Raw genomic sequence first — 56869 nt, 5'->3', positions numbered from 1 at the left:
GCCTGCTGACCCCCGGCGCCGACCTCGGCCCGGGGTCCCCCGCCGCGGTCACCGACGACGTGGCGGTGCTGCGGGCGATGCTCCGCGTCGAGGCGGCCTGGGTCCGGGTCGTCCTCGGGGGTCGGGCGACGGAGGGCGACATCGACGGCGTCGTCGAACGCCTCGCCGGGGCGGACGACGACGCGCTGGCCCTCGCCACGCGGCTGGCCCGCGCCGGGGTAGCCGGAGGAAACCCGGTGATCCCGCTGGTCGCCACGTTGCGGGAGGCGGCGGGGCCACGGCTGGCGCCCGCGGTCCACGCGGGCCTCACGTCGCAGGACGTGCTCGACACGGCGCTGCTCCTCGTGCTGCGCGACGCCGCGCGTGCTGCCGTGGCCGACCTCGACCGAGCGGCCGCGGCGGCTGCCCGCCTCGCGGCCGAGCACCGCGCGCGGCCCGCCCTCGCGCGCACCCTCGCCCAGGCGGCGGTGCCGACCACGCTCGGAGCGCGGTTCGCCGGGTGGTTGCAGGGCGTCCTCGCCGCGCGGGCTTTCCTGGCCGCCGTGTCCGACGCGCTGCCGCTGGCCTACGGTGGCGCGGCGGGCGAGCTGTCCGGGCTGACCGAGCTGGTGGGACCGTCCGGGGCTACCGGGACTGGGCGGTCGGGGGTGACTGCGCCGACGCCGGCCGGCGGCGTTGGGGCCGCGCGTCCCGAGTTCGACCTCGTCGAGGCCTGGGGCGCGGAGCTCGGCCTACCGGTCGGTCCGGCGCCGTGGCACGCCACGCGCACGCCGGTCGTCCGGATCGCCTCGGCGCTCGCCGAGACCTGCACGGCGCTCGGCAAGGTCGCGAACGACGTGCTGCAGGCGGTCCGGCCCGGTGTGGGTGAGCTGCGTGAGCCGGCTGCGCCGGGACGCGGGACGTCGTCCGCCATGGCGCACAAGCGCAACCCCGTGCTGTCGGTGCTCGTGCGTCGCTCGGCGATCTCCGCGCCGCACCTGGCCGCGCAGGTGCTCGGGGCCGCGGGGCTCGCCGTGGACGAGCGGTCCGACGGCGCCTGGCACGCCGAGTGGCCCGCCCTGCAGCTGCTCGCCCGCCACGCGATCGCGTCGGCGCACGCGGCGGCGGAACTGCTGGAGGGGCTGGAGGTCGACATCGACGCCGTGGCCCGCAACCTGCGCGACGGCCTGCCCGACGTCGGACCGGCGCCGGACGTCGAGGCGGCGGCCGCCGTCGTCGGCCGGGTGCTGGACCAGTACGCCGAACAGGTGGGGCAGGACGCATGACCGCGCGACCCAGGCTGGGTGCCGTCGAGTTCCTGGTGCGCGACGCCGCACGCCCGCTGCTGGTGCTGGGGCCCTCGCTGGGCACATCGGTGTCGGCGCTGTGGGGCGACGCCGTCGGGCTGTTGACGGGCGCCGGCAGCGCCGCGGCGGGCGTCACGACTGGCGAGCTCGACGTGATCGGCTGGGACCTGCCGGGGCACGGTGTCGCGCCGACGCCGTCCGCGGACGAGCTCGAAGGACTGAGCATCGCTGATCTTGCGGACGCCGTCCTGGGCGTCGTCGAGCGTGCGCAGGCCCGGCGCGGGGATGTCGGGGCGCCCTTCTGGTACGCCGGTGTCTCGGTGGGCGGGGCGGTCGGCCAGCGGTTGCTGCTGGACGCACCCGACCGGGTGCTCGGCGCGGCCCTGATCTGCACGGCGACCTGCTTCGGCGAGCCGTCGGGCTGGGCCGAGCGGGCCGAGCTGGTGCGGCGGGCGGGCACGCCCACCCAGGTGGAGGCCGCGGTACGGCGGTGGTTCGGACCCGGATTCCTCGACCGTGAACCGCAGGTGGCCCTCCGCCTGCTCGCCGGTCTGCAGACCGCCGACCGGTTCGGCTACGCCGCGGTGTGCGAGGCCGTGGGCGCCCACGACCTGCGAGGGCGGCTCGGCGTGGTCGGCGTCCCCGTCGTCGCGATCGCGGGCAGCGCGGATCCGGCGACGCCGCCCGCGAAGCTCGAGGAGATCGCCGACGCCGTCCCCGGCGCGCGACTCCAGGTGCTGGACGGAGCAGCACACCTCGCGCCGGCGGAGCGGCCGCAGGCCGTGGCCGACCTGGTGCGCGAACTCGTCCGGGGAAGGGTGGCAGCGTGACCGACAGCAGCGACGTGCCGAAGAAGAGCGAGCGGCCGAAGAAGAGCGAGCGGCCGAAGAAGAGCGAGCGGCCGAAGAAGAGCGGGCAGCCGGACACGAGCGGGCAGCCGGGCAAGAGCGAGCAGCCGGGCAAGAGCGAGCAGCCGGGCAAGAGCGAGCAGCCGAACGGTGGCGAGGCGCGGAACGGTGGCGATGTGGCGGACGGCGGTGCGGTGCCGAAAAGTGGCGAGGTCGCGGACAGCGGCGTTTCGTCGGACACGGCTGAGGTGTCGAACGGAAGCGACGTGCCGAACACCGGCGAAGAAGCGCCCGGTGGCAGCGCGTCCGGCAGCAGTGTTCCCCAGGCCAATGTTCCCGCGAGCAGCTTTCCCGCGAGCGGTGTTCCCTCGAGCAGTGTTCCCGTGAGCAGAGTTCCCCTGAGTCGGCGGCCCGAGCGCGGGGACGACGTGCGGCGTCACGACGGCGCCGCCGTCCGGCGGCAGGTTCTCGGCGACGAGCACGTGGACAGCGCGATCGTGGGCACGACGGCATTCACCGCCGACTTTCAGGACCTCGTCACGCGATACGCGTGGGGCGAGATCTGGAACCGTCCGGGCCTGGACCGGCGCAGCCGCTCGATGATCACGCTGACCGCGCTTGTTGCCGGCAGTCACTGGGACGAGCTGGCGATGCACGTGCGGGCCGCCGTCCGCAACGGGCTGAGCGTCGACGAGATCAAGGAGGTGCTCCTGCAGACGGCGATCTACTGCTCCGTGCCGAGCGCGAACCGCGCGTTCAAGGTTGCCCAGCAGGCACTGGCCGACGAGGGTCTCGTCTGAGACCCGCACCATCCGCACCGCACCATCCGCATCGCATATCCGTTCAGCACCACCAGTCCCGCACTATCTTTGGGGCATGACCAGCGCGACGCCGCCCGTACCGGGTGGCCCAGACTCCGCAGCCCCGGATCCCGTCAGTTCTCCCGCCGACCCCGGCGTCGGCGCCACGCTCACCCCGGGGTTCCGCGGACGTCCGCGGCCCGCGGGTGTGACGCTTCCTCCCGGGCAGTACAAGGAGGAGGGCTTCCCGGTGCTGTCCGCCGGGCCGACGCCCAACGTCGACAGCCGGACCTGGAGCTTCACCGTCACCGACGAGTCCGGCGCCGCGAAGACCTGGACGTGGGCGCAGCTGATGGCGCTGCCCCAGGAGACGCCGACGGTCGACATCCACTGCGTCACACGCTGGTCCAAGTTCGGTACCCGCTGGCGGGGTGTGTCCCTGGACGTGCTCCTGGCAGACGTCGAGTCCACCGCCGATTTCGCGATGGTGGGCTCCTACGGCGGCTACACGACCAACCTTCCGGTCGCCGACCTGCTGGGCGGCAAGGCGTGGATCGCGCACACCTACGACGGCGCGCCGCTGCACCCCGAGCACGGCGGCCCCGCGCGGCTGCTCGTGCCGCACCTGTACTTCTGGAAGTCGGCGAAGTGGGTGCGCTCGCTCACGCTCATGCCGACGGACCGGCCCGGCTTCTGGGAGAAGCTCGGCTACCACGACCTCGGCGACCCGTGGCGTGAGCAGAGGTACCAGGGTGACTGAGGCAGCGGGTGCGCGGCTCGGCCGGCGCTACGCGGTCCCGTCCGGCTGGCAGGTCGCGACCCTGCTGGAACGACGGGCCGAGAGCGCCTCCGCGGAGACCCTCGTGCTCGACGTCCCGCGATGGCCCGGTCACCAGGCCGGACAGCACCTCGACCTGCGCCTCACCGCGCCCGACGGCTACACCGCCGAGCGGTCCTACTCGCTGGCGAGCGGCCCCACGCCGTCCGGCAGCGGGGGTGTGGAGGTCACCGTCCAGCGCGTCCGGGACGGCGAGGTGTCGCCCTACCTGGTCGACGACTTCCCGCCCGGGGCCGCCATCGAGGTGCGCGGGCCCATCGGCGGATGGTTCGTCTGGGATCCGGCGCGGGACGCGGGCACACCGGTCCTGCTCCTGGCAGGCGGCTCGGGCCTGGTCCCCGTGATGTCGATGGCCCGCGCCCGCCGGCAGGCCGGCGACCGGACACCGTTCCGCCTGATCTACTCGGTGCGTACGCCGGAGGACCGGCTGTACACCGACGAGCTCGACGGGCTCGTGGCCCGCGGCGACGGGTTCGAGGCGAGCACGATCTTCACCCGGGCGGTCTCGCTGACGGCGCTGCGCGGCCCGCGCCGGCTCACCTCCTCCGAGCTGGCCTCGTGGGGCTGGCCGCCCGAGCTGGAGCCCCGGGTGTACGTGTGCGGTCCGACGGGGTTCGTCGAGGCGGTCGCCCGCATGCTCGTGGCCCAGGGACACGATCCGGCCCGGATCCGGACCGAACGGTTCGGGCCTGCGGGCAACTGATCGGCTTCTGCGCTGGTGCACGGTCGAAGTGCGTGGTGAACGGTGCCCTGGTGGCTGCCTGGTCATGTGAGGTGCGTGCGGGTGGGGTGTGTGACGTGCCCGTTCGGGTGCGTGAAGTGCCAGCCCTCGTCGTAGTGCATGGCGATGTTCTGCGTGTCGACGAGGTCGTGGTGGTGGTAGCAGAGCAGGGCGGCGTTGGTGGTGGAGGTCTCGCCGCCGTGCGCCCAGTGGCGCAGGGCGTGGTGGACCTCGCAGCGCGTGGGCGGTTGGTCGCACTGGCCGTAGACGCAGTGCTGGTCGCGGGCGATGACCGCCCGGCGCAGCTGCCCGGTGACCGTCCGTCTGCTCCGGCCGACATCGAGGATCTGCGAGTCGGCTCCGAACACGATGCGGGTGACCTCGCTGTCGCAGGTGATGCGGCGCAGGAGCGAGGCCGGCACCGGAGCGCTCGTCTCGGTGAAGACCGCCGGGCGCTTGATGCGGGGGACGCCGCTCGGGGTGATCGGTCCGACCGGCACGGTCGGGACTGGCGCGTTCGGAGCTGCGGTGCTCGGGACTCCCGCCCCCGGACGTGTGGAGGCATCCCGGGCTGCGCTCCTGGCCGCGAGGGCCTGGAGCTCGGTCCAGGACACGGTCACGCTCAGGTGCGGGCGGACGGAGGCGCCGGTGCCGGTGCGGCCGTCGTCGAGCACGATGCGGCTCAGGTCGGCGAGGGCCTGGGCGCGGCGCTGACCGGGCGTGCGGTCGTCGTCCGCGGCCGGAGCGCCCATGACCGAGCCGATCGCCGTGGTCAGCGTCTGGCCGTGCTCCTCGGTGAGGAACCCGCTCAGGTGGTAGCCGCCCAGCGTGGGTGCGACGTCGAGGTACTCACGCTGCCTGGCCTTCGTGTAGCCGCGCTCGTCGGCGTCGGGGTCAGCGTGGCGGGCGAAGTAGCGCACCAGGCCGCGGAACCGGTCAGGCCCGTTCCGGGTCGACCAGTCCAGGAGCTGCTCCTCCCACGTCGGCGAACCTGGAGTCGTCGGTACCCCGGAAACGGGGTCTTCGGTCGTGTCGGCAGGCGCGGGCGCATCTGGATCGCAGGCCGGATCGGCAACGGGCTCGACAGTCCCCACTTCGACCGTGGCCACGTGGACGATGGGCACGTCGACCGTAGCGACGTCGACTGCCGGTGCGGCCAGGGCGTCGGTTCGGTTCGTGCTGGTGGTGGCGACGTCAACCAGGGCGCGGATCTTGTCGACACCGACCCGGCCCGTCAGGGCCGACAACAGCGTGGCGGGCAGGTGGTCGCGCAGCGCCCTGGCCGTGCGGACGTCACGTCGGGCGGTCGCCGTCCGGACGTCCTCGGTGCGGGCCAGCCAGACGGCGAAGGTGCGTGCGCCCGTCTGGGCCCACAGCCCGGCGGTCTCGATCCGGGGCAGGATCGACCAGCGCACGGCATCCATCCGTGCGCCGGCCACGCGGAGGCGGGCGGACGCCGACACCAGGCTCGGTGTCGTCATGGACTCGCGGACGGTCGGGCGGTCGCCGCGGGTGTCCGGAGCCAGCCTCCCGGTCAGCTCGTCCAGGAGCTCGTCGAGGTCGGTCAGGACGTCCCCCAGGGCACGCGAGGTGCTCCCGCGTTGCTCTCTTGCCATGGTTCACACCACCCTCGTGCGCGATCTCGAACACCAGGACCGGACCGGTCCGGTCCGCGGCGGTGCTTCGTCCTATCGAACGCTCGTGCGCATCGTTCGATCAGAAAAATATCTGTGGATAACTCTTCGTTCCCGCCATGAGTCCGCCTCACGGCGCCGTCCTCCCGTTCGGGTGCCACATCGGCTGAAGGGTCGGCCCTGCTTCGGGCAGTCGGATGGGCGCGCCGTGCTCCTGGAATCCATGGCGGGAGTAGAGCCGCTGGTTCTGCGGCGTCGACGCCTCCAGGTACACCGGGAGCCCCAGCTCCCGGGCCTGGTCGAGGCCGTGACGCAGCATCGCAGACCCCGCCCCCAGTCCTCGGCGTAGGGGGAGCGCGGCCATGGCCGACAGGTAGACGTGCGGTGCCCCGGGATGTCGCGCGGTGGTGGCTGCCACGACAGCCGCCAGGCGCCGCGAGACCGAGTGGTCGTCGCTGGGTCCGGTGGGACCGGCCAGGTCCGCGGGGCCGGCGGGGTCAGTGGGATCAGCGGGGCCAGTGGGGTCAGCGTGATCCTCCGGCCCGACGACCGGCCTCGCGTCGTCGAGCGTGATCCACATCGACGCGGCGACCGGCTCTCCGCCGGGCGTGCAAGCCACGAGGAGCTGACCGGCGTCGACGGCGGCTCGGAGCGACGTCGTGAAGAGCTCCCGGGTGCGGTCCAGACGTCGCTCGGCGACCGGTTCGACCCACGCCGACACCGCCTCGTCGGCGAAAGCCTCGACGCAGACCGCGAGCACGACGTCGAACTCCGCGGGTACGGCGGGCCGGACGGTCATACGGGGCTTCGGCGTCCCAGGCTTCGACACTCCCGGCTTCGACATTTCAGGCTTCGACATTCCCCGCTTCGACATGGCTCCAGGCTCGTGCACCTCCGGCGGCGAGGCGCAGTAGTTTCGACTCACCGGCATGTGCGACGAAAGGAGCCCGGGGTGGCGTGTGCGGAGTGCGGTCGTGACCTCGGCCCGGCAGCGGGCACCGGACGGCCGCGCAGGTACTGCTCGCGGTCCTGCCAGTCGCGCGCCTACCGGCGTCGTCGGGACGAGGGGCGCCTTCCATCCGGCGTGCCCGCCGCCCGTCTCGCAGCAGGCACCCCCGGGGACGCCGACCTGGTGTCGGTCGGCATCGCGCTGGCGGACGTCGCCGGGATCGCCGCCCTCACGCTCCGCACCGTCGCGCACCGCGCGGGGGTGCCGCTCGCCCAGGCACGGCGGGCGTACGGGAGCCGGGACCGGCTGGTCGCGGCGCTGGTCCAACGGGCCCTCGCGCCGCGACGCGCCGTGGCGCCACGAGAGCACGCCGAGGCACACGTGGAGGCGCACACACAGGCCCGTCCGGAGGCGCATCCGCAGGCAACCCCGGACGCGGAGACCCCGGCAGACGTCCTCGTCCGGCTCGCCGAGCAGGAGTGGGTGGCGTACCGGGAGCCCCCCTGGCTGGTCACCGTCCTCGCGAGCAGCCGTCCACCCCTCGTGCCCGCGGTGCTGGACGCGGCCCGGGCCGGCACCGAGGCGTTCGAGAGGCTCGGCGCCGACCCGCCGTCGGCCCTGGGGAGGTACCTTGCGCTCAGCGGGTACGTCCAGGGCATGGCCCTCCTGCTTCTCGCCGAGCACGACGAGTCGTCGCGTTCCGGGACGGACTACCGGGCCTGGTGGGCGGCGGAGGCCCGGCGTCTCGAGCGCACCGGGGCACGACGCCGCCATCCGTGGCTCGACGTCGTGAGCGAGGGCCGGGTGCCCGAGTCGTTCGACGCCGACGCCGAGGCGTGGTTCCGCGCCGGCCTGACGCGGGTCCTCGCGGGGCTCATCGCGACCTGACCTCGCCTACTCCCCACCCCGCGCCAGCCGCGACGGCCACCAGACCTTCCGGCCGATGTCGTACGCGAGGGCCGGGACCAGCAGCGAGCGGACGAGGAACGTGTCGAGCAGCACGCCGAACGCCACGATGAAGGCGAGCTGGACCAGGAACAGCACCGGGATCACCGCGAGCGCCGTGAAGGTCGCCGCGAGAACCAGGCCCGCCGACGTGATGATGCCGCCCGTCAGCCGCAGCCCGCGCAGCACGCCCTCCCGGGTGCCGTGCACGAGCGACTCCTCGCGCACGCGGGTCATCAGGAAGATGTTGTAGTCGATCCCGAGCGCCACCAGGAACACGAACCCGAACAGCGGGACCGCAGGGTCGGCACCCGGGAAGCCCAGCACGTCGTCGAACACCAGCGCGGAGACGCCCATGGCGGTCCCGAAGGACAGCACGGTGGTCAGGACGAGCAGCACGGGTGCGAGCACCGCGCGCAGCAGCAGCATGAGGATGACCAGGATCACCACGAGCACGATCGGCACGATCACCGTGCGGTCGCGGATCGACGCCTCGTTCGTGTCCAGGTCGGTCGCGGACTCGCCGCCGACCAGGGCAGCGGGCAGCTCGTCGGCGTAGGCGGCGCGCAGGTCGCGGACGGTCTGCTCGGCGGCGAGCGAGTCCGCGGCGTCGCCGAGCGTGCCCTGGAGCAGCACCGCGCCGTCGGACACCACGGGTTCCGGAGCGGGCGAGCCGGGCGGTCCGAAGGGCTGGACGCCGTCCTCGGTCACCGGCGCGGTCGAGCTCGCGGTGTCGGCCGTGACCGCGACGTCCTCGATGCCGTCGTCCGCGAGCAGGACGTCGGCCGCGCGCTGCAGGTCCTCCTGCGGCGCGACGACGTAGACCGGGCTGCCCGAACCGGCCGGGAAGTGCTCGGCGAGCCGCTCCTGGCCGTCGCGGGCCTCGGACGACCCGAGGACCAGCTCCGACTGCGGCACGCCCGAGGCCTGGAGCTGGGTGACGCCCACGCAGCCGAGGGCGAGCATGGCCGCCGTCGTGATCCAGATGGTGCGCGGCCTGGCGCGGATGGCGCGCGAGACCCGTCCCCACAGCCCGACCTCCTCGGCGCCGGACTCCGCCGCGGCGGCGTCGTAGACGGGGCGCCGCGGCCAGAACGCGGCCCGGCCGAACGCGAGCAGCAGAGCCGGGAGCAGCGTGAGCGCGGCGAGCATCGAGAACGCGATGCCGACGGCGGCGACCGGTCCCAGCGTGCTGTTGGACCGCAGCTCGCTGAACAGCAGGCAAAGCAGGCCGGCGATGACGGTGCCTCCCGACGCCAGGATCGGCTCGAACGAGCCGCGCAGCGCGCGCAGCGTCGCCGTCCACTTGTCCGGGGTGTGCAGCAGCTCCTCGCGGAAGCGCGCCACGTACAGCAGGGCGTAGTCCGTCGCGGCGCCGATCACGAGGATGAAGAGGACGCCCTGGGTCTGCCCGCTCAGCAGCAGCACCCCCGAGCTCGCCAGGTGCCAGACCGTGAGCAGCGCGATGCACAGCGCGAACATGCTGGTGGCGAGCACGGCCAGGGGAAGCAGCAGCGACCGGTAGACGATGATCAGGATGACCAGCACCGCGGCCAGCGCCACGCCCAGCAGCAGGCCGTCGATCCCGGCGAACGCCGAGACCAGGTCGCTGGAGAAGCCCGCCGGGCCCGTGACGTACAGGTCCACGCCGCCGGGCAGGTCCTCGGCGAGGGTCTCGCGCAGCTCGGCGGTCGCCTCGCCCACGTCCGCGTCGCCGGACAGCGGCACGAAGGCCTGGGCGGCGACGCCGTCGTCCGAGGGGATGGCGGGGGAGACGTCGCCGTCCACCACGTCCAGGTCGCCGACGGCGGTCAGGCGGTCGCCGATGGTGGCGAGCTGGTCGTCGGTGAGCTCGTCCGGCGCGACGAAGACGACCAGCGCCGGGATCGCGTCGCCCTCGGTGAAGCCCGAGAGCCGCTCCTGCACCTCGGTCGCCTCGGCGGTCTCGGGCAGGTAGGCGGTGCGGTCGTTGGAGGAGACCTCGTCGATCCGGCCGAAGTACGGGCCGCCCACGGAGGCGCCCACGAGCCAGACGAGGATGAGGACGGCGGGCAGGGTCACCCGGAGCCAGCGCGGTACGCGCGAGGTGAGGGTGGTGGGGCGGGACGCGGTGCTCACGAGACGACCCGCTCCCAGCTCGCCACGTCGCCGGGCACGGCGACGAACAGCGGGTGGGGCGCGGGCGTGCCGGCCGGTGCGAGCCGCGGCCGGTACCCGGGCGAGCGGACGGCGACCTTGCGCAGCAGGTGCTGCCGCTCGAGGTCGAGCTGCCCGGTGGTCACGACGATCCTGCCGGCGTCGCGCGTGCTCGGGTCCAGCGGCTGGGCGATCCGCTCGGCGTCGAACCGGTAGCCGCGCCGCGTCGCCTCGTCCCGCACCCCGTGGAGGTAGCTGGAGATGGCGGCGACCGGGTCCGGGTGCGCGGAGAAGCGCTCGAGCTGGGGGTGTGCGGTGTATCCCGCAGTGCGGCCGAGCAGTACGGCCTGCGCCAGGAGCGCCTCGCGCCAGCAGGCGACGAGCCCCTGGCGGTCGAGCAGTGCGGGATCGAGCGACCAGAGCCTCATGGGCGTCGTCGGCTCCTTCTGTGAGGGGTGGGTGCCCGCTCCCCGCGACGGGCGCGGGAAGGGGGTACGGGGCACAGGCATGCCAGGGACGGCCAGATTTAGCTAGCCAGGCTATATTCAAGTGTATGACGCAGTATGTGCAGGGGTAAAATCCGAGCGTGGAGCCTGAACCCGTGCCGGATACCGAGTCCCAGCCGTCGATGCTGGACCCCCGAGTCATGGACCCGGACGAGGAGATCGTGCACCGGGCCGGCATGGACGAGCGGGACGTCGACCAGGTCGTGCGCGTCCTGGAGGCCCTGCGCGGGTGGCACGAGACCGAGCGCCGCATGAGCGAGGCGTCGCGTCGGTACATGAAGCTCGGCGAGACCGACATGCGTGCCCTGCGCTTCATCATCGCCATGCAGAACCACGGGCGCATCGTGACGCCGGGCGCGATCGCCGAGCACCTGGGCATCACCACGGCCTCGACCACCAAGCTGATCGACCGGCTCGCCGCGGGCGGCCACGTGCACCGGTTCCCTCACCCGTCCGACCGGCGCAGCCTCGCGATCGAGGTGTCTGTCGAGACGCGGCGGGCGGCGCGGGAGACCGTGGGGCGCAGCCACGCCCGGCGGTTCGACGCCGCGGCGCGGCTGACGCCCAAGGAGCGGGAGATCGTCGCGCGGTTCCTGGACGACCTGGCGAGCACGGAGCACGAGCCGGGCTAGCGCCCGGCCCGTCCTCACGCCGCGCTTCCTCACACCTCCAGCAGCACCCGGACGTCCCACGGGCCGAGCTCGAGCCGCTCGCCCTCGGCCAGCTCCTCGCCGGTGAGCAGGTCGCGGACCGCGCCCGGCAGCACGAAGACGCTCGGGTCCCAGGACCACGAGTGCACGAACCGCACCCGCTCGCCCGCCGGGTTCCGCGCGCCGGTCACGGTCTGCGACGGCGCCTGGGGGCGCCACCGCGGCTCGGGGTTCGCACCCGGCCCTTCCTGGACCGCCGGACCGCTGTGCCGTGCCACCCAGGCGAGCACCGCCCGGGCCAGCGCCGGGTCGGGCACCGTGCCGACCGTGGTGACGCGGCCCGCGCCGTGCGCCCGGGTGGTGACGGCGGGCCAGCGGCCGAAGTGCGGGTGCTCGTAGCCGACCAGCACCTCGGCGTCCAGGACCTGCAGCCCGTCGACCCAGCTCGTCGCGTGCGCGCCGGCAAGGGCATCGTCGGGGGCCCCGTCCGGGGCGGCGTCGGCCACGTCGAATCCTTCCGCCGCGTGCACGGGCAGCGGCGCGTCGATCGTGGCGAACTCGTCGTAGAAGACGCCGGCCGCGGCGCTCAGGTGCGCAGGCTTGCGCTCCGCCCGGGCGCGGGCCTCCTCGTCCTCGTACCCGGTGCGGATGCCCAGCACGAGGTGACCGCCCGCCGCGGCGTAGCGCTCCAGCCACTGCAGCCAGGCGTCGTCGGCGATCGTGACGCCCGCCGCGACCAGCACCGGCAGCTCGCGTGCGGTGTCCTCGGGGGTGGCGTCGGTGAGCTGGGCGTCGTGCACGAGCCGCGCCTGCAGCCCGGCGTCGAACGCCCCGCGGTAGAAGGAGTCGAAGATCCGGTGCCAGCCGCGCGGGTCCGGGCCGGCGCCGCCGCCGAGCTGCGGGAACTCGGCCAGCGACCACTTGCTGGGGTTGGACCAGACCAGGGCGACGTCGGCGTCCGGCGTCAGGTTCGCCACCGTGGCGCCGGCCTTGCGGAGCTCGGCGCCGAGCTCCCCGACCTGCCGGTAGACCCGTCCCGGCTCCAGCGAGTGCGGCAGCACGCCGCCCCAGTATGTCTCGGTGCCATAGGGGAGCGTGTGCCAGTGCCAGTACTCGATCATGGTCGCGCCGCGCGAGACCAGCGCCCAGGCCGCCTGGCGCCACTGGCCGTCGTAGGCGGGCTCGTTCAGCCACGGCCCGCCGATCGCCTGCGCGTTGGTCTCCGTGACGAGGAACGGCGCCTGCTTCGAGGCGTACATGCGGTCCGCCGTGGCATACAGTGACCAGGTCCCCGTGGTCATCCAGGCCTGGTCGTCGCCGACGCTCGGGGGCAGTGCGAGGTGATCGCGCATGCGGTAGTACGGGTTGCCGGCGGTCACGTCCAGCTCGCGGGTGAGCGCGTCGTCCTGCACGCCCGGGCGCTCGTACGAGATGCACGTGGTGACGAACTGGTCCTCGCGCGCGTACTCGCGCACGACGTCGGCCTGCCAGCCGATGAAGTCCGTGGTGAGCTGCGCCTGGAAGCGGCGCCAGGCGAGCGCGTACTGGGGCTGCGCGTTGCCGGACGGCGTCCAGAGGTCCGCCCAGGACGACAGCCGGTGCGACCAGTACGTCAGGCCCCACTCGTCGTTCAGCCGCTCGACCGAGCCGTACCTGCCGCGCAGGTGGTCGACGAACCGCTCGAAGACCTGCCGGTTGTGGAAGATCTCGTTGCCCGGCTCGTTGTCCACCTGGAAGCCGACGACGGCGGGGTGCGCCGCGTACCGCGCGACGACGGCGCGGATGACCCGCTCGGCGTGGAACAGGAACGCCGGGTGCGTGTAGTCGATCTCCTGGCGCGCACCCCAGCCCATCGCCCGGCCGTCCGCGCGGACGACGTTGATCTCCGGGTGGAGCCGCGCCAGCCACATCGGCACCGCGTAGGTGGGCGTGCCGAGCACCACCCTGATGCCGCGCTCGTGCGCGCCGTCGAGCACGGGCTGGAGCCAGTCGAGGTCGAAGCGCCCGTTCTCGGGCTCCCACGTGGACCAGACCGACTCGCCGACCCGGATCACCGAGAACCCGGCCTCGACCATGAGGTCCAGGTCCTTCTCCAGCCGGTTCGAGAGCCGGTCCTCGGGCCGGTGGTACTCGGGGTAGTACGCGGCGCCGAACAGGACGCCGTCGGTCAGGTGGTGCAGGGGGCTCATGACGGCCTCTCGGGTCTGTGCGGGTTCTCGGTCGGAGTGCTCTGGGGTGGAGTGCTCTCGGGCGGCGGCGCCGTGCTCTCCCGGACCACGAGCTGGGTGGGGACCAGCCGCTGCCGCTCCGCGGGCGGCCTGCCCTCGACGGCGCGCACCAGGCGGTGCACGGCCAGGCGGGTGACCTCGGCGAAGTCCTGGCGCACGGTCGTCAGGGGAGTGGACAGATACTCGGCCTCCGGGGCGTCGTCGAAGCCCACGACGCTGACGTCGTGCGGCACCTGCAGCCCGGCCCGCTCGACGGCCCGGATGGCGCCGATCGCCATGTGGTCGTTGGCGGCGAAGATCGCCGTGACGGGTGTGCCGGTGCGGGCGTCGGAGTCGGAGTCGGCGCTGGCGTCGGTGCCGGTGCCGGTGTCGCCGTGGGAGCGGGCGCGGCGCAGCAGCTCGGTGGTCGCCTCGTACCCGGACCGGGGACTCCAGTCGCCGTGCACCACCGGCGGCGCGGTGACGCCGGCGTCGGCCAGCGCGCCGCGCCAGCCGGCGATCCGGCGTGCGGTGGCCGACCAGCCCGCGGTGCCCGCGACGTGGTGCACGGTGCGGTGCCCGAGCGAAAGCAGGTGCTCGGTGGCGGCGCGGGCCCCGGCCAGCTCGTCGGCGCCCAGCACCAGCTCGTCGGGCCCGGCGGCGCCGGAGCCCGCGGTGCCGGAGCCGGGCGCCCCGGCGGAATCGGCCGCGGTCGTCGGCGAGTCGAAGGTGAGCACCGGCAGCCCGCCCGGCAGGCGCAGCTCCGGGTGCCCCAGGTCGATCGGCTCGGAGAGGATGAGGCCGGCGACGTCCTGGGCGACGAGCTCGTCGATCGCGGCCTGCAGGTCGGCGACGCCGCCGCCCTGCGTGCGCGCGACGCTCAGGTGGTAGCCGGAGCCTCGCAGGGCGGCGTCGACTCCCTCCAGGATCGACGTCGGACCGTACAGCGCGGTGCCCATCGTGACCATGCCGATGCGCTGGTTCCGGCGGGTGACCAGGGCGCGGGCCGCCGCGTTCGGGCGGAAGCCCAGCTCCTCGATCACGGCCTGGACCCGCGCGCGGATCGCGTCCGCCACGTGGGGCTCACCGTTGACCACGCGCGAGACCGTCTTCTGCGAGACGCCGGCGCGGCGGGCGACGTCCGTCATCGACACGCGCTGCGACACGCGCTGTGCGGCACCCATGGACCAGCTCCCTCGCTGTGCTCGGACGGTGTCACGACCGGGCCCCGACGTGTCTCCGGGACCCGGCACCCGATCGTGCCCCGCCCGGGGTCGATCACGGACTGACTGCGTAGTCAACGGGCCCGAGCGAACCACGCCCTGACTACGTAGTCAAGGCCTCGGGCGCCGTCGTGCCGGGCGCCGTCGTGCCGGGCGTCGTCGCACCGGGCGCCCGCCCAGCCACGAGTAGCCGACGGCGGTGACGGCTACCGCGCAGAAGATCCCGGCCGGCGCGACGGTCCCGGTCAGCAGTACGGCGGCGACGAGCGCGGCGCTCGCGGCGGCGAGCTCGGGCCGTCGTCGGCGGAGGCTGGAACGCAGGCCTGGGTCGGCATTCTCCTTGGGCGTGACCACGAACCGGGCGCCGTTCCCCGCGGCGACCCGCAGGACGGCGCGCAGCGCCACGACGGCCACGGACGCGTAGAGCGCGGCGCCCCGCACGAGGAACGAGATCGCGGCCAGCGTGGAGCCCACGACGGACGCCGCCACGGAGGTCACGGTCGACAGCCGGTGCGACCGGCCCCGCAGCCGGCCCTGCGACCGGCCCTGCCATCGGCCCTGCCTCCTGTCCCGCCCCCGCATCCGGCGGAGCGCCTCCGGCAGCAGCGGCACCGCGCCGAGGATCCCGAGCGAGGCGCCGAGCGGAAGGGGCAGGCCCGGCGCCCGGCCCGCACCCCCGCCGGCTGCCGCCGCCAGCGCGAGCGCGAGCGGGAACAGCGAGACCGTCATCGCGGCGCCCACGAGCGGGGAGGCGAGGTCGACGAACACATCCAGCCGTCGCGCGGGGCGCAGCCGGGAGTCGAACAGCAGCCCGCCCTTGCGGCCGAGGAGCTGCATGGCGCCCTCCGTGAACTTGCCGAGCTGGGTGGTGAACGCCGTGTAGTCCGTGGGGGCGTCCTCGACGGAGACGAGGTCCGGCACGTACCGGACCGTGTACCCGCGCGCGGCGAGCTCCAGGGTCAGCGCGGCGTCCTCGGCGACGACCTCGGGAAAGCCGCCGGCCGCGCGCAGGGCACCGACGTCGAGCAGGGCCCCGCGACCGGCGAACGTGGCGATGCCGAGCGCGGAACGGCCCGCCGACATCGCGCGCAGGTGGGCGTCGAACATCCCGCGGAAGTCGCGGACGAACCGGGTGCCGCCGCGCCGCGAGCGGATCTCGACCTGCACCACGGCCACGCCGCGGTAGGCGCGGAGGTGGCGTAGCGCGGTGCCGACGAAGTCGGGGCCGATCTCCTGGTCGGCGTCCAGGATCACGACGGCGTCCACGCCGTCGGCATGGTTGCGCAGGTAGTTGTTGAGGTTCCCGGCCTTGAAACCTCGCCGGTCCGCCCGCCGCACGATCTCGACAGAGCCCGGCGCGCAGCCCGCGGCGAAGGCGTCGACCGCGGCCCGCGCCGCGCCGGTGCGAGAGTCGTCCAGGATCACCGTCCGGACCCGGCGGTGGGACTGCCGCATGCTCCGCCGCACCACGTCGGCCCGGAAGTCGTCCGCCGTCGGGTACAGCAGGGCGACGACGGAGTCGAGGTCGGGTCGCGTGGCCCGGGCCCGCGACCCGACGGACGGGTGCCGGCGCCGGCACGAGGCGAGCAGGACCAGGGCGGCCCGCGCGCCGACCAGCCAGGCAGCGGCGATCGCGCCGGCGGCCGGCGGCGTCGTCATCCACAGTGCCGGGGTCGACGGCGGGGCGGCCGCGGCGAGCGCGAGCCATGCGAGCGCGGCAAGCCCACCCCAGGCCAGCGTGAGCGACAGCGCGGGCAGGACGGCGGAGGACGTGCCCGCCGGAGCGGCCGGACGGGGACGCGGAGGGGGGCCATCGGGGCCCGTGATCACCATGCCTCCCATCCCACCGGCGGCGATCTCGCTGGTCACGGGCGTGCGAGTGACGCCGGGGGTAGACCAGGCCCTACCTCGGGGGTCCACTGCGCACCCTCTCCGGCCGGAACCTCCGGCGGTACCGTGATGACGTGCGCCGACCCGACAGCCTCGCCCTCGCCCTGCGCCGGCCCGGCTACCTGGTGTCCGCGTGGCTGCCCCGGGCCTGGCTGTTCACCCTCACGAGCGCGCTGATCACGGGGCCCTTCGTGATCCTGATCTTCAGCGGCCTCCTGCAGTCGCAGTCGCTGTACGCCCTGGTCGCCCTCCTGGTGGTCGTCACGCTGGCGTGCAGCACCCTGATCGCCCGGCTCGACCGGTTCCGCGTCTCCCTGCTCGGGCAGGACCGCATCGCCGACCCGCACGGGCCGGCGGGCGGGAACAGGTCCAGTTGGCACGGAGCGGGCGGGGGCGGGCCGGACCGGGTCCGGCTGCGCCTCGGCGAGGCGGCGACCTGGCGCGAGGTGCTCTACGTGGCGGCCTGCCTCGCCGTCGGCTGGGCCTGCGCCGGGGCGCACCTTCTCGTCGTCGCGGCGGTGACGGCCGCGGTGACGATCCCGGAACGGGTGGTCGCGGGGGATCCTGTCTGGGACACGAACCCGGCGGGCGTGGTGCTCGGTTTCGGCGTGGCCGTGGTGGGCCTCCCGGCGCTGGGCTACGCGGTCGGGCTGCTCGCGCTGGCCCAGGCTGCGCTGGCGCGTTCCCTCCTCGCGCCACGCGGTGACGAGCTGCGTCGTCAGATCGCGCGCCTCACGGCGTCGCGGGCGAACCTGGTCCGGTCGTTCGAGGGCGACCTGCGACGCATCGAACGTGATCTGCACGACGGTGCCCAGCAGAAGCTGGTGACCCTCGCGATCGCCCTCGGCTCCGCGGAGCTGGACCTCGCGGAGCTCGACGCCGCCGAGCTGGCCCGGGCGGGCGTCGACGTCGCCCGGCTGCGGGCCCACCTCGACCGGGCGCACGACCTCGCCGAGGCCGCGCTCGACGACCTGCGCTCCACGGTCCGCGCGATCCACCCGCGGGTGCTCGCCGACCACGGGCTCACCCCCGCCGTGCACGAGCTGACGTCACGCATGCACGTCCCGGTGACGCTGGCGAGCACGGTGGAGGGCCGGTTCGACGCCGAGGTCGAGCTGTGCGCCTACTTCGTGGTCAGCGAGGCCCTGACGAACGTCGCGCGCCACAGCCGGGCGCTCGGCGCCGGTGTCGAGGTGGCGCGGGACGGCGACGTCCTGACCGTCCGGGTCCACGACGACGGCGTGGGCGGCGCGGACCCGCGCGCCGGGACCGGGCTCGCCGGCCTGCGCGAGCGTGCCGAGGCGGCCGGCGGGAACCTGACGGTGACGAGCCCGGACGGCGGTCCGACGACGATCACCCTGCTCCTGCCGGCTCGTGCGGCCGCCGTCGGGCCGGGCGATCTTGCCGAGCCCCGCGGGGTGGCCTGACGTGCGGGTCGTGCTGGCGGAGGACTCGGTGCTGCTGCGGGACGGGTTGGTCTCGTTGCTCGAACGCGTGGGCCACGAGGTGGTGCACGTGACGGGCGACGCCGACGAGCTCGTGCGGCTCGTCCTCGCCGACGGCGCGCACGGCGAGCTGCCCGACCTGGTGATCACGGACGTCCGGATGCCGCCCCGGCTGGAGAACGACGGCATCGACGCGGCGGTCGAGCTCCGGCGGCACTTCCCGGCGCTGCCCGTCGTCCTGCTCTCGCAGTACGTCGCCGACGCCTACGCGCGGGACCTGCTCGCGGGCTCCTCCGGCGGGATCGGCTACCTGCTCAAGGACCGCATCGGGCGCGTGAGCGACGTCATGACGTCGCTGGAGGTCGTCGCGTCGGGCGGCACGGTGATCGACCCGCAGATCGTCCGGTCGCTGCTCGACCGGCGCGCGTCCCCGCTGGACGCCCTGACGCCCCGCGAGCGGGAGGTGCTCGCGCTCATGGCCGAGGGCCGCTCGAACCCGGAGATCGCCGCGCGGCTCGTGGTGAGCGACGCCGCGGTGGCCAAGCACATCGGCAACGTGTTCGCCAAGCTCGGCCTCACCGTCGACGAGACCGGGCACCGCCGGGTGCGGGCCGTGCTCGCGTACCTGCGCGGCTGAGCGCGAGCATCCGCCGGATGGCGGATGATCGGCACGAGGTGTGCGCCGTTCGGCGGATGTCCTCGCGGGTCCGGGCGTCAAGACTGGTCGCAGCGCTGCGGGGCCGCAGCCACACCGCTGAACGAGGGAGTTCACATGACCGAGACCGTCAGGAGGCCGCCGTTCGATCCTGAGCTCGAAGCCGTGCTCACCCTGCTCTCCGACCAGATGCCGCCGAGCATCACGCCGGAGATGATCCCGCTGCTGCGTCAGGCCGCGCCCGCGTCCGAGGTCAGCGTTGACGACGTGCTCGCCGCGGCTGGGATCGTGCGCCGCGACGTCACCGTTCCGGGGCACGACGGCGACGAGATCGAGGTGAGCGTGCTGAGCCGGCAGGGCCGGACCGGCGTCGGCCCGGGGATCTTCCACACCCACGGAGGAGGGATGATCATGGGCGACCGGTTCGTGGGGCTCGACCTGCTCCTGGGCTGGATCAACGACCTCGACGCGGTCGTGGTCACGGTGGAGTACCGCCTCGCACCCGAGTTCCCCGACCCGTACCCCGTCCGGGACTGCTATGCGGGTCTCGTGTGGACCGCCGAGCACGCCGCCGAGCTGGGCATCGACCCCGACCGCCTGCTCATCGCCGGAGGAAGCGCCGGGGGCGGCCTCGCCGCGGGCACCGCGCTGATCGCCCGGGACGAGGGCGGTCCCGCGCTCGCGGGCCAGGTGCTGATCTACCCCATGCTCGACGACCGCGACCGGACGGTCTCGACCACGCAGATGGACGGGATCGGCGTGTGGGACCGCAGCTCGAACATCACGGGGTGGTCGGCCCTGCTGGGCGACCGGCGCGGCACGGACGACGTCTCGGTCTACGCCGCTCCTGCCCGGGCGACCGACCTGACCGGCCTGCCGCCGGCGTTCATCGACTGCGGCAGCGCGGAGGTCTTCCGGGACGAGGACGTCGCCTACGCCTCCGCGCTCTGGGCGGCGGGCGTGCAGGCGGAGCTGCACGTGTGGCCCGGCGGGTTCCACGGGTTCGACATCATGGCCCCGCACACCGTCCTGGCCAAGGCGATGCGCACGGCCCGGGACTCCTGGATCGCGCGCACGCTCGGCGTCTGACGACGGTCTCCCGCGGTGCGCCTCCCGCTGGTGCGCCTGCCGCTAGTGTGTTGGCCCACACGCGCGATGGAGCGAACATGCAAGAACTCGTGGGCCGGCTGACCGCTCTGGACCCTGCGGCCAGCGAGAGCCTCAAGGTCGTGACCTACTTCGACGTGCTCGTGGCGGGCGGCGTCGGGCTCCAGGCGCTGCTGCGGGGGGCCGCCGTGCTCAGCGGGACGGTCGCCGGCGCCGTCGTCGGACGGCGGACGTATCGCGTGGGTCCCGACGGCGGCCGGCTGCCGGACGGCGCCGTCGGTCCCGGATCCGGAACCGGGGCGGGGGCTGAGACCGGGACGGGGACTGAGACCGGGGCTGCCGGCACCGCGGTCGTGGGTGCTGCCGAGGCTCCCGCCGCGACTGCGGGTCCTCGGGAGCACCGGCTCTCCCGGCCGGTCGCCGACGGACGTGTCTGGCTCGAGCGCGAGGGTTCCGCCCACGCCAACGACGACATGGTCGTCGAGCGGCTGGCGCTCGCCGTCGACCTCGTCCGGGCGCGGCACGACGGCGAACCCGGCAGCTCCCTGGCGACGCTGATCGACGCGACCCGGGACGTCGGCGAGCGCCGGATCGCGCTGTCCCGGCTCAGACTCGATCCGGCGCGCGCGTACCGGGTCGCGGCGCTCCCGGCCTCGCGGGACGTGTCGGCCGCGCTGTCGGGAACGGTGTCAGGGGACGCGTCAGGGGCGGAGCCGCGAAACGCGTCGGGCGCGCCGTCGACCGTCGTGGCGACCCCCGACGGCCTGGTACGTGCCGTGGTGCTCGGCCGGGACACCGGGATCACCGGGCCTGCCGGGCTGGGACTCGTGCAGCCCGCCGACCGCCTCGCGGAGTCCTTCCGGACCGCGCTCCTCGCCCTCCGGCTGTCCTCGGCGAGCAACGCCGTGGTCGACGCCGGGGACCTCGGGGTCGTCCTGGCCGCCGTCGGGGCGCTCGAACCCGTCGCGGCCCAGCAGCCGGACGTCGTCGCCCTGTCGCGGCTCGACACCCGGACCCGCGCCGTGCTCGACGAGCTGGCCGCGGCGGAGAGCGTGCGCGCCGCGGCGACGGCGCTCGGCATGCACCACTCGACGCTCCAGGTCCGCCACGACGCCCTGACGACCGAGCTGGGTTACGACCCGCGATCGCTGCACGGACGCGCGCGGTTCCAGCTGGCCCGGCTGCTCCTGCGCCTCGCTGAGGCCCGGCCGGCCGGCTGACCAGCGGACTGACCCGCCGACTGACCGCTCGGGCCGCGGATCCGGTCCGGCGCCGCAGCCGCGGGACGCGAGGGTCGGTGCCGTCGATCGCGAGCTGCGCCGCCCCGACCGACGATGTGCGCTTCTACCCAGCGATCGGGCCTGGAAAGAGCATCTGTGCTGGGCCCGATGACTGGGTAGCCGTCGAGAGGCCGGCAGCCACGCGGCACGGGGCATGCGGCACGGGGCACGCGGTACCGGACACGGCTCGGACGCACGCACGCGACCGTCCGAATCCGGACAACTCTGCACTTGTATGTCATGTGACCAGCATCTAGGGTTCGGGTTGTTAGCGTTCACATCGACGTGAAGGGTTCATAGATGAGCCGACGAACGACTGCCAGGTTCGGAGCCGCCCTCGTGGCCGGCGCCCTGGTCACCGTCCCGCTCGCGGCGGGCGCGCTCGCCGCAGATGCCAGCACCGGCGCCGCCGTCGCCAGCACGGCTGCCACCGCCGGCACCGGCACCACCGCCGGCACCAGCGCCACGAACGACGGCACCGCCGTCGCGCAGGTCGCCGGAGCCGCCGGGACCGGGGGCGGGGGGCCCGAGGACGACTACGCCCCGCGGTCCCTCCCGTTCGCCCTGCCGGGCTTCAAGGAGCAGGAGTTCGACGGCGCACTCCTGGTCGGCGAGGGGCACGCGCGGTTCTCGTTGGCGTTCAACATGGTGACGCCGCAGGGCCGCGTGCTCGACGACAACATGGTCCCGTGGATCAAGCGGATCGGGACGGTCACGCCCGACGGCTCGTACTACGAGATCGACATGACCACGGACAACCGGAACATCACGCCGGAGACGATCGGCGCGCTGCGCGCCGTCCTCGCGCACCCCGAGGACTGGTCCGAGGCGGAGGTCGCGAAGGCCCGCGAGCAGCTGCCGGTCCAGGAGGCCGCGTACGAGGCGGCCGTGCGCGACACCCGCACCGTCCGGCTGCGGTTCTCGACCACGGACGGCGGCGAGATCGTGGGCTCGGCGACCGCCCTGACCGACGACACCGAGGTGTTCCTGCAGGCCAGCCCGCCGTGGTCCGAGCCCAGCACGTACCGCCCGGAGGGGGAGCGCTCGATCGTCGCGACGTCGGCGGGCGTGCGGGACGCGTCCCAGGTCGGCAGCTTCCGGCTCGACTCGACCGAGACGCCCGAGGAGACCACCGGCTACGCGAACGTCGCCGAGCTGCTCAAGGGCCTGGCCGGCAAGGAGTACGCGGCGGGCGAGGGCGCCGTCGCGCAGCGGTACGCGCTGGACAAGGGCGAGACCGTCGCGTTCCACGCCGCGGTCTCGACCGAGGCGCCGGAGCGCTCGCGCCTGAGCACGCGGGACGTGACGCGGATCCTGGACCGCGCCGAGGCGCGGGCCGACGACGACACGCTCCACGGTCGCGGCCCGACCGGCCAGGCGGCGACGTACCTGCGCGACGCGATGTCGCTGAACGACAACTGGGACGAGAAGTACGACAGGTCGTTCGTCATGTGGGGCCTCGGCGGCGGTGGTGACGACATCTTCCTGGGCTGGGACTCCGCCTGGGACGCCATCACCGAGCTGAGCGTCGACCCCGCGACGGCGCTCGACCACATCCGCGACTTCTACGACCAGAAGGGTCCGCGCTACGACCAGCTCCACGCCGGCCCGATGCACACCTACGCCGCCTGGCGGGCGTACACGCGCACGGGGGACCGCAGCATCCTGGAGCTCGTCTACCCGATCATGACGCGGTACATCGAGCGGATGCCGGAGTTCGACACCGACCAGGACGGGCTGCTGGAGAGCCCGTGGGTGGAGGAGCGGCGGGGCGGCCGCGGCAACCACCTCGGCCTGGACGACAGCCCGCAGTACTGGAACTACGTCGAGGTCCCGCGCGACGGCGGCACCGACACGCGCGAGAACACCAACCTGACCGACGTCGCGCTCAACTCCTACTACGGGCTCATGGCCGAGAACCTGGCGCAGATGGCCACGGTGCTCGGCGACACCGCCGGGGCGGAGCGGTACGCCGCGCTGCACGAGCGGCTCGAGGTGCGCATGAACGAGCACCTGTGGAACGAGGAGCGCGGCCTCTACCTCAACCGGTACCTCGACGGGAGCTGGGAGCCGACCAACACGCCCACGGTCTTCTACCCGCTGTTCGGCGGGCTGGCGACGCCGGAGCGTGCGGAGATCCTGGTGCGCGACCACCTGGAGAACCCGGAGGAGTACGGCGGCGAGTTCGTCATCCCGAGCGTGGCGCGCAACGACCCGGCGTTCTGCGCGGGGCGCGCCAACGAGTCGACGGAGGCCTACCGGTACTTCCAGTCGCCGGGCGAGGAGGACTCCTGCGAGGAGTGGCAGGGCGCCGCCTGGCCCCCGATGAACGCCACCGTCTACGACGGCCTCAAGCGGTACGGCCTGGACGAGGCGGCCGCCGAGGTGGCCACGAAGTCGACGGCGATGTGGCTGACCTCCTACAAGGAGATCGGCTGGTTCCCGGAGTACTTCGACCCCGAGCCCGGCCAGGTCATCAACTCCGTGGCCACGGACACCGCGTGGCGCACGTACTCGTGGTCCAACCTGATGCCGCTGATGAGCACGCAGGAGCTCATCGCGGACGAGCCGTGGGGCGACGCCGACGGCTTCCGCTTCGGCACGCTCGGCCTGCCCGGCACCAACACCGTCTCGGAGGTGCCCCTGAAGGGACACGCGTGGTCCGTGACGGCGGGTCCGCGTACGACGACGCTGGAGCGTGACGGCCGCACGGTGGTGCGCGCCGAGGGCGGCCGGATCGTCGCCCGGGACGTGGTGCTGGACGCCGTCCGCGGCGGGAGCTCGATGGACGTCACGACGACGGCCCGCACGACGATCACGGTGACGGTCCCGGGCGCCCGCCCGCACACCTTCCACGTCAAGAAGGGCGACACCCACCTCACCTGGTAAACCACCCCCGACTCGGACCGCAACGTTGAGTGCTGGATCTTCGCCCTTTTCTGTGTGCCAGAAGGGCGAATACCCAGCACTCAACGGTGCGGTGGGCGGGTGGTTCGGGCTAGACGACGATGCCGAGCAGCAGGACCACCAGCAGGGCCACGACCGAGAGCACCGACTCCATGAGCGACCAGGTCTTGAAGGTCTGGCCCACGGTCATGCCGAAGTACTCCTTGACGAGCCAGAACCCGGCGTCGTTCACGTGGGAGAGGAACACCGAGCCCGCGCCGATGGCGAGCACGAGCAGCGCGGCCTGGGTGGGCTCCAGCCCGGCGGCCAGGGGCGCCATGATGCCCGCGGCGGTGATCGTCGCGACGGTCGCCGAACCGGTGGCGATGCGGATGAGCGCCGCCACGAGCCACCCGGCCAGCAGCGGGGTGATCCCGGCGTCGGCGATGCCGGACGCGATCACGTCGCCGACACCCGAGTCCACGAGCGTCTGCTTGAAGCCGCCGCCCGCGCCCACGATGAGGAGGATCCCGGCGATCGGGGCGAAGGAGGAGCCGACGAGGTCGCCGAGCTGCTGACGCGTGCGGCCGACGGCGGTGCCGAACGCGACCAGCGCGAACAGCGACGTGATGAGCAGCGCCACGAGCGGCTCGCCGAGGAACTCCAGCACGGTGCCGTAGCCGGTCCCGGTGGCGCCCGCGATCTCGACGACGGACCGCGCGAGCATCAGGATCACGGGGAGCAGGACGACCAGGACCGAGATGCCGAACGAGGGCTTGCGCAGCGTGGTGGTGGTGGCGGCATCCGTCGCCGTCGCGGTGGTCCCGGCGCCGCCGGACGACGGCGAGCCGCCGGTGCCGCTCGTAGCCGTGCCGCCCGCGGCGCCGTCGGACATGCCGAGGACGGTGGTGGGCGGGTCGAGCCGCACCCAGCGGGTGAGCGGGATGGCGAGCAGCGGTCCGGCGATGATCACCGTCGGGACGGCGACCAGCAGGCCGAGGCCGAGCGTGAGGCCCAGGTTCGCGCCGAGCGCGTCGATCGCGAGCAGCGGCCCGGGGTGCGGCGGCACCAGGCCGTGCAGCGCGGAGAGCCCGGCGAGGGCGGGGATGCCGACCAGCACGGGGTTGGCACGCATGCGGCGCGCCACGATCATCACGACCGGGATCAGCAGCACCACGCCGACCTCGAAGAACAGCGGGATGCCGACCACGAACGCGATGAGCGCCATGGCCCAGGGCAGACGCCGCACCGGCGTCCGGTCCAGGATCGTGTCGACGATCCGGTCGGCGCCGCCCGAGTCGATGAGCAGCTTGCCGATGATCGCGCCGAGCGCGATGAGCACACCCACGCCCGCGACGGTGGATCCGAGACCTGCCGTGAAGCTGGTGAACGTGTCCGTGAGGCCCACCCCGGCCACGATCGCGAGCACGCCCGAACCGAGGACCAGTGCGAGGAACGGGTGCATCTTGAGCCAGACGATGAGCCCGACGATGACGACGATGCCGATGAGCGCGGCGAGGACGAGCTGCGGGGTCGAGGCGGTCGGGGCGGCGTCCGCCGCGGCGGAGACGGTGGTGGAGATGGCGGTGGAGATGGCGGTGTCGAGCATCAGTCGTCCTCTCCCAGGAGGTGCAGGATCTCGTCGACGATCTGGTCCGGGCGCGGCGAGACGTCCACGGAGAACCCGGGCTCGTCGTCGGCCAGCGGCTCCAGCGCGGCGAGCTGGCTGTCGAGCATCTCGGGCTTCATGAAATGCCCGGCGCGTCCCTGGATGCGGGTGCGCAGCAGGTCGTACGAGCCGGTGAGGTGCACGAACTGCACGCTGCCGGTCGTCCCGCCGCCGTTCGTGTCGCGGCCCGCCGTCTCCAGCAGGTCGCGGTAGCTGCGGCGCAGGGCGCTGCACGGCACCACCGCGCTGCGCCCCTCGTTCAGCTCCTTGGCGAACCAGTCGCGGATGCCGCGCAGCCAGGGCCAGCGGTCGTCATCGTCCAGGGGGTGGCCCGCGGCCATCTTGGCGACGTTCTCCGGCGAGTGGAAGTCGTCGCCCTCGGCGAACGACGCGCCGAGGCGCCCGGCGAGCAGGGCTGCGACGGTGGTCTTGCCCGAGCCGGCCACGCCCATCACGACGATGGCACGGGGTGCGGGATCGGTCCCGGCAGGCCCAGCCGGGCCGCCGCTTGTCTCGGTCGAGAACATCGCTGTCTCGGTGACGTCTGTGTCCATGGCACCTATCTTCACCCATTGATGACACCATTCGTGCGTGATTCATGTCACCAATGGTGTGACCAATCCGCCGGTCGGGATGGCGCCAACTAGGCTGTGAGCATGCCCCCAGTGCTGCACAGCCCCGTCCTCGACGCCCTGGGCCGCCGCATCACCGCTGGTGAGCTGCCGGCCGGCGCAGCGCTGACGCTCGACGGGATCGGCAGCGAGTTCGGGGTGTCCCGCACGGTCGCGCGCGAGGCGATGCGGCTGCTCGAAGGCCTCGGCCTGGTCCGGTCCGGCCCCCGCGTGGGCATCGTGGTGCTGCCCCACTCGGCCTGGAACGTGCTCGACCCCCGGGTCATCGCGTGGCGCCTGGACGGCCCGGGCCGCACGTCGCAGCTGCGTTCGCTCACCGAGCTTCGCCAGGCCGTCGAGCCGCGGGCGGCGGCCGGGGCGGCCCGCGGGGCGACGGCGGCGGTCCGCGACGAGCTGGTCGTCACCGCCGGACAGATGCGCAAGCTCGGCGAGGCGGGCGAGGGCGACAGTGCGGAGTTCCTGGCGCTCGACATCCGCATGCACGAGCTGCTCCTGCGCTCCAGCGGCAACGAGCTGTTCACCGCGCTCGCCGACGTCGTCGCCGTCGTGATCTCCGGGCGCATCCACCTGGGCCTCATGCCCGCCTATCCCGTGCCGGAGGCGCTCGACGCGCACGAGGCGGTGGCTCGGGCGGTCGCCGCGGGCGACGCCGAGGCCGCCGAGGAGGCGATGGCGCGCATCGTCCGCGAGGTGCGCGGCGCGCTCGACGACACGTCGGCGCCCGCGCATCCTGCTCAGGCCTGACCGCCGAACCAGCTCTCCTGCGCGGCGTCCAGGCCTGCGGTGGCGTCCCAGTCCTTGATGGGCTCGGAGAACTCCCACTGGTAGCCGAAGGGGTCGACGCACTCGAACACCCGGTCGCCCCAGGCCTCGTCGGCCGGCTCCGACGTGATGGTGCAGCCGGATGCCCGGCAGTAGTCGTAGCTCGCGGCCAGGTCCTCCACACCCAGGCCGATGGCCACGCCGAGCCCGCGCGGGCCCCGCTGGGTGAGCCGTTCGCGCTCGCTGTCCGGGAACGGCATGCCGACCAGGGCGTCGACGATCAGCTGCACCTCGCCGCGCGCCAGGATCGTCATCACCGGACCGCCGTCGGGGCCCGGGATCGAGCCCACCTCCCCGAAGCCGAAGCCTCGGTAGAGCTCCGCCGCTGCGACGACGTCGCCCACCCGCAGACCCACCCGGAATGCTGCTGCTACCACTGGTGCCTCCCTGATTCCGCTGCCGTCCGTGTGCTCGCCGCGCCATTTGGGTACGGCGTACGCAAACTATAGTCGACGATGCCGGCGCGCTGCGCGGGCGACGAGCCGGAGGAGGCGACGCATGGGAGACGTGGGCGACGAGCGGGACCGGGTGCGGACCCTGGACCTGCTGTGGGGCACGCGGGTGTCCTCCGGGCTCGGGCGCAAGCCCGGGCTGGGTCTCGACCGGATCGTGGCGGCGGGCGTGGAGGCCGCCGACGACGGAGGCCTGGACAGCCTCTCGATGCGGCGGGTCGCCGACCGGCTGGGCGTGGGTGCCATGTCGCTCTACCGGCACGTGCGGGACAAGGCGGAGCTGCTCGACCTCATGGTCGACCGGGTGCTCGCCGAGGTTCGCTACGACGCCGCCAGCGGGGCGGACGGCGTCGGCGGGGCGGACGGCGTCGGGCCGGGCGACGCGGGCGACGCGGGCGACGGGAACGCCTGGCGCTCGCGGCTGGAGCGGGTCGCTCGCGCGAACCGGGCGCTCTACGAGCGGCACCCGTGGCTGCTGGGCCGCTTCGAGAGCCGGCCCCCGCTCGGGCCGGGGACGATCGCCAAGTACGACGCCGAGCTGCGCGCCGTCGACGGGATCGGGCTGTCCGACGTCGAGATGGACCTCGTGCTGACCCTGGTGCTGGGTTACGCCCGTGATGCCACGGCCGGCCTGCTCGCGTGGCGGTCGCTCCCCGAGCGATCCGGCCAGGACGACGCGGAGTGGTGGTCGGCGCACGAGCCTCACATGGCACGGGTCCTGGTGGACCGCTACGCGCTGGCCGCGCGGGTCGGGACCGCCGCGACCGTCCGGTACGGCGGCCTGCACGACGCCGAGCGCGTCTGGGAGTTCGGCCTGTCGCGGGTCCTGGACGGGATCGAGTCCTTCGTCGGGCGCGCCCGGTCGTAGGCGGCCCGCCGGGGGGAGTCCTAGATCGCGGCCAGCAGCGGCAGCCGGACGGCGGGCGGCAGCGGCGCGACGTCGGGCCGGGCGCTGATCGACTGGATCTGCAGCGCCGCGAACCGGCGGGAGGCGGCGACAGCGGCCTTGCGGGACGAGGCCCGGATGCCCGAGTTCGCCATGATCAGCATGATCAGGTCGTCGAGCACGAAGTCGCGGCGCAGGCCGCCGGAGTCCTTCGCGCGCTGGATGAGCTCGGCCAGCGACCGCAGGGTGTGCGTGCGCTCGCGGGCGAAGTCGACGGCCTTGGGGAACGCCGTCACGAACGCGGCCGTGAAGCCGCGGTCCAGGGCGTGCATCACGCACACCTCCTCGATCACCGCGCCGAGCCCGTGCCACGGATCGGGGTCGGCCAGTCCCTGCTCGACGATCCTCGAGCAGGTCGCCATCTGCTCGCCGAACGCCTCGGTGACCAGCGCCTCCTTGGTCGGGAAGCGCCGGTACAGCGTCGCCGGCCCGACGCCGGCGCGCCGGGCCAGCTCTCGCATCGGGACGTCGATCCCGTGCTCCGCGAACGTCGCGCGCGCCACCTGGAGGATGCGCTCGCGGTTGTCGCGCGCGTCGGACCGCAGCTCGCGCGCCGGGTACGGTTCGAGGGCCTCGGGCGGCGCGGTCTCGTGGTGTGTGATGTCCACGGACGCGGTGCCCGGGTGCTGGGTCATGACTCTCGCTTCGCCGAAACGGACGGGGTGTTCCACTCGCGCGATCATCATCGCACCCGGACCTGCACCGGCCGGACCGCAGAAAAACGACCATGCACCTGCTGCCAGCCGCGAGCTCCGGTTGGCAGCAAGTGCATGGTCGTTTCCGCCGCCGCGGGGCGGTCAGCGGCAGAAGCCGGCGACAGCGGCCCAGCGGCGGCCGTCAGTTCTGCAGCAGCACCTTGATCGCGCGCCGGTCGTCCATGGCGCGGTAGGCCTCCGCGACCTCCGACAGCGGCAGGGTCAGGTCGAAGACCTTGCCCGGGTCGATCTCGCGCTTCCACACCAGGTCCAGCAGGTGCGGCAGGTAGGCGCGGACCGGCGCGACGCCGCCGTGGATGCCCTTGTTGCCCCAGAACAGCGTGTCGGTGGGCAGGTCGCCGTGCGGCACGCCGACCAGGCCGATCATGCCGCCCGGCCGGACCAGCTCCACCGACTGGGCCCGGGCCTCCGCGGTGCCCACGCACTCCAGCACTGCGTCCGCGCCGATGCCCTCGGTCAGCTCCAGCACCTTGGCGAGGCCCTCCTCGCCGCGCTCGGCGATGATGTGGGTTGCGCCGAACTCCTCGGCCACCTTCTGCCGCGACGCGTGCCGGCTCATCGCGATGATCGTGGTGGCACCGAGCTGGGCCGCGGCCAGGACGCCGCTCAGCCCGACGGCGCCGTCGCCCACGACCACGACGCTCGAACCTGGCCCGACCCCGGCCGAGACGGCCGCGTGCCAGCCGGTGCACATCACGTCCGACAGGCTCAGCAGGCTGGGGATCAGGTCGGCGTCCGGCTCGCCGGGGGTGGCGAGCAGGGTGCCGTCCGCGTTCGGGATCCGGATCTTCTCGGCCTGGCAGCCGTCGTAGCCGCCGCCGTGCAGGCAGTTGGCCTGCATGCCCTTGCGGCACACCGCGCACGTGTTGTCGCTGTGCAGGAACCCGCCGACCACGAAGTCGCCGGGCTTGACGGTGGTGACGTCGGCGCCGACCTGCTCGACGACGCCGACGTACTCGTGGCCGATCGGCGTGGGCCGCTTGACCTCGGAGATCCCGCGGTAGCGCCAGAGGTCCGAACCGCACACGCAGGCGGCGACGGTCCGGATGACGGCGTCGGTCGGTTCGACGACGGCGGGGTCCGTCCGCTCCTCGAAGCGGACGTCCCCGGCTCCATGAATGATTGCTCCTCGCATGCTCCCATTCAACACGCGCCGTGCGGATGAGGGAGTGTCTGTCGTTACCCCTCGCCCGGTCCGACTGCTCGGCCGGTCCGACTGCGCGGACCGGCCGCGCGGCGGGCTCAGCCGCGCGCGGCGTGCACGACGTCGGCCAGCGGGGTGGCGGGACGACCCAGGAGGCGGTCCAGGTCGTCGCGGTCGGTCTGCAGGTCGCCGGCCGCGATCGAGGCGTCGAGCCCGGCCACGAAGCCGGCGGTCCCGGCGTCGAGGCCGACCTGCTGGAGCTCGGCCGCGTAGTCGGCCACCGACAGGTCGCGGTAGGCCACCGCGGTGCCGGTGACGTCGCTGATCGTCGTCGCCAGCTCCGTGAAGGTGAACGCGGGCCCGCCCAGCTCGTGGACGACGACGGGCGCGCTGCCGTCGGTGGTCCCGGAGCCGGCCCCGGAGCCGGCCGCGTCGTCGGCCAGCAGGGCGGACGCCGCCGCGCCGGCGTAGTCCGCGCGCGGGGCGGCCGAGACCTTGCCGCCCGCCACTGCCCCGACGATCTCTCCGCGCTCCAGGTACTCGGCGAGCCGCTCGGTGTAGTTCTCGGTGTACCAGCCGTTGCGCAGCAGCGTGACCGGGACGCCCGACGCGCGCAGCACCTGCTCGGTGGCCTGGTGCTCCCCGGCGAGCGGGTTGGTGGTGTCGTCGGCGTTGAGGATGCTCGTGTAGGCGATGCGCTCGACGCCGGCGGCCTTCGCGGCGTCGATCACCGCGGTGTGCTGCGGCACGCGCGCACCGGGCTCGCTGCCGGAGACGAGCAGCAGCCGCTGCACCCCGGCCAGGGCGCCGGGGAGGGTCTCGGGCCGGTCGTAGTCGCCCTCGCGGACCTGCACGCCGCGCTCGGCGAGGTCGGCGGCCTTCTCGGGCGTGCGGGCGATCGCGACGACGTCGGCGGCGGGCACGCCACGGGACAGCAGCTCCTCGACGACGAGGCGGCCCAGGTGTCCGGTCGCCCCGGTGACGGCGTAGGTGGTCATGGTTCTCTCCAGTTCGCGGTGCGGGTAGTTGGTCAGTTGCCAACGGATAGCACTAACGAATCGAAAGTACACCACATTCCGAGTGTGCGCGGTACCCTGGGGCCGTGAGCATCACCGACCTGGAACCCGCCGACCTGCCGGGCGACGGCCCGAGCGGGCCGCCGCAGGAGCTGGTGACCGACGTCTTCGCGCGCGGTTGCACCTCCCGGGCGGCCTTCGAGGTGGTCACGTCCAAGTGGGCCTCGCTCGCGCTGCTCGCGCTGGGGGAGGGCAGCTACCGGTTCAACGCGCTGCGCCGCCGCGTCGAGGGGGTCAGCGAGAAGATGCTGTCCCAGACGCTGCAGGCCCTGGAGCGGGACGGCATGGTCACGCGTGACGTCGTGACCACCATCCCGCCCCGCGTGGAGTACGGCCTGACGCCGCTGGGGGAGCAGGTCGCGCAGCGCCTGCGCGCGCTCGCCGACCTGCTGGAGGCCACGGCGGCGGCGTCGGCCCGGGAGGCGGCCGGGGGCGCCGGCCCGGACGAGGATGCCGACGGCGACGGCGACGGCGTGCGGGAAGCCGGCCGCAGCCGCTGAGCCGGCGAGCGCGGCCGGTGCCGCGCGACAGGTCCTGCGCGGCTGCTGCTGCGCCCCGCTACTGCACGCGCGAGACGTGGTAGTGGCTGATGAGCCAGCTTCCCTCCTCGCGGACCGCGACGACGGTGAGAAAGACGTTCACCGGTCCGCCGGGGCGGTGGAAGGCGACCGCGGCGTAGCCGAGGGCTGCGTGGTCGCCCAGGGCGCTGGTGCGGATCAGGGTGTAGTCCGCGGTGAGACCCGCGGGCTGCTTGCCGTAGTACGCCGAGACGGCGTCCCGCCCGAAGGAGGGTTCGGGGTCGAAGCCCTGGAACAGGGCGTCCTCGGTGAACTGGGCGGCGATGTGCGCCAGGTCGCGACGGCGGATCCCGTCGGACCACCGGTCGAGCAGCGCGGAGATCACCGCGGTGGCGTCGCCGAAAGCCGTGTCGCCGGGAGCCGTGTCGCCGGGCTGGATCGCGTCGCGCTCGTTCGTGTCGTGCTCGCTGGTGTCGTGCTGAACCATGATTCCTTCTCCTCGTCCCGGTCCGGGGGCCGGTGCGCTGCGTGGCCGTGATGTCCGGCCGGGGGTGTCGGCCGGGCTGCCCGGCCGAGCGCGGGGCGGCCCGGGTGGGCCGCCCCGGGCGGGTCAGTGGCCCGCGATCTGCCCGCCGTCGACGTGCAGGAACTCGCCCGTGACGAAGGGTGACTGCTCCAGGTAGAGGACGCCGCGGGCGACGTCGTCCACCTCGCCGATGCGCCCCAGCGGGTGCAGGCCGGCGAGCGTCTCGTGGGTCTCCTCGGGGTGGAGCGGGGTCTTGATGACGCCGGGGGAGACGGCGTTGAAGCGGATGCCCTCGGCCGCGTACTCGATGGCTAGGGCGCGGGTGGCCGAGGCGATCCCGCCCTTGGTCACGGAGGCGAGCGCGGACGGGAACACCGACAGCGCGCTCTCGACGAGGGTCGTGGTGATGCTCACCACGTGGCCGCCGCCGGCCGCCTGCATGAGGGGGATCGCCCGCTGCGTGAGGTGGAAGAAGCCGGCGACGTTGATGCCGACCATGGTCTCGAGGTCCGCGGCGGTGTACTCGGTGAACCGCTTGGCGATGAACACGCCCGCGTTGTTCACGACCGTGTCGACGCGGCCGAAGCGCTCGACGGCGGTCTTGATGATCCGGTCCGCGGTCGCGGGGTCGGAGATGTCTCCGCTGACGACGGCGAGGTCGTCGGCCTCGTCCCGGTCGATGGAGCGCGAGTTGGCGACGACGGCGTACCCGAGCTGGCGGTACGCGTCGACCAGGCCGGCGCCGATGCCCTGGGACGCTCCGGTGATGACGGCAACCTTGCGAGTGCTCATGGTCTTCTTTCCTTTGTAGACGGTCGGTCAACTACTGGGGTTCCCATTTATAGTTGACCGGTCGTATGCTGTCAACATGCCGAGAAGCTCAGATGGTCGTGAACGCCTGATCGAAGCGGGCGTGGAACTGTTCTCCCAGCGTCCCTACGGTTCGATCGGCGTCGCGGAGCTGTGTGCGCGCGCCGGCGTGAACAAGGGGTCGTTCTACTACTTCTTCCCGTCCAAGGAGGCGCTTGCGCTGGCCGTGATCGACCGGCACTGGTCGTGGCAGAAGGGCGTGTGGACCGGAATCCTCGACGGCCCCGGCACCATGCTCGAGCGGCTGCGCGGGCTGTTCGACGCCACCGCGCAGATGCAGGTCGACGCCTTGACGGGTACCGGCTGGGTCGCGGGCTGCCTGTTCGGCAACCTCGCCCTGGAGGTCAGCTCCCAGAACGAGCCGGTGCGGCTGCGCCTGCAGGAGATCTTCGACGAGCAGATCGAGATGATCTCGGCCCGGCTCGCCGCGGCCGTCGAGTCCGGGGACGTCCAGCCCCTGGCCGACGGCGTCGACGGGGCCGCCAAGGCGATCGTCGCCCAGCTCGAGGGGCTCGTGCTCTTCGCCAAGGTGTTCAACGACCCGTCGCAGCTCGACGCGCTTTGGCGGAACAGCCTGGCGCTCCTGGGCCTGACGGCACCGGCCGCCGCCTGACCGCAGCTCGCCCGACCGCCACTCGCCCGACCGTCTGCCGCCCGGCGTCGGGGCGTGTGCACTACGCTGCGCGCGTGACAGATCAGGACATGACGGGCGCGGCCGCGGGCGGCGCCGCGCCGGTCCTCTCGCCCGACGCGCACCGGCTGGACCTCGGGCGGCTCGGCGCGATCACCCTCGTGGTCGGCATCCTGCTGACCGGCCCGCTCGGCTGGGCGTGCGGCTACGCCGTCGTGACCGACCCCGACCCCGCCGCCAAGTGGATCGCCGGGTTCTTCGGCCTGCTGTTCGGCGGCCTGTGCGTGCTGTTCATCGCCTCGTTCTGGCGGGTCACCCGGCCGCGCGGCATCGTGGTCGACGTCGCGGGCATCTGGTTCTGGCACGGCACGTCCTGGGACCTGGTCCGGTGGACCCAGGCGGAGCGCATCGGGCTGGCCTTCGAGCTGCCGCCGGAGCTGCCCACGATCGGCGGGCCCGTCGACCACCTGAAGGCCAAGGTGAGCGGCTGGGTCAAGGGCAAGGTCTTCGGGGCCCTGCGCGTGACCGACAAGCGGGGCATCGCGCTGGAGATCGTGCCGATGCGGGAGGAGGAGCCGGCCGGGATGCCGCGGCTGCGGCGCTACCGCGCCAAGGGCTCCGTCGGTGGTTCGACCCCGGCGCCGTGGCGTGTCCCGCTGCCCGCCGGCTACCACTCCTTCGAGCACCTGGTCGCCGCCGGCGAGCGGTTCGGCGGGCACACCTGGGAGGGCTGGTTCCGCCGGCAGTGGACCGGCGGCGCGGGTCGCGGGCCGCGCGCGACGGACTGACCCGGCCTACCTGACCCGCGCGCGTCCCGGCTCCACCAGGTCGAGGCCCCACGTCTCCCGGACCAGCAACCGTCCCGAGTCGGTCACGTCCAGGCCCCGTCCGGACCGGTGCCGGGTCACCCAGCCGGCGTCGAGGAACCGCGTACCGACGGCGGAGCCGAGCGCCCCGGCCAGGTGCGGCCGGCGCTCGGTCCAGTCCAGGCAGGCCCGGGTGGTGGGGCGCCGGGCGGTGACGGCGCCGTCGACGTCCACCCCGAGCTCGCGCAGCCCGACGGCGCCCACGTCGGTCAGGGCGAGCTCGTCGCGCCCGGCGAGCCAGCCGGACCGCACCCAGGCGTCCGTCAGGCCGGTGCCGAGGCGTCCGGCGAGATGGTCGTAGCAGAACCGCGCGGCGGCCAGGTACTCGGCCCGACGGCTGCGGCGGTACCCCGAGACGGGCGCGGCGTCGGCCAGCACGCCGAGGGACTCCAGCGCGGCCGCGACGTCCTGGCCCGCGAGGGCGTAGTAGCGGTGCCGACCCTGCGTCCGGGCGGTCACGAGCCCGGCGTCGACCAGAACGGTCAGGTGCTCCGAGGCGGTCGAGGCGCTCACGCCGGCCGCCGTCGCCAGCTCGCCCGCCGGACGACTGGTCCCGTCCAGGAGCAGGTTGAGGAACACGGAGCGCGCCGGCGTGGACAGCGCCCGGCCCACCACGGTGAAGTCTCGGTCCCGGGCCATCGCCCGACGGTATGGCGCGGACGTTTCGGCGTCCACCGAAGGGTTTCCGACCTACGGTCCCGGCATGAGCCAGCCACCCAGCACGCCGTCCCACCCCTACGCCACCCGCCTGCACTGGGCCGGTTCCACCGGCGGCGGCATCCGCTCCTACTCGCGCGACCACGTCGCGACCGCCGCACCCGCCACCCCCGTGGTCGAGCTGAGCGCCGACTCCGCCCTCCGCGGGGACCCCGACCGGCTCAACCCCGAGCAGCTCGTGGTGATGGCGGCGTCGTCGTGCCAGATGCTCTCCTTCCTCGGGGCCGCCGCCCGCGCCGGGGTGGACGTGCTCGCCTACGACGACGATGCCTCCAGCCACCTGGACCTGACCGCCGCGCCCCAGCGCCTCGGGACGATCCGCCTGACCGTGACCGTCCGCGTGGCCGGCGGGACCGACGACGCGCTGGTGCGGGACCTGGCCGAACAGGCGCACCACGCCTGCTACGTGGCCGCCTCGCTGGCGGTCCCCGTCGAGGTCAGCCTAGCGGTGACGGTCGGATGAAGGGTCACCTGCGGGACCTGGAGGTCCGCCTGCCCGACCGCCCCGGGGCGCTCGCGGACCTGGGCGAGGCCCTCGGTGCGGCGGGCGTCAGCCTGGAGGGCGGCGGCGTCTTCACGATGGGCGACGTCGCGGTCGCCCACTACCTGGTGCACGACGGCGCCCGCGCGCTCCGGGCGGTCACGGCGGCGGGGCTCGGCCCGGCGGTGGTGCGCGACGTCGTCCTCGCCCGGCTGGACCAGGAGACTCCCGGCCAGCTCGGCACCCTCGCCCGGCGCCTGGGCGACGCCGGGGTCGACGTGCGGGTCCAGTACAGCGACCACGTGGGCAACCTGGTGCTGCTGGTCGCCGACGACGACGTCGCGGCCTGCCGGGAGACCGTCAGGAGCTGGGGGCGGCGCCGTCCGGCCGTCGGCCGCGAGAGGTGACCGCGGGATGCGACTGCGGCGCCGCCAGGACCTGGCCCGACGGCCCGGCGAAACACGCCTCAGCGGACGGGTACGCCCACCAGCTCCGCCGAGCGGTCCCAGAGCCGGCGGGCCAGGTCCGCGTCGAGCGCCTGGGGGTGGGTGCGGCGGGCCACCCGGCCGCGCTCGTAGTACGCGCCCGACTGCCAGTCGACGCCGGGCTCGGTCTGCGCGAACCGGACGAGCTGTGCGGCGCCGCGCTCGGGCGTGGCCAGGACCAGCTTGCCGATCCGGCTCCGGTACAGGGGCCGCATGAAGCTGGTGCTCTCGGCCGCGAAGTTCGTCGCGACGCCGCCCGGGTGGAAGGCGACCGACGACAGGCCTCGCCCGTGGAACCGCCGGTGCAGCTCGGTGGTGAACAGGATGTTCTCGAGCTTGGCCGTGCCGTAGGCGAGGTGTGGCGTGAAGTCCCGGTCGTGGTCCAGGTCGTCCAGCTCGAGGTGGCCGAACAGCCGCGCGCCCGCGCTCGACGTCTGGATGACGGTCGCGCGGCTCGCCAGCAGCTTGTCGAGCAGCAGGTTCGTCAGCAGGAAGGGCGCCAGGTGGTTGACCTGGAGCGTCCGCTCGAAACCGTCCTCGGTCTTGGTCCGGTCACCCAGGATGCCGCCCGCGTTGTTGGCCAGGACGTCGATCCGGGGGTAGGTCTCGTCGAGCGTCGCGGCCAGCCGGTGGACGTCGGCGAGCCGGGCGAAGTCGGCCACGAGGTGGTCCGCGCCCAGCGGGCGGGCGACCAGCTCGGTCTTGTCCGGCGAACGCCCGACGACGACGACCTGGTGTCCGGCGCCGGAGAGCGCGCGGGCGGCCGCCGCGCCGATCCCGTCGCTGGCGCCGGTGATCACGATGGTCTTGCGAGCGGGGTTGTCCATGTGACACAGCATGCGTTGACTGGCACAGTGTGTCAACCACGGCGCATCGTGTAACCTCGACGCTCATGAACGAGGCGCGCACCGGTCTACGAGAACGCACGCGGCGAGCGATCCAACGGGACATCGCCGAGACCTCGGAACGGCTCTTCGTCGAGCGCGGCTACGACGCCACGACCATGGCGCACATCGCCGAGGCCGTCGGCATGTCCCGGCGCACGCTCTACCGGTACTTCGCGACGCGCGAGGAGATCGTCCTCGGCAAGCTCGATCTCGTGGCCGAGGACCTGCTGGCGACGCTGCGCTCGCGGCCCGCCGGCGAGCCGTTGTGGGTCTCCATGCGGCACTCGTTCGACCTGCTCATCGCCTACTTCGACGAGCCGCGCAAGGTCGAGTTCGCCGAGCCCATGCAGCGCGTCATCTTCGGCACGCCGGACCTCCTCGCGCGCTACCTGGAGAAGCTCGAACGGGTGCAGGGCGCGGCCGAGCAGGTCGTGCGCGAGCGCGCCGCGGCGGCGGGCCGGGCGTGGGCGGACGACGACCCCACGCCGCGCGCCGTCGTCGCCGCCGCGCTGGGCTGCCTCCTTGCGGCACAGCACGCCTGGCTCGCCGGAGGTGCGACGAAGTCGTTCGCGGACCTGGTGGACCAGGCCATGGGGGCCGTCGAGCCGCGGGCCTGAGCGTCCGAGGTCCGGGGGGCGCCGGGCGCCCGAGGGTTCGCGGACGAATATCTGGCGCATTTCTCGCGGGTGAAGAACGCGCTGACCAGCGTGTTTCATGTCGACTGAATGCATACGTACACGAAAAGCCGGATAAAACCAGTTGAAGGAAGCGTTCAGCGTGCTCACACTCGTTGTCGGGTGACCGTCCAGGGGCGGCTCCGTCGACGAACTGCTCAGGAAACACACCAACACGGGGGTTGGCGATGTCCGAGGCACGTGCGCACCACCTTGTCAGCACCTGGTTGCTCCGACGCTGGCTGGCGCTGGCAGTAGCCGTCGGCTTCTCGGCGTCGTTGCTGATCGCGGTGGCACCGCTGGAACAGGCCGAGGCGGCGTCCGTGCCGCAGGCCGCCACGCCGGGGCAGGGCCCGGCGGACCGGGCGATGCCGGACGGTGTGCGGCGGTCGACCGCCTACGCCGAGGACGAGCGGCCGCCGGTGGTGCCGGAGGCCGTGCGGGCCGGGGGCGAGCCGGCCGAGGTGACGGCGACGGCGTGGCGAGCGCTGACGGCCCCCACCGCCACGAGCGCTCGCCCGAGCGCCGCCGCCGGAGGCTTCACCGGGATCGACCTGCGCCCGGGCTTCGTGCTCGGTGACACCTCGCTGGTCCTGTACTTCGACGGCGGCGAGGTCGATCCCGACTGGACCGCCGCCGTGGTGCGGCTGTACGAGGGGGACGAACAGACCGAGCAGGAGTCGGTGCGGCTGAGCCGCGCGGAGCTGGAGGGCCCGCGGTTCTGCGGCGGGGCCGAGTTCTGCCGCAGCTTCGGCGCCCAGGACGGCTGGGAGCTCGACGAGGACAAGAACTACTTCGTCACGGTCGCGGCGGTGCTGCCGGGCGGCGACGAGGTGGTCTCGGAGCCGTCGGGCGACTCCCGGCCGCGCGCGACGATCCTGCCGCCGGCGATCCCCGACGACCAGGCGGCAGGCTGCGGGTGCGGGAACGCGCTGGCCCCCACCGCCGTCGGGCAGGCGAAGCGCGGCGTGGGCGTCAACACGGGCACCGGCGCGTTCGTGCGGGTCGAGCGCGACCTGCAGATGGCCTCGTTCGGCATCCCGTTCGCCAGCGCCCGCACCTACTCCTCGGCGAACAACCGCCAGGGGCCGTTCGGCGTGGGCTGGGCCTGGTCGTACGACATGCGCGTCACCGAGACGGACGACGGCGTCATCGTGCGCGCCGAGGACGGCGCCGAGGCGCTCTACACCCCGGACGGCGACGGGTACACGCGCCCGCCGGGCGTGCGCTCGAACCTCCGCAAGGACGGCGACGGCTGGGCGCTGGTCACCCCCGGGCAGGTGCGGTACCGGTTCGACGCCGCGGGCCGGCTCGCGGCCGTGCTCAGCCCACGCGAGGACGGCGTGCGCCTGGCCTACGTCGAGGTCGACGACAAGGGCCACGACAAGGGCCACGACAAGGGCCACGACGTGGACCGTGACGAGGTCAGGATCACCGACGCGTCGGGGCGCACCGCCGTCGCGCACCTGGCCGACGGGCTGATCGAGAAGGTGGTGCTGCCGGACCGGCGCCAGGTGCGCTTCGAGTACGCCGACGGCCTGCTGGCGAAGGTGAAGGACGCCCGCGGGAACGTCTGGGAGTACCGGTACGACGCCGAGGGGCGCCTGGCCGAGGTGGTCGACCCGCACGACGTGGTCGCGGTGCAGAACGAGTACGCCACCGGCGGGCGCGTCGTCGCCCAGCGCGACGGGGTGGGCGCCGAGATGACGTTCGCGTGGGACGCGGACAAGCAGGAGGCGCGCAGCACCGACGCCGACGACGTCTCCGTCTACGACGGCTACCGCGGCAACGTGCTGCTCTACAGCCAGCGCAGCACCGGCGACGCCGACAACCACCGGTACAACGCGCGGCTGGACCGCAACCTCGTGGTCAACGGCAACCAGTACCAGCACGTGGTCCGCTTCGACGCGCAGGGCAACCCCACGCAGGCCGTGGCGCCGCAGGGCTTCGACGAGAAGACGAGGTACGACGACCGGAACAACCCGATCGAGTTCACCGACGCGAACGGGAACGTCTGGAAGAACACGTACAACGCGTTCGACGAGCTGGTGCGCAGCGTCGACGCCGAGGGCAACGACATCACGCACGAGTACGACGACCGCGGCCTGCGCACTTCCACGACGGACCAGCGGGACAAGGTCACGCGCTACGAGTACCTGCCGGACGGCGAGGAGAACGCGGGGCTGCTGTCCGCCGTCGTCTCGCCGGAGGGGCGCCGCAGCGAGCTCTTCTACGACAGGACCGGGCGCCAGGTGGCGCAGACCGACCCGCGCGGCACCGCGGACCCGCGCGACCGCCGGCGCTACACCACCGAGACGCACTACGACGAGCAGGACCGCGTGGTCGAGGTCGAGGAGCCGGGCAAGACCCACGGCTGGCGGTCGGTGTTCGACGACGTGGGCCGGCTCGCCCGCGAGATCTCGCCCGAGGGCGTGGTCAGCAGGTACCACTACCTCGACAACGGCCTCCAGTCGAAGGTCGAGGCGGGCGGCCGGGTGCTCGTGTTCGGGTACACGGCGGCCGGCCGGCGCAAGTCCGAGGGCGTGCGGATGCGGGGCGACGACCTGACGACGTCGTACACGTACGACGCGAAGGGCCTGGTCAAGACCGTGACCTCGCCGCGCGGCAACGTGCCCGGCGCCGACCGGGCGGACTTCACCACGGAGTACTTCTACGACGCCAACGACAACCCGGTCCGGATGCGCATGCCGTACCCGGGCGGCGAGCACGTGGACCGCGACATCAAGGTCGACGCCCTGGACCGGACGACGGCGTCGATCAACGAGCTGAACAAGACGTCCAGCTTCGAGCGGAGCAACACCGGCCAGGTCAGCTCCGTGACGGACACCAAGGGCCGCACCACCACGATGGGGTACGACAAGAACGGCCGGCAGACGACGCGCACCGACGCCGGCGACAAGACGACGCGCACCGAGTACGACGCGGCGGGCAACAAGATCAAGGAGATCTCGCCGACCGGCGGTGTCACGACGTACGCGTACACCGACGACGGGCTGCTCGCGTCGGTGACGGAGCCGCGCGGCAACGTCGAGGGCGCCGACAAGGCGCGCTTCACCACCCGCTACGAGTACGACCTGGCGGGCAACCGGGTGCGCGAGATCGACCCGCTCGGCAACACGACGTCGACCACCTACGACGCGAACAGCCGCCCGACCGAGGTGACGGACGCGCGCGGCGGGACCACCTACGTGGCCTACCGCGACGACGACCAGGTGAGCCACGTGCGCCAGCCGGACGCGCCGAGGCTGCCGCTGTTCTCGCAGGCCTTCGCGACGGTGCTCGCGTACGACGACGACGGCCGCGTGGTCGGCGTGCGCGACCCGCAGGGCGGGCGCACGCAGGTCACCTACGACGACGCCGGCCGCCCGACGGCCACCACCGACCCGCTGGGCCGGACCACGCACGTGGGGTACGACGCCGAGTCGAACGCCGTCTCGAGCATCACGACGGACCGGCGCGAGGACCTGGACGACCTGAGCGATGCCGAGCGGGCCGAGCGCACGATCACCTCGGTGTACGACCTGCGCAGCCGGCTGACCAGCCAGCAGGTGGGTTCGGGCGGGCCCGCGTACACGTACGGGTACGACGCGAAGGACCGGACGACGTCGTACGGCGACCCGCTGGGTGTGCGCACCGTGACGTACGACGACGAGGACCAGATCACCAAGGTGGTCCGGGAGGAGGCGAACCAGGCCACCGAGACCTTCACCTACGGGTACGACCAGCGCGGCAACATCACCGACCGCACCTACCCCGACGGCACGACGATCACCTCGACGTACGACGACGACTCGCGGCTCGCCTCCACGACGGCGGCCGGCGGTTCGGTGGGCGCGAACAGCGCGCGCTGGGAGTACGCGTACGACGTCGCCGGACGCCGGACGGCGACGACGCTGCCGGCGACCACGGGCCTGACCGAGGAACGGGCGTACGACGACGCAGGTCGGCTCACCTCGATCGGCACCGAGCGCACCGGGGACCCGGTGGACGGCGTGCAGGACCCGGTGTCCGCGTTCGACCTGACGCTCGACGAGGTGGGCAACCCGACGAAGGTCATGACCACGCGCGGCGGCGTCACCGAGGGGGTCGCGTACGCGTACGACGACGCGAACCGTGTGACGGACGCCTGCTACGCGGCGCACGAGTGCGGACCGAGGAGCAAGGCCGCCGGCCGGATCTCGTACGAGTACGACCTGCTGGGCAACCGGACCGAGCAGAAGCGGACCGGCACGGCCGGCGACGACCTGACGCGGTACACCTACGACCACGCGAGCCAGCTGCTGCGGGAGGTCACGTTCGGCACCAAGGACGGCCGGCCGGACGTCGAGCGCAAGGAGTACGGCTACGACCTGCTGGGCAACCAGACACGCGCGGGCGACGACCGCCTCGAGTACAACCTGGACAGCACGCTGGCCCGGGCGACCGTGGGCGGGGTGCGGACGAACTACACCTACGACGCGACGCGGATGCGCCTGGACGCGATCACGGGTGTCGGCGCGGGCGCGAAGACCCGGCACTGGTCGTGGGACATCAACGGGTCGCTGGAGAACATCGCCGTCGACACCCTGACGGACGTGAACGGCGTGGTGCAGGGCCGGCAGGCCTTCGCCTACGGGCCCACGGACGAACCGCTCGCGCTGCTGGAGACGCAGGGCGGGGCGCACGTCTACACGCACGACTGGCTGGGCGGTGTGGCGAACATGCTCTCGGCCGACGGTCAGGTCGAGGAGGGGTACGACTACGACCCGTTCGGCAACCCGCGGCAGGGGGCGACGCTCGCCGGGGCGGTTGCCGAGGCGGCGGGGGGTGCTGCCGGCGAGGACGCCTCAGGCGACACGGACTCTGGTGACGGAGCCTCGGCCGACGGCGCGACGCTGACCGGCGTCGGACCGCTGGCGGACGCCCAGCCCGGCGACACGATCAAGAACCCGATGCGGTTCGCGGGCGCGTACCTCGACCCGACGACGGGCGAGGGCAACTACGCGATGCGGGCGCGGAACTACGACCCGGGCACGGGGCGGTTCTCGTCGATGGACCCGGCGGGCGCGCAGCCGATCGGATCCTCGCCGTACGCGTACGCGGGCAACAACCCGATGGTGTTCACGGACCCGACGGGCGAGCGGGAGATCGAGGGTCCGACGGGCGGCGGCACCACCGAGAGCCCCACCGGCGCGGACACCACGTCCAACCCGAACGATCCCGGCGCGGAGGTCGAGGGCCCGAGCGCCGAGGACGTGGCCAAGGCGCAGCAGCTCCAGGGCAAGTCGATGCTCGACGTCATCCTGGAGGCCGGCGGGCAGATCCTCATGGAGTTCCTGGGGATCAACGACCTGATGAGCTGCCTGAACGGCGACCTGGGTGCGTGCGTGATGCTCGTCGTCGGTGCGCTGCCCTGGGGCAAGATCTTCAAGGCGGCGAAGATCGGCGAGGCCATCTACAAGGCCGGCAAGGCCGTGCTGACCTTCTCCAGCGAGCTGAAGTGGGCGCAGAAGATCCTCTCCGGCGCCAAGAAGGCGAAACAGGCCGCTGAAGCCGCAAAGGCGGCGGCCGCGAAGGCAGCCCGGGAGGCTGCGGCGAAGGCGGCCAAGGCGAAGGCCGCGGCGGACGCGAAGGTCAAACAGCTCGCGGCCCAGGCGAAGGCCAAGGCACGCGCTGACGCTGCGAAGAAGAAGGCTGACACCACCGGCAAGGGTGACACAGGAAAGGTCAACGAACCGGCGCCGAGCTGTCCGGTCAACAGTTTCCTGCCAGGCACTCTCGTCCTGCTAGCGAATGGTGCCCGAAAGCCGATTGAGAACGTCGAGCCAGGCGACGAGGTTCTGGCTGCCGGTGAGACGACCAGCGACCTGGCGGGCGGTCGTCTCGTCACCGCGCACATCACAGGCACTGGTGAAAAGAACCTGGTCACGCTCACGGTTGTGGACGCTGCCGGCGACAAACAGAAGATCGTGGCTACCGACGGGCACCCGTTCTGGAGCCCGGAGAAGCGGATGTGGGTCGAGGCGATCGATCTCCGGTCCGGCCAGTGGCTCAAGACCAGCGCCGGTACGTGGGTCCAGGTGGTGCACGTCGACATCGGGCGCGAGCACGCGACGGTGCACAACCTCACCGTGGACCAGGACCACACCTTCTACGTGTCCTCGGGCGTCGATGACGCTGCGGTACTGGTTCACAACAGTCTTGAGAACCCCTTCCTGCAGAACCTCGTGAATGCGATGTCGCACGGTGTCGGCAGTGCGGATGCCATCGGTGATGGAACGGCTCTGGCCGCAGCCAACCACCAGGTTCTTACCGGGCAGCTGGTGAACAATACGGATCACGTGCTCAGCACCGCCCCGTACCGGGCCAGACTGGTGAGCATGCTGGCGGGAACCGCGACTCACAAGCCGAAGGGCGGCAGGAGGCAGGCCATCGTGCTCAGTCCCCGTGATCGTGAGATCGCGGAAGGAATGGTCCAGGCGATCGACGATGCACACGCGGGCAGGTACAAGGGTTCATGGGGCGACTACGGGGTGGGGTGCTGATGGAGACCAGTGAGCTCTTCGCACGCGAGCTGGCGAGCACGTTCGCATCCTTCCGAGATCAGCTGGAGGGCTATCTCGACGACGGCAATGATGGATTTGCGTACGTGTTCCTGGCTGTCGAGGTCACTCCCGAGTTGCTGGCCGCCTACAACGCGAGTGAGGCGGGCGAGTTCGTCGAGCTCGATTGGCGTGCGCTGCTCGCGTTTCTGGATGGCTGGTTCATACGTGGCGACCCGGATGTCGACAACGTGATCAAGGCATCGTTCCTCCTCCAGCTTCCGGGACCAGAGCAGCAGGGTAGCGGGATCGTCGAGGAACTACCCGAAGGTCTGCGACTGGGCTTGGAGAGCGTGCGCGGCGGTCGCTGATACCGATACTGCTGGTCAACTCGTCGAGCAGAGGTCGGATGGCTTGTCGATGAGATGTTGTTCAGGGCCGAATGTGCCGGTCGGTTGCGGGGGTGGTGGTGTTGTGCGCGACACACTGCTCCATGAGCTGTTGGCACCCGACCCAGGTGCGCGAACTTCGTGATCGCTCGCTTGTCGTCGCTCTCTCATTCGCGATTCTCATTGCTTTCACATGGCTGCGACTGCGAACAGCGAAGCAGCGTGCGGCTGATGCAGAGCGGAAGGCGGCCGAGGCTGACAGACAGTCCGCAAAGGTCGCAGGTGAGCTCCGCATCGTGCGCCGACAGCTTGGGGAACACATGCGGCGGCTGCGGGAGACGGAGCGCCGGCTGCTGCTGGCCGAGCATGACGGGCTTACCCAGGTATGGGCGCGCGGGGCATGGGCGCGGCGTGTCGAGCACGCCCTGGATGATGGCGTTCCGATCGTTCCCGCTGTTGTCCTGATCGCGGATCTTGATTCCTTCAAGTCGATCAACGACACATATGGGCATGAGGTGGGTGACCGTGTGCTGCGGGCCGTCGCGGAGCGGCTGCAGCGTCATTTTGCGCCTGACGATCTGATCGGCCGCTGGGGTGGAGACGAGTTCGTCCTGGCACTGCAGGAGGTTCCGGAGGCAGAGGGTATGGAAAGGCTTCGAGAAGAGATCGGGAGACCGATCGGAGCACGCGGTGTTGCGTTGAGCGTCGCGGTGTCTCTCGGAATGGCAGCGGTGGAGCCGGGGGCGACACTCGATGCCCTGATGCGGGCTGCTGATACCGCGCTCTATCAGGCCAAACGCCGGGCACATGGCTGGACCGGTATAGAGACCAGGCTTGCAGTGCGCAGGTGGACGTCACTTTCAACTCGTCGCGGCGATTCGAGGGTGCGATCAGACCGAGGCGTCCCGCGAGCTATGCCACCTCGACGTGCTTGCGGGCTGTCTCCACGAAACGAAAGATGCTTGCCTTGGCTGCGTCGCGGGCATCGCTGAGCTCCTCGGCCGGGAGGTCGGCCGTGAGGAGGTCGATGTCGTCCATCGCCTGCTGGCCCAGTTCGATCAGCTCCTTGGACTCCGTCACGAGCTGGACCCGGAAGAGCGCTTCGAGCGCGTTCGTGCGCATCCGGTAGCTCTCGTACCTGAGCGCTTCGGGGTCCCCGGCGCGCTCCCTGTGCTCGGCGAACCAGCGGTCGATCTGCGCGCGGCGCAGGTTGACCAGCGCGCCGCCGAACGTCGTGTACGCGCTCACCCGCTCCTGCCGGAGGCGTTCGCCGCGTTCGAAGCGCTCCGCGTCGGCGCGGTTGCGGCGCTGGAAGTAGTGGGTCGCGAGCGAGCCGAGCAGGGTTCCGAGGACGGCGACGACGCTGGTCACGATGATCTCCACGGCCCGAAGCAAACCATGCGGGCGCGCGGTGGGGAAGGGAATGGGAGCGGGTCTGGGCGGGTTCGGTCAGGCATGGAGCTGCAGGTGGTGCTGCCCGACGAGTCCCCGGCGATGCCGGTACGGACCCTGGTCGACCTGGCGCGGACGGCGGAGGACCTCGGGTACACGACGGCGTGGCTGCCCGACCACGTGCTGCCGCCCGGGCAGTACGGGGCGACGTTCGGCGGCGTGTACGAGCCGCTCGTGACGATCGGGCACCTCACCGCGGTCACCGAGCGCCTGCGGTTCGGCACGTCGGTGCTGGTGGTGCCGCTGCGCGACCCGTTCGTGCTCGCCAAGCAGGTCGCGACCCTGCACCAGCTCTCCGGCGGCCGGGTGGTCCTGGGCGTCGGGGTGGGCTGGAACGTCCCCGAGTTCGACGCCGTGGGCGCCGACCACGCCCGTCGCGGCGCCGTCACCGACGACGCCCTGGCCCTGCTCCGGCACCTGTTCGCGGGCGGACCGGCGCCGTACCGGGGCCGGCGCTTCTCCTACGAGCAGGGCGTGTTCGAGCCGGTGCCCGACAGGCCCGTGCCGATCATGGTCGGCGGGAACAGCGACGCCGCGCTGCGCCGCGCGGCCCGCTACGGCGACGTCTGGCAGGGTCTGCCCGCGAGCCCGGCCGCGTTCGCCGAGCGAGCCGCGGTGCTCGCCGACCTGGCGGGCGACCGCGCCGTCGCGCCCGCCCTCCGGATCGGCTGGGACGGGCGGACGCCGGTCGCGCAGGTCGCCGACGCCGTCGTCGCCTACCGCGAGGCCGGGGCCGCCCAGCTTGCCGTGCACTTCGGGGAGCACGAGGGCACCGCGGAGCGGATGACGGCGCTGGTCGAGGCCCTGGCCGCCCGCTGAGGGCCCGCTGGCTGACGGCTACGCGCCGAGCGGCGTCTCCAGCCGGTCCAGTGCCGCGACGACCAGCGCCGTCACGCCCGTCTCCAGGGTGGGGTGCGGCACGGGCGCGAACCGGGGGGAGTGGTTGGACGGGATGTCCCGGGCCGTCGTGCCCGCCTGCTCCGCCGCGAGGAACGCGGCCGGGTCCCAGCCGCCGAGCAGCCAGTAGACCAGGGGGACGCCGACGGCGGTGGCGAGCACGCTGACGTCCTCGCTGCCGGACACCGCGCCCGGGTCGATGACCCGCTCGGCGCCGAACCGGGCGGCCAGGGCCGCGCGTGTGCGCTCGGTCTCGGCCGGGTCGTTGAACAACGGCGGGAACGACTCGCCGGGCGTGATCCGCGGCGGCTGCGGCGCCCCCGCGGCGGCGGCTTCCGCGTGCACGATGCGGTCGATCGCGCCCAGCACGCGTGTCCGCACGGCCTCGTCGAAGGACCGGATGTTCACGCCGAGGTTGGCCTCGTCGGGGATGATGTTCTCCTTGGTGCCCGCCTGGAGCCGGCCCACCGTGACGACGGCGGCGTCGCCGGCCGCGACCTCGCGCGAGACGATCGTCTGCAGCTTCAGCACCGTGGAGGCCGCCATCACGACCGGGTCGACCGTGGCCTCCGGCCGTGACCCGTGGCCGCCCCGGCCGATCAGGCGGATGTCCAGGATGTCGGTGCCCGCGAACGCCGGCCCGGCGTGCAGCCCGAGCAGGCCCGCCGCGACCGGCGCGACGTGCTGCCCCAGCACGATGTCGGGGCGCGGCACGAGGTCGTACAGGCCGTCGTCGACCATGGCGCGGGCGCCCGTGCCGAGCTCCTCCGCCGGCTGGAAGACGACCACCAGCGTGCCCGACCACGCGGACCGGCCCTGCGCCAGCACGTCGGCGGCGCCGAGCAGGGCGGTGACGTGCACGTCGTGCCCGCACGCGTGCATGACGCCCGACTCGACGCCGTCGGCCGTCGTGGTGCGGACGGTGCTGGCGTAGGGCAGCCCGGTGTCCTCCGTGACGGGCAGGGCGTCCATGTCGGCGCGCAGCAGCACGCACGGCCCGTCGCCGTTGGTCAGCACCCCGGCGACGCCGGTCCCGCCGACGCCGGAGTGCACCACGTACCCGGCCGCCGCGAGCCGCTCCGCGACCAGGGCCGCCGTCCGGGTCTCCTCGTACGACAGCTCCGGGTGCTCGTGCAGGTCCACGTAGATCTCGCGCAGGTCCGGCAGCATCCCGGCGAGAGGAGCGAGCACCGTGTCGACGTCGGGGGCCGTGCCCCGCACCGCAGGAGGAGTCGTCATGCGCTCACCCTGCCACCGCCGCCCGCACGGAGCGCGGCGAGCGGGCCAGGGGCAGGTGGTCCGTGGAAGAGCGGATGGTCGGCACAACGCCAGGTGGTCGGCAGCCCGAGCTGCCGACCACCTGACGTCCTACCGACCACCGGGGCGGTCAGCGGCGGCGCGCCCCAGCGCGCCGCACCTCAGCAGTGCCTCAGCGCCGCTTCACCTCCAGGTCCGCCGTCGTCTCGGAGCCCGCGAGCTCGTCGGTCCCGGCGTACTCCGCCGTGATCGTGTAGTCGCCGGCCCGCAGGAGCGGCGGCACCAGCACGTCGGCCTTCCCGTCGCGCAGCCTCACCGTCCGCTCGTACGGGTGCCGGTCGTCCTCGCGGCCCACGGTGACGGTCACGCGGCCCGACGGCGTGACGTCGTCGGCGGACACGGTGACCTTGACCAGGAACGGCTCCAGCGGGCGGACCGAGGCCGGGGCCTTGATCTGCGTCGTGGTCGCCGCGGGCAGCAGGTCGGCGGGCACCAGCGCGCTGACGGCGCTGCGGTGCACGCCGCCCTCGTCGGTGCCGGCGTAGACCCAGGCGCCGTCGGGGCTCACGGTCAGGGACCGCACCGACATCGCCGTCAGGTCGTGCGACGCCGACGCCCACGTGGCGCCGCCGTCCGCCGAGACGAGCACCCCGGCGCCGTTGGCCGCGAGGCCGTACGGGCGCCAGCGGGCCGCACCCGCGACCAGCAGCTCGGTGCCGGCGGCCGGGCCGTCCGGCACCTCGACGGCCACGAACGTGCCCACCGCGGCGGACGTGTTCGGCACCTCGGCGTCGGCGAAGGTCCTGCCGCCGTCGGTGCTGACCCGGATGCCCGGCGTCTCGCCGACCACCACGTGGTCGGTGTCGGCAGGGTCGACCCACACGGACCGCACCTCGTCCTGCGTCAGCCGCGTGATCGTCCTGCCGAGGTCGTCCGACCGGTACAGGCCGGACGTCGTCGCCAGCCAGAGCCGGCGCTCGTTCGTCGGGTCGACGACGATCTGCTGGACGTACACCTCGTGGGCGTAGCTGGTCCAGGTCTCGAACCCGTCGGTCGAGACCATGAGGCCGGTGTCCACGAGCGAGGTGTAGCCCACGGCCACCGTGTCCTCGGCGTGCGGGGAGACGGCCAGCGCCGTCGGGCTGAAGCCGCCCGTCGGGCCTACCTGCGCGAGGTCGGCGTCGGACTCGCCGGCGCCCGCGGTGAGGATGCGCCCGCCGCCGAACGCGTTGGTGCCCACGGCCCAGACGTCGTGGTCGCCCAGCGGCGACTGGGCCACCTCGGAGACCTGGCGGCCGATGACGCCCTCGTGGCCGATCGAGCCCCAGTCCTGCGCGTCGGGGCCGAGGTCGGCCAGCGACTGCTGGTGCAGGCCCTCGAAGTCGACGGCGCGCAGCACGGGCTCGCCGTCGGCGTCGACGCCGGCGTGCACACCGGAGACGTCGGAGCCGGAGACGCCGGCCTTGGTCCACTCCTCGCCGTCGTCGGTCGTGTAGATCCCGGCGTTCTCCATCGACATGACGATCTGGGCGTCGGGGGTCCCGGGCCAGTGGTCGACGTCGGTGGCGAGCGGCCCGCGCACGGGCAGCGGGTGGGTCTGCCACGTCCTGCCGAGGTCGTCGCTGGTGCTGTACGACGACAGGCCCGACGCGTACACGGTGCCGTTCGTCAGGGTGGTGACCGTGACGTAGGACTGCTCGGTGTCGGCGCCCTCCGTCCAGGTGGCCCCGCCGTCCGCCGAGGTCAGCGAGACGCCGTCCCCGCGGACCAGGACCGCGGTGGACCCGTCGGCCACGACGCCCTGCGGGCGGTCGGCGTAGTCGGTGGTCACGTACGGCCGGGTGACCTCGCGGCCGCCGGACAGCACGTCGGCGATCCGGTAGACACCGTCGTAGGTGGCGATGAGCAGGTCGTCGTCCGCGAACGCGGCGCCGTACACGAGCCCGTCCCACTCCGGGGCGACGCGGCTCCAGCGCTGCCCGCCGTCCCTGCTCAGGTAGAGGCCGGCGTTGGTGACCGCGGCCAGCGCGTCACCGTGGGCGACGAGCTCGCTGATCGCGACGTCGGGGAAGGGCAGCACCGTCCAGGTGGCCCCGGCGTCGGGCGTGTGCACGATGCGGCCGGAGTAGCTGGGGTCGAGCGTGACCTTGCCGGCGGCGCCGTTGAGGGCCACGTAGAACCCGCCGGGCGTGGCCGTGTCGGCCACGGGGATGCCCCAGCCGTCGGCGACGGGCATGCTGCGCACCCGCTGCCAGGTCCGGCCGTAGTCGGTGGTGACGAACGGGTGCACGCCGGACCCGGCCATCGCCAGGCCGGTCCCCGGGGTGGTGGGGGAGGTGGCGAGCTCGCGGGCCGCGCCGGAGAGACCGACCTGCTCCCACTCGCCCGGCTGGTCGGCGCCCTCGGACTGCACGCCGCCGGTACCGGTCAGGGTGCGGCCGGTCACGGTCGCGCGGGCGTCGAGCCGGTAGGTGCCGGGCTCGTCGAGCGGCACGGTGCCGCGGAACCAGCCGGGGCTGGTGCTGACGGCGGTGAGCGCGGCGGTGTACTTCTCGCCGGACGGGGCGGTCGCCGTCGCGGTGGGCGTCGCCTCGGGCGTCATCGGTGCGTAGACGAAGACCTCGGTGCTCCCGGTCGCCAGGGTCGGCGAGGACTGCACCTGCAGCGGGCGCACGTAGGCCGCGTACGGGATGCGCACGGTGGTGCCGTCCGAGACGGCGCCGACCACGACGCCGGAGGTCTCGGTGTCACCTGCGTCCGGGCTGGTGGTGTCCGGAGTGACCGTGAGGTCGACCGAGGCGCTGCGGCCGGCCGGGATCTTGACCTGGCGCGCGGAGAGCTCGGCCTTGCCGGTGCTCGTCGCGGCGGGCTTCGCCGACAACTTGACCGTCACGGCCTTGGTACCCGAGTTGCGCAGCACGACGGTGCTGGTCCGGGCGGGCTTGCCGCCCATGTCGGCCAGCCCCAGGGAGACGGCGTCGGGGGCTGCCGTGACCTTCTGGTCGACGGCGGCGGCGACGTCGAGCTTGCCGGCGCCCTGGGCGGACGGCGACACGTCGGCGTCGTCGGACTCCAGCGGCTGCGCGCTGCCGATGAGGGTTGCGCGGAGCTGCTCGGCGGTCTGCTCGGGACGGGCCTGGGCCAGCAGGGCGGCCGCCCCGGCGACGTGCGGCGCGGCCATCGAGGTGCCGGACATCCGGTACTGGTCGCCGTCCACCCCGAACATGGCCGGGATGTCGGACATGATCTCGAAGCCGGGCGCCACGATCTCGGGCTTGAGCGTCATGGCGTCGCTCGGGCCGCGGGAGCTGAAGTCGGTGATCGTGTCGGTGCGGTCGACCGAGCCGATGGTGCCCGAGACGGTGCCGGCCGCGACCTCGGCCTTGAAGGTCTGGTACTGCGCCGAGGCGATGTTCATCATCACCAGGGACTCGCGCCGCAGGTCGAAGCCGCCGCCGGCCAGGATGTTCGCGGACCCCTGGGGACCCGCGCCGCCGTCGCCCGCCGGGTCGGTCGGGCTGGGCGTGTAGAGCAGGGCGCCCACGGCGCCGTGCTCCTCGGCGAGCTGGGCCTGCAGCAGGTGCGGGCCCTGCACCTGGCCCAGGGAGGTCGTGGTCATGCTCTGCATGACGACGATCGCGCCGCGCACGTCGCCGGCCTGCTCGTAGTCCTCCTCGTCGAAGCCGTCGCCGACGTCGACCAGGCGGCCCGTGATGCCCTCGGCCGGCGGGTTGGCCGACATCGGGAAGCGGGTCACGTCCAGCGGGCGGGGCGCGTCGCCCGCGTGGGCGCCGTCGAGGGTGAGCGTCGGGTCGGCGACGCCGGTCACCTGCGCGCCGACGGCGATGACGCCCTCGGCGGCGGCCGGCGAGCTGACGGTCTGGTCGTAGGGGCCGGAGTTGCCGGCCGCGGCCACGACCACCACGCCCTGCCGCACGGCGGCGGTGGAGGCGCGGCCCAGCGGGTCGGTGCCGTCACCGGGGGTGCCGAGGCTCATGTTCACGACGTCGGCCGGGTGGTCGCCCAGCGGGTTCGTCGCGGCCTCCAGCGCGAGCAGCAGGTCCTCGGTGGTGCCGCCGCCGTTCGCGTCCATGGCCTTCCACGCCGTGAACGTCACGTCGGGCGCCATGCCGGTCAGGTTGTCCCCGCCGGCGCCGACGATGCCGGCCACGTGGGTGCCGTGCATGTGGTCGTCCATCGGGTCGGCGTCGTCGTTGACGAAGTCGTAGCCGTCGACCACGCGGTGGCCGGGGCCGAACCCGCCGCCGAGGTCGGCCAGCGTGTAGTCGATGCCGGTGTCGATGATCGCCACGGTGCGGCCCTCGCCCGTGACGGGCGCGCCGTCCGCGTCGGTGCGCTCCCAGACCTGCGGGGCGCCGGTGGCGGGGATGTTCGCCTCGTCGCCGAGGATGCGCACCGCTGCGCTCTCGGTGACGCGCGCGACGCCCGGGGCGGAGCGCAGCTCGGCCAGGTCCGCGGGGTCGACGGTGGCGACGACGGCGGACAGCAGGCCGGTGACCGACTCGGGCTTGTCGAGCTCGACGCCCTCGCTCTCGGCCCAGGACGTGACGCCCTCCTGTGCCTCCTCGACCTCGTCGACGGCGGCGCGGTAGTCGGCGGCGAAGGCGCTGCGCGCCCGGGCGGCCCCGGCTCCGGTGGCGGTACGTGCGGCGGCGACCGCCTCCTGGCCGACGACGTCGGCGGCCGTGGGGGAGTCGAGCTCGATGATGACGCGCACCGGATCGGCGTCGGGTGCGGCGTCCGGGGCCGCGACGGCGGCTCCGGGTGACAGGACCAGGGAGGCCGAGACGAGGGTGCTCCCCAGGAGGAGACCCCGGCGACGGCCGGAGGGCAGAGGTTGCATGAGGGCTGTCTAGTCCGCGCTACCCTGTGCGAGCAATGGGCGTAATGGCCGTATCTGGCCACTGGCCGGTACCGGCCGCAAGGTTTTACACGGGCGTCACGCGGCAGGGCACTTTTCACCCCGCCCACCGACGTGTCAGACGCTCAGGTCACTCGGGTGACCTGAGCGTCTGACACGTCGTCAGAGCCAGCCCTTGCGGACCGCCTGGACCCCCGCCTGGAAGCGGTTGGCCGCGCCCAGCCGGCGTAGCAGGTCCGCGCTGCGCCGCCGCAGCGTCCGCTCCGAGAGGCCGAGCTCTCGCGCGATCGCCTCGTCCTTGGCCCCGGAGCCGAGCAGCGCGAGCAGCGCCCGGTCGTCCTTGCCCGGCCCGCGGTCCGGGGGAGCGGTGCCCTCCAGGCTGTCGGACGCCGGGATCTCGACCGCGTCGGCCCACACCGCCTCGAAGGCCGCGACCAGCAGGTCCACGAGCGGGCCGCCCTCGACGACGACGGCCGCCGGCCGCAGCGCGTCGAGGTCGGAGCTGACCAGCGCGGTGCGCCGGTCCGCGATCGCCAGCTTGGTGGGCAGCGTCCGCGCGATCCGGGCCTGCTCGCCCACCGACGCCGCGTACCGCAGCTCCGCCCACGCGCCGGGGATGTCCAGCACCTCCGCCGCGTACACGGCCCGCCACTGGACGCCGCGCGCCAGTGCGAGCGGCTCCACGGGGTTCTCGTCCGCGAGCACGTACGGCGGCCGGTCGAAAGCCATGAACTCGCCCGTCACCTCGTGCTCCAGGCGGGTGTACCAGGCGCCGATCAGCGCGGGGTCGTCGATCACGTGCACGCCGGCGCCGGAGCCCGCGGCGTCGGAGGCCTGTTCGAACAGGCCGGCCAGGTCCGGGATCGTCGCCCGGACCCGGTCGAGCTGCGCCGCGGTGCGGTCCGTGAGCGCCCGCAGCGCCACGCGCGGGTCGACCGCCGTGTACTCGCCGTCGCCCCCGCTGGTGCGGTTGATCAGCCCGGCCGCGCGCAGCCGCGCCAGCATCCCGGCCGGGTCGGTGCTCTCCAGCGGCACGTCCTGCGCGACGTCGTCCACCCGGACGGTGCCCTGGGCCAGCACGTACCGGTAGACCAGCCGGGTGTCGTCGTCGATGCCGACCGCCTCGAAGTCGCTGTCGAGGTCGGTCTCGGGATCCAGGGGCATGGGGGTCAGCGTAGGTCAGGCGGGCGGGGCCGGGCTGGTGGGGCGGGCGGGCCGGACGGGGCCGGGTCCGACGTCGTCCGGGCGCGGGTGAAATTACCCGGCGCGCGGCGACGCGCCCACTAATCTGAGCGACAAGAATCACTACTTTTCATGCTGGCCGGCCGTGGTGACCCGCGACAACAGGAGAAAAGATGGCGAACCTGACCATTATCGAGCGGTCACCCGACCCCGAGACGCACGACCCAGGGCCGCGGTGGCCGTCCATCGCCGTGTGGATCCGCTCGCTCGGCCAGAGCCGCCTCGGCGCCCTCCTGCTCCTGGTCGGGACTCTCGCGGCCATCCTCTGGGCGAACATCTCCTACGAGTCGTACACCGAGTTCTGGGAGACGCACCTCAACGTCGGGGTGGGCGACTTCCAGCTCGAGTTCACGCTGCACGCCCTGGTCAACGACGCGCTCATGGCGATCTTCTTCTTCACCGTCGGCCTGGAGGTGCGGCGCGAGTTCGCGATCGGCGAGCTCACGAGCTGGTCGCGCGCCATGGTCCCGGTGGCCGCCGCCGTCGCCGGGCTCGTGGTGCCCGCCGTGCTCTACGTGCTCATCGCGCGGGGCTCCGGCTGGGAGCACGCCTGGGGGGTCGTCATCTCGACGGACACGGCGTTCGTCGTCGGCGCGCTCGCCCTCATCGGGCCACGCGCGCCCGGCCGGCTCAGAGTCTTCCTGCTGGCGCTCGCGGTGGTCGACGACATCGGAGCCCTGAGCATCATCGCGCTCGTCTACACCGAGAACTTCGACCCGCTCCCGCTGGTGATCGCCGCCGTGGGCCTGGCGGGCGTCTACCTCACGCGGTACGTGCCCACCGGCCGCGGGCCCATCTACGCCACGCTCTCGATCATCGTCTGGGCGGCGTTCCTGGCGTCCGGCGTGCACCCCACGCTGGCGGGCGTGGCCATCGCGCTCCTGGTGCCGGTCTACCGGCCCAGCCGGCGCGACGTCGAGCACGCGCTCACCCTGGCACGCACGTTCCGGCAGTCGCCGAACAGCGACTACGCGCGGGCCGCGGCGAACAGCCTGCGCGAGTCGATCTCGATCAACGAGCGGCTCCAGTCGGCCTACGCCCCGTACGTGGCGTACGTGATCCTGCCGCTGTTCGCGCTGGCCAACGCGGGCGTGCAGATCAACGCGGAGATCCTGGCCGCGGCGGCCGGCTCCGCGATCACCTGGGGCATCATCGTGGGCCTCGTGGTCGGCAAGTTCATCGGCGTGCTGGGCACCGGGACGGTCATGCGTGTGTTCCGCCTCGGGGACCTCGGGCCAGGGCTGACGCTGGACCGGCTCGCCGGCGGCGGCGCGCTGTGCGGCATCGGCTTCACGATCTCGCTGTTCATCGTCGACCTCGCGATCGAGGACGCCGCGGTGCAGAACGAGGCACGGGTGGGCGTGCTCACGGCGTCGATGGTCGCGTTCCTGCTCGCCGCCGTGATCTTCAAGACCTCGGACCGCGTGCACCCGTCCAAGGAGGCGGGGGCCACGCTGCTGCGCCCCGTCGACCCGGCCCGGGACCACGTGTTCGGCCCGGCGGACGCGCCGTACACGCTGGTGGAGTACGGCGACTTCCAGTGCGGGTTCTGCTCCAAGGCCTCGGGCGCCATCCAGGAGGTGCACCGCGAGCTCGGCGACCGGCTGCGGTACGTCTGGCGGCACGCGCCGCTGGACCGGTACCACCCGAACGCCGTCGCCGCCGCCGAGGCGGCGGAGGCCGCCGCGCTGCAGGGCAAGTTCTTCGACATGGAGCGCAGCCTGCTGCTGGACCAGGAGAACCAGCTCCCCTCGGACATCGTCCGAAGGGCGGAGGAGCTCGGGCTCGACGTCGACCGGTTCGAGCGGGACCTGACCTCCCCGGAGGTGGCGGGCCGGGTGCGCGACGACGTGCTCGACGCCGAGGCGATGGAAGTCACCGCGGTGCCGACGTTCTTCGTCAACGGCCGCCGGCACACGGGCCCGTACGACGCGCAGTCCCTCATCCACGCCCTGGAGACGACGGCCCCCGCGCCGTCGTCGCCCACGGCTGACGCCTGAGACGTGTCAGACGTACAGGTCACCGGAGTGACCTGTACGTCTGACACGTCGGGCTGACACGTAGGGGGAGCCGGTGAGCCCGAGACCCCG

46 protein-coding genes (1 of these 46 cut by a window edge) are annotated in these 56869 nt (G+C 73.1%); 25 read left to right on the top strand and 21 right to left on the bottom strand.

The features are described from left to right. The 5 genes from AB0I29_RS21445 to AB0I29_RS21425 form a co-directional block, all read left to right on the top strand. Positions 1–1265: the 3' portion of a lyase family protein gene (locus AB0I29_RS21445; protein WP_357485539.1), read on the top strand. It extends 13 nt beyond the left edge of the window; 1265 of the gene's 1278 nt are visible here — the last part of the coding sequence; its start codon lies beyond the left edge, outside the window; its stop codon occupies positions 1263–1265. After that, complete coding sequence (locus AB0I29_RS21440) at positions 1262–2116, top strand: alpha/beta fold hydrolase (protein WP_357485537.1); 855 nt, start codon at positions 1262–1264, stop codon at positions 2114–2116. Before AB0I29_RS21445 ends, AB0I29_RS21440 begins: the two co-directional genes overlap by 4 nt. A 416-nt stretch (positions 2117–2532) precedes the next feature. Beyond that, positions 2533–2934: a 4-carboxymuconolactone decarboxylase gene (pcaC, locus tag AB0I29_RS21435; RefSeq protein WP_357485718.1), complete on the top strand. Its 402-nt coding sequence runs from the start codon at positions 2533–2535 to the stop codon at positions 2932–2934. A gap of 76 nt (positions 2935–3010) precedes the next feature. Beyond that, positions 3011–3694: a sulfite oxidase-like oxidoreductase gene (locus AB0I29_RS21430; RefSeq protein WP_357485534.1), complete on the top strand. Its 684-nt coding sequence runs from the start codon at positions 3011–3013 to the stop codon at positions 3692–3694. Continuing rightward, positions 3687–4475, top strand: a complete 789-nt coding sequence (locus AB0I29_RS21425) for a ferredoxin reductase (protein ID WP_357485531.1) — start codon at positions 3687–3689, stop codon at positions 4473–4475. Before AB0I29_RS21430 ends, AB0I29_RS21425 begins: the two co-directional genes overlap by 8 nt. Positions 4476–4537: 62 nt before the next feature. On the opposite strand, the gene AB0I29_RS21420 is transcribed toward AB0I29_RS21425, so the two are convergent. Together AB0I29_RS21420 and AB0I29_RS21415 are read right to left on the bottom strand one after the other, a co-directional pair. Beyond that, a complete protein-coding gene (locus tag AB0I29_RS21420; RefSeq protein ID WP_357485529.1) occupies positions 4538–6109 on the bottom strand; it encodes a DUF222 domain-containing protein in 1572 nt (523 codons plus the stop codon). A gap of 148 nt (positions 6110–6257) precedes the next feature. Continuing rightward, the gene (locus AB0I29_RS21415; RefSeq protein WP_357485526.1) at positions 6258–6926 is read right to left on the bottom strand and encodes a GNAT family N-acetyltransferase; all 669 of its coding nucleotides are present in this window, start codon (positions 6924–6926) and stop codon (positions 6258–6260) included. Between the two features lie 285 nt (positions 6927–7211). On the opposite strand from AB0I29_RS21415, the gene AB0I29_RS21410 reads away from it, so the two are divergent. Continuing rightward, a complete protein-coding gene (locus tag AB0I29_RS21410; RefSeq protein ID WP_357485524.1) occupies positions 7212–7964 on the top strand; it encodes a hypothetical protein in 753 nt (250 codons plus the stop codon). 6 nt (positions 7965–7970) lie between these two features. Here the strand turns inward: AB0I29_RS21410 and AB0I29_RS21405 are convergent, their stop codons facing one another. Together AB0I29_RS21405 and AB0I29_RS21400 are read right to left on the bottom strand one after the other, a co-directional pair. Beyond that, positions 7971–10139, bottom strand: a complete 2169-nt coding sequence (locus AB0I29_RS21405; protein WP_357485522.1) for an MMPL family transporter — start codon at positions 10137–10139, stop codon at positions 7971–7973. Further along, positions 10136–10585, bottom strand: coding sequence for a pyrimidine dimer DNA glycosylase/endonuclease V (locus AB0I29_RS21400; protein WP_357485519.1), 450 nt, complete (start codon positions 10583–10585; stop codon positions 10136–10138). Before AB0I29_RS21400 ends, AB0I29_RS21405 begins: the two co-directional genes overlap by 4 nt. A 158-nt stretch (positions 10586–10743) precedes the next feature. Between AB0I29_RS21400 and AB0I29_RS21395 the strand changes: the two genes are divergently transcribed. Continuing rightward, positions 10744–11295 carry a MarR family transcriptional regulator gene (locus AB0I29_RS21395; RefSeq protein WP_285106234.1) on the top strand — a complete coding sequence of 184 codons (552 nt, stop codon included), beginning with the start codon at positions 10744–10746 and terminating at the stop codon, positions 11293–11295. 29 nt (positions 11296–11324) lie between these two features. On the opposite strand, the gene AB0I29_RS21390 is transcribed toward AB0I29_RS21395, so the two are convergent. The 3 genes from AB0I29_RS21390 to AB0I29_RS21380 all read right to left on the bottom strand — a co-directional run bounded on the left by AB0I29_RS21390 (position 11325) and on the right by AB0I29_RS21380 (position 16576). Then, entirely contained in the window at positions 11325–13502 is a 2178-nt protein-coding gene (locus AB0I29_RS21390) for a beta-galactosidase (RefSeq protein WP_357485515.1), read from the bottom strand. After that, the gene (locus tag AB0I29_RS21385; RefSeq protein WP_357485513.1) at positions 13499–14704 is read right to left on the bottom strand and encodes a LacI family DNA-binding transcriptional regulator; all 1206 of its coding nucleotides are present in this window, start codon (positions 14702–14704) and stop codon (positions 13499–13501) included. Before AB0I29_RS21385 ends, AB0I29_RS21390 begins: the two co-directional genes overlap by 4 nt. Positions 14705–14854: 150 nt before the next feature. Further along, positions 14855–16576, bottom strand: a complete 1722-nt coding sequence (locus tag AB0I29_RS21380) for a glycosyltransferase family 2 protein (protein WP_357485510.1) — start codon at positions 16574–16576, stop codon at positions 14855–14857. A 131-nt stretch (positions 16577–16707) separates the two neighbouring features. Between AB0I29_RS21380 and AB0I29_RS21375 the strand changes: the two genes are divergently transcribed. From AB0I29_RS21375 to AB0I29_RS21355, 5 genes are all read left to right on the top strand, one after another. Next, positions 16708–18060: a sensor domain-containing protein gene (locus AB0I29_RS21375; RefSeq protein ID WP_357485507.1), complete on the top strand. Its 1353-nt coding sequence runs from the start codon at positions 16708–16710 to the stop codon at positions 18058–18060. 1 nt (position 18061) lies between these two features. After that, on the top strand, positions 18062–18715 hold the full coding sequence (locus tag AB0I29_RS21370; RefSeq protein WP_285106226.1) for a response regulator transcription factor: 654 nt from the start codon (positions 18062–18064) through the stop codon (positions 18713–18715). A gap of 135 nt (positions 18716–18850) precedes the next feature. Continuing rightward, positions 18851–19822, top strand: a complete 972-nt coding sequence (locus AB0I29_RS21365; protein WP_285106224.1) for an alpha/beta hydrolase — start codon at positions 18851–18853, stop codon at positions 19820–19822. Positions 19823–19899: 77 nt separating this feature from the next. Then, on the top strand, positions 19900–21060 hold the full coding sequence (locus AB0I29_RS21360) for a hypothetical protein (RefSeq protein ID WP_357485502.1): 1161 nt from the start codon (positions 19900–19902) through the stop codon (positions 21058–21060). A gap of 360 nt (positions 21061–21420) precedes the next feature. Next, positions 21421–24009 (top strand): trehalase family glycosidase, encoded by a 2589-nt coding sequence (locus AB0I29_RS21355; RefSeq protein ID WP_357485499.1) that lies wholly within the window; start codon positions 21421–21423, stop codon positions 24007–24009. 109 nt (positions 24010–24118) lie between these two features. Here AB0I29_RS21355 and AB0I29_RS21350 read toward each other — a convergent pair whose 3' ends face one another. Next, on the bottom strand, positions 24119–25615 hold the full coding sequence (locus AB0I29_RS21350; protein ID WP_357485495.1) for a gluconate:H+ symporter: 1497 nt from the start codon (positions 25613–25615) through the stop codon (positions 24119–24121). Continuing rightward, positions 25615–26202, bottom strand: coding sequence for a gluconokinase (locus AB0I29_RS21345; protein WP_285106472.1), 588 nt, complete (start codon positions 26200–26202; stop codon positions 25615–25617). The genes AB0I29_RS21350 and AB0I29_RS21345 overlap by 1 nt, the downstream gene beginning before the upstream one ends. Before the next feature lie 129 nt (positions 26203–26331). Between AB0I29_RS21345 and AB0I29_RS21340 the strand changes: the two genes are divergently transcribed. Then, entirely contained in the window at positions 26332–27051 is a 720-nt protein-coding gene (locus tag AB0I29_RS21340) for an FCD domain-containing protein (protein ID WP_357485492.1), read from the top strand. Here AB0I29_RS21340 and AB0I29_RS21335 read toward each other — a convergent pair. Then, complete coding sequence (locus AB0I29_RS21335; protein ID WP_285106216.1) at positions 27042–27506, bottom strand: VOC family protein; 465 nt, start codon at positions 27504–27506, stop codon at positions 27042–27044. The genes AB0I29_RS21340 and AB0I29_RS21335 overlap by 10 nt on opposite strands. A gap of 121 nt (positions 27507–27627) precedes the next feature. Between AB0I29_RS21335 and AB0I29_RS21330 the strand changes: the two genes are divergently transcribed. Beyond that, the gene (locus AB0I29_RS21330) at positions 27628–28449 is read left to right on the top strand and encodes a TetR/AcrR family transcriptional regulator (protein ID WP_357485486.1); all 822 of its coding nucleotides are present in this window, start codon (positions 27628–27630) and stop codon (positions 28447–28449) included. Between the two features lie 20 nt (positions 28450–28469). On the opposite strand, the gene AB0I29_RS21325 is transcribed toward AB0I29_RS21330, so the two are convergent. The 3 genes from AB0I29_RS21325 to AB0I29_RS21315 all read right to left on the bottom strand — a co-directional run bounded on the left by AB0I29_RS21325 (position 28470) and on the right by AB0I29_RS21315 (position 31385). After that, entirely contained in the window at positions 28470–29162 is a 693-nt protein-coding gene (locus tag AB0I29_RS21325; protein ID WP_357485482.1) for a helix-turn-helix domain-containing protein, read from the bottom strand. 202 nt (positions 29163–29364) lie between these two features. Next, positions 29365–30378 carry a zinc-dependent alcohol dehydrogenase family protein gene (locus tag AB0I29_RS21320; protein ID WP_357485478.1) on the bottom strand — a complete coding sequence of 338 codons (1014 nt, stop codon included), beginning with the start codon at positions 30376–30378 and terminating at the stop codon, positions 29365–29367. Positions 30379–30485: 107 nt separating this feature from the next. Then, positions 30486–31385, bottom strand: coding sequence for an SDR family oxidoreductase (locus AB0I29_RS21315; protein ID WP_357485475.1), 900 nt, complete (start codon positions 31383–31385; stop codon positions 30486–30488). A 104-nt stretch (positions 31386–31489) separates the two neighbouring features. On the opposite strand from AB0I29_RS21315, the gene AB0I29_RS21310 reads away from it, so the two are divergent. Beyond that, positions 31490–31963, top strand: a complete 474-nt coding sequence (locus AB0I29_RS21310; protein ID WP_285106206.1) for a helix-turn-helix domain-containing protein — start codon at positions 31490–31492, stop codon at positions 31961–31963. A gap of 58 nt (positions 31964–32021) precedes the next feature. On the opposite strand, the gene AB0I29_RS21305 is transcribed toward AB0I29_RS21310, so the two are convergent. Together AB0I29_RS21305 and AB0I29_RS21300 are read right to left on the bottom strand one after the other, a co-directional pair. Continuing rightward, positions 32022–32468, bottom strand: coding sequence for an SgcJ/EcaC family oxidoreductase (locus AB0I29_RS21305; protein WP_357485470.1), 447 nt, complete (start codon positions 32466–32468; stop codon positions 32022–32024). A gap of 123 nt (positions 32469–32591) precedes the next feature. After that, a complete protein-coding gene (locus AB0I29_RS21300) occupies positions 32592–33299 on the bottom strand; it encodes an SDR family oxidoreductase (RefSeq protein ID WP_285106202.1) in 708 nt (235 codons plus the stop codon). A 76-nt stretch (positions 33300–33375) separates the two neighbouring features. On the opposite strand from AB0I29_RS21300, the gene AB0I29_RS21295 reads away from it, so the two are divergent. Beyond that, positions 33376–33990: a TetR/AcrR family transcriptional regulator gene (locus AB0I29_RS21295; RefSeq protein WP_285106201.1), complete on the top strand. Its 615-nt coding sequence runs from the start codon at positions 33376–33378 to the stop codon at positions 33988–33990. A 74-nt stretch (positions 33991–34064) separates the two neighbouring features. Beyond that, entirely contained in the window at positions 34065–34796 is a 732-nt protein-coding gene (locus AB0I29_RS21290; RefSeq protein ID WP_357485462.1) for a hypothetical protein, read from the top strand. Positions 34797–34802: 6 nt separating this feature from the next. On the opposite strand, the gene AB0I29_RS21285 is transcribed toward AB0I29_RS21290, so the two are convergent. Then, the gene (locus AB0I29_RS21285) at positions 34803–35513 is read right to left on the bottom strand and encodes a helix-turn-helix domain-containing protein (protein ID WP_357485459.1); all 711 of its coding nucleotides are present in this window, start codon (positions 35511–35513) and stop codon (positions 34803–34805) included. Positions 35514–35577: 64 nt separating this feature from the next. Here AB0I29_RS21285 and AB0I29_RS21280 point away from each other — a divergent pair, with 64 nt between their 5' ends. Then, a complete protein-coding gene (locus tag AB0I29_RS21280; RefSeq protein WP_357485456.1) occupies positions 35578–36054 on the top strand; it encodes an OsmC family protein in 477 nt (158 codons plus the stop codon). After that, on the top strand, positions 36051–36479 hold the full coding sequence (locus AB0I29_RS21275; protein WP_357485454.1) for an ACT domain-containing protein: 429 nt from the start codon (positions 36051–36053) through the stop codon (positions 36477–36479). The genes AB0I29_RS21280 and AB0I29_RS21275 overlap by 4 nt, the downstream gene beginning before the upstream one ends. A gap of 59 nt (positions 36480–36538) precedes the next feature. Here the strand turns inward: AB0I29_RS21275 and AB0I29_RS21270 are convergent, their stop codons facing one another. Continuing rightward, the gene (locus tag AB0I29_RS21270) at positions 36539–37384 is read right to left on the bottom strand and encodes an SDR family NAD(P)-dependent oxidoreductase (protein ID WP_285106194.1); all 846 of its coding nucleotides are present in this window, start codon (positions 37382–37384) and stop codon (positions 36539–36541) included. Positions 37385–37449: 65 nt separating this feature from the next. On the opposite strand from AB0I29_RS21270, the gene AB0I29_RS21265 reads away from it, so the two are divergent. The 4 genes from AB0I29_RS21265 to AB0I29_RS21250 all read left to right on the top strand — a co-directional run bounded on the left by AB0I29_RS21265 (position 37450) and on the right by AB0I29_RS21250 (position 46041). Further along, on the top strand, positions 37450–38061 hold the full coding sequence (locus tag AB0I29_RS21265) for a TetR family transcriptional regulator (RefSeq protein ID WP_285106192.1): 612 nt from the start codon (positions 37450–37452) through the stop codon (positions 38059–38061). Between the two features lie 245 nt (positions 38062–38306). Then, entirely contained in the window at positions 38307–44663 is a 6357-nt protein-coding gene (locus tag AB0I29_RS21260) for an RHS repeat-associated core domain-containing protein (protein ID WP_357485450.1), read from the top strand. Continuing rightward, positions 44663–45031, top strand: coding sequence for a hypothetical protein (locus tag AB0I29_RS21255; RefSeq protein WP_357485447.1), 369 nt, complete (start codon positions 44663–44665; stop codon positions 45029–45031). The genes AB0I29_RS21260 and AB0I29_RS21255 overlap by 1 nt, the downstream gene beginning before the upstream one ends. 71 nt (positions 45032–45102) lie before the next feature. Continuing rightward, positions 45103–46041: a GGDEF domain-containing protein gene (locus AB0I29_RS21250; RefSeq protein ID WP_357485444.1), complete on the top strand. Its 939-nt coding sequence runs from the start codon at positions 45103–45105 to the stop codon at positions 46039–46041. Here AB0I29_RS21250 and AB0I29_RS21245 read toward each other — a convergent pair. Then, positions 45962–46432: a hypothetical protein gene (locus AB0I29_RS21245; RefSeq protein ID WP_285106184.1), complete on the bottom strand. Its 471-nt coding sequence runs from the start codon at positions 46430–46432 to the stop codon at positions 45962–45964. The genes AB0I29_RS21250 and AB0I29_RS21245 overlap by 80 nt on opposite strands. A gap of 72 nt (positions 46433–46504) precedes the next feature. Here AB0I29_RS21245 and AB0I29_RS21240 point away from each other — a divergent pair, with 72 nt between their 5' ends. Beyond that, positions 46505–47320, top strand: coding sequence for a TIGR03619 family F420-dependent LLM class oxidoreductase (locus AB0I29_RS21240; RefSeq protein ID WP_357485441.1), 816 nt, complete (start codon positions 46505–46507; stop codon positions 47318–47320). Between the two features lie 18 nt (positions 47321–47338). Here the strand turns inward: AB0I29_RS21240 and AB0I29_RS21235 are convergent, their stop codons facing one another. The 3 genes from AB0I29_RS21235 to AB0I29_RS21225 form a co-directional block, all read right to left on the bottom strand. Then, positions 47339–48568 (bottom strand): amidohydrolase, encoded by a 1230-nt coding sequence (locus AB0I29_RS21235; RefSeq protein ID WP_357485715.1) that lies wholly within the window; start codon positions 48566–48568, stop codon positions 47339–47341. Between the two features lie 259 nt (positions 48569–48827). Then, a complete protein-coding gene (locus tag AB0I29_RS21230) occupies positions 48828–53519 on the bottom strand; it encodes a S8 family serine peptidase (protein WP_357485438.1) in 4692 nt (1563 codons plus the stop codon). Positions 53520–53699: 180 nt separating this feature from the next. Beyond that, positions 53700–54701, bottom strand: coding sequence for a helix-turn-helix transcriptional regulator (locus tag AB0I29_RS21225; protein ID WP_285106179.1), 1002 nt, complete (start codon positions 54699–54701; stop codon positions 53700–53702). Positions 54702–54892: 191 nt separating this feature from the next. Here AB0I29_RS21225 and nhaA point away from each other — a divergent pair, with 191 nt between their 5' ends. Continuing rightward, the gene (gene nhaA / locus AB0I29_RS21220) at positions 54893–56779 is read left to right on the top strand and encodes a Na+/H+ antiporter NhaA (protein ID WP_357485434.1); all 1887 of its coding nucleotides are present in this window, start codon (positions 54893–54895) and stop codon (positions 56777–56779) included. Positions 56780–56869: the final 90 nt, after the last annotated feature.

It is taken from the genome of Promicromonospora sp. NPDC050262 (assembly GCF_040655935.1).
Taxonomy (GTDB): domain Bacteria; phylum Actinomycetota; class Actinomycetes; order Actinomycetales; family Cellulomonadaceae; genus Promicromonospora.
The sequence above is the reverse complement of the archived record's forward strand: the minus strand, read 5'-3'. Positions and strand labels throughout refer to the sequence as shown.

Bases quoted from the DNA above. Each gene is read 5' to 3' on its own strand.
- AB0I29_RS21345 (WP_285106472.1), bottom strand. From the start codon at position 26,202: ATGTTCTCGACCGAGACAAGCGGCGGCCCGGCTGGGCCTGCCGGGACC.
- AB0I29_RS21280 (WP_357485456.1), top strand. From the start codon at position 35,578: ATGAGCCAGCCACCCAGCACGCCGTCCCACCCCTACGCCACCCGCCTG.
- AB0I29_RS21250 (WP_357485444.1), top strand. From the start codon at position 45,103: ATGTGCCGGTCGGTTGCGGGGGTGGTGGTGTTGTGCGCGACACACTGC.
- AB0I29_RS21265 (WP_285106192.1), top strand. From the start codon at position 37,450: ATGAACGAGGCGCGCACCGGTCTACGAGAACGCACGCGGCGAGCGATC.
- AB0I29_RS21430 (WP_357485534.1), top strand. From the start codon at position 3,011: ATGACCAGCGCGACGCCGCCCGTACCGGGTGGCCCAGACTCCGCAGCC.
- AB0I29_RS21365 (WP_285106224.1), top strand. From the start codon at position 18,851: ATGACCGAGACCGTCAGGAGGCCGCCGTTCGATCCTGAGCTCGAAGCC.
- AB0I29_RS21320 (WP_357485478.1), bottom strand. From the start codon at position 30,378: ATGCGAGGAGCAATCATTCATGGAGCCGGGGACGTCCGCTTCGAGGAG.
- AB0I29_RS21230 (WP_357485438.1), bottom strand. From the start codon at position 53,519: ATGCAACCTCTGCCCTCCGGCCGTCGCCGGGGTCTCCTCCTGGGGAGC.
- AB0I29_RS21240 (WP_357485441.1), top strand. From the start codon at position 46,505: ATGGAGCTGCAGGTGGTGCTGCCCGACGAGTCCCCGGCGATGCCGGTA.
- AB0I29_RS21360 (WP_357485502.1), top strand. From the start codon at position 19,900: ATGCAAGAACTCGTGGGCCGGCTGACCGCTCTGGACCCTGCGGCCAGC.
- AB0I29_RS21380 (WP_357485510.1), bottom strand. From the start codon at position 16,576: ATGGTGATCACGGGCCCCGATGGCCCCCCTCCGCGTCCCCGTCCGGCC.
- AB0I29_RS21315 (WP_357485475.1), bottom strand. From the start codon at position 31,385: ATGACCACCTACGCCGTCACCGGGGCGACCGGACACCTGGGCCGCCTC.
- AB0I29_RS21225 (WP_285106179.1), bottom strand. From the start codon at position 54,701: ATGCCCCTGGATCCCGAGACCGACCTCGACAGCGACTTCGAGGCGGTC.
- AB0I29_RS21275 (WP_357485454.1), top strand. From the start codon at position 36,051: ATGAAGGGTCACCTGCGGGACCTGGAGGTCCGCCTGCCCGACCGCCCC.
- AB0I29_RS21415 (WP_357485526.1), bottom strand. From the start codon at position 6,926: ATGACCGTCCGGCCCGCCGTACCCGCGGAGTTCGACGTCGTGCTCGCG.
- AB0I29_RS21325 (WP_357485482.1), bottom strand. From the start codon at position 29,162: ATGACCCAGCACCCGGGCACCGCGTCCGTGGACATCACACACCACGAG.
- AB0I29_RS21300 (WP_285106202.1), bottom strand. From the start codon at position 33,299: ATGAGCACTCGCAAGGTTGCCGTCATCACCGGAGCGTCCCAGGGCATC.
- AB0I29_RS21350 (WP_357485495.1), bottom strand. From the start codon at position 25,615: ATGCTCGACACCGCCATCTCCACCGCCATCTCCACCACCGTCTCCGCC.
- AB0I29_RS21440 (WP_357485537.1), top strand. From the start codon at position 1,262: ATGACCGCGCGACCCAGGCTGGGTGCCGTCGAGTTCCTGGTGCGCGAC.
- AB0I29_RS21330 (WP_357485486.1), top strand. From the start codon at position 27,628: ATGGGAGACGTGGGCGACGAGCGGGACCGGGTGCGGACCCTGGACCTG.
- nhaA (WP_357485434.1), top strand. From the start codon at position 54,893: ATGGCGAACCTGACCATTATCGAGCGGTCACCCGACCCCGAGACGCAC.
- AB0I29_RS21260 (WP_357485450.1), top strand. From the start codon at position 38,307: ATGTCCGAGGCACGTGCGCACCACCTTGTCAGCACCTGGTTGCTCCGA.
- AB0I29_RS21285 (WP_357485459.1), bottom strand. From the start codon at position 35,513: ATGGCCCGGGACCGAGACTTCACCGTGGTGGGCCGGGCGCTGTCCACG.
- AB0I29_RS21420 (WP_357485529.1), bottom strand. From the start codon at position 6,109: ATGGCAAGAGAGCAACGCGGGAGCACCTCGCGTGCCCTGGGGGACGTC.
- AB0I29_RS21255 (WP_357485447.1), top strand. From the start codon at position 44,663: ATGGAGACCAGTGAGCTCTTCGCACGCGAGCTGGCGAGCACGTTCGCA.
- AB0I29_RS21305 (WP_357485470.1), bottom strand. From the start codon at position 32,468: ATGGTTCAGCACGACACCAGCGAGCACGACACGAACGAGCGCGACGCG.
- AB0I29_RS21235 (WP_357485715.1), bottom strand. From the start codon at position 48,568: ATGCTGCCGGACCTGCGCGAGATCTACGTGGACCTGCACGAGCACCCG.
- AB0I29_RS21270 (WP_285106194.1), bottom strand. From the start codon at position 37,384: ATGGACAACCCCGCTCGCAAGACCATCGTGATCACCGGCGCCAGCGAC.
- AB0I29_RS21355 (WP_357485499.1), top strand. From the start codon at position 21,421: ATGAGCCGACGAACGACTGCCAGGTTCGGAGCCGCCCTCGTGGCCGGC.
- AB0I29_RS21390 (WP_357485515.1), bottom strand. From the start codon at position 13,502: ATGAGCCCCCTGCACCACCTGACCGACGGCGTCCTGTTCGGCGCCGCG.
- AB0I29_RS21340 (WP_357485492.1), top strand. From the start codon at position 26,332: ATGCCCCCAGTGCTGCACAGCCCCGTCCTCGACGCCCTGGGCCGCCGC.
- AB0I29_RS21295 (WP_285106201.1), top strand. From the start codon at position 33,376: ATGCCGAGAAGCTCAGATGGTCGTGAACGCCTGATCGAAGCGGGCGTG.
- AB0I29_RS21385 (WP_357485513.1), bottom strand. From the start codon at position 14,704: ATGGGTGCCGCACAGCGCGTGTCGCAGCGCGTGTCGATGACGGACGTC.
- AB0I29_RS21400 (WP_357485519.1), bottom strand. From the start codon at position 10,585: ATGAGGCTCTGGTCGCTCGATCCCGCACTGCTCGACCGCCAGGGGCTC.